Here is a 57,671-nt window from a genome sequence, read left to right as displayed (position 1 = left end):
ATGGTGACCGGCGCCGCCGGCGTGCCGTAGTAATTGCCCAGCAGCGACATCGGGTCGTCGGCGGTGGGGCCGATCACGGCAATGCGCTTGAGCGTGGATTTGAGCGGCAGCAGGCCGTCGTTCTTCAGCAGCACCAGCGATTCGCGTGCGGTGCGGCGCGCCAATGCATCGTGCTGCGGCGATTGATTGATTGATGCGGGAATCTGCGCCCACGGCACCTTGGCCGGTGGGTCGAACATGCCCAGGCGCATGCGCGTGGTCATCAGGCGCTTGAGTGCGGTGTCGATGCTGGCTTCGTCGATCAGGCCGGCACGCACCGCCTTGGGCAACGCGGCATAGGTGTCGCCGCAATCCAGGTCGGTGCCGTGCCTGACGCCGAGTGCGGCGGCGGCCTCGGGCGTGGGCACGATCTTGTGGTTCTGCCAGATGTCGCGGATGGCGGCGCAGTCGCTGACGATGTAGCCATCGAAGCCCCAGTCGCGGCGCAGGATGCCTTCCAGCCGCGTGCTGGCTGAGGCGGATTCGCCGTTGACACGGTTGTAGGCGCCCATCACCGCGGCGACCTTGCCTTCCTGTACCAGGGCCTGGAAGGCCGGCAGGTAGGTCTCATACAGATCGCGTTCGCTTGGGTGTACGTCGAAGTGGTGGCGGTCGGCTTCCGGGCCGCTGTGCACCGCGTAATGCTTGGCAGTGGCATCGAGCTTGCGGTACGGCCCCTGCTGCGCCTGCAGGCCTTGCACGAAGGTCACGCCCATGCGCGCGGTCAGGAACGGGTCTTCGCCATAGGTTTCCTGCCCGCGGCCCCAGCGCGGGTCGCGGAAGATGTTGATGTTGGGCGACCAGAAGGTGAGCCCCTGATAGCGCTTGTGCTCGCCGCGCGCCAGGAACGCGTGGTGCTTGGCGCGCGCCTCGTCGCCGATGGCGGTGGCCACCTCGGCCATCAACGGGGTGTCGAAGGTCGCTGCCATCCCGATCGCCTGCGGAAACACGGTGGCGCCACCGGCACGCGCCACGCCGTGCAGCGCTTCGTTCCACCAATCGTATTCGGGTACCTGCAGGCGCGGGATCGCCGGGGCGGCGTTCTGCATCTGCGCGGCCTTTTCGTCCAATGTCATGCGCGACACCAGGTCGGCGGCGCGCGTTTCGAACGGCAGTTGGGTGTCCAGATACGGCGGCGGTGGCGGTGCCGCGGCCTGCGATGAGCCGGCGGCAAGGGCAGTGGCCAGCAGGCCGGCAGCCAGGATGCGGCGCGGGCCGGGAGCGAAACGGGCAGGGTGCGAAAGCATGGTCAGTCCTCCTTGGTGCGGTCTGGTTGCAACCGGGCGAAGGGCCCGATCATGCTGCCGACGAAGCCGCCGGCCTGTGCGGTGCTGAGCATGCCGGCGTCGTCGTCGCGGCGTAGCGATTGCCAGCCGGCACCGGTAGCGTCGTAGTCGAAGCTGTAGGCGCCGCCATCGCCGCTGATCTGCAGGCGCAACTGCGTTGTAGTGGCCGGGATGCGGGTACGCGCCAGCGTGGTGGTGGTGGCGCCGTCGCGCTTGTCGACAAACACCTCCAGTGCGGCGCCTTCGCGGCGCACGCCCAGCGCATACCACGCGTTGGCGTTCTGGAACGCGGCCAGCCCGGCCTGCACGCCGGCCTGGGTGGGTACCGCCAGCGCGGTGCTGGCGCGAAAGCGCGTGTGTTGCTGGCGACGCGCAAGAAAGGCCGGCGTGCCGTTACCTTCCAGGCCCTGCGTCGTCGCATGCAAGGTCAACCAGCCGGCACGTGCTTGCGTGTCAGCTACCGCGCGTTTGGGCACGCGCAGGGTGAGCCATTCGCGTTGCAAGGTGGCAGCAGTGAAATCGTCGTGCCAGCTGAAGTTGCCTGATAGCGGCGCCTGATCGACAAGCGTCTTTGCCCGGGCAGGTGCGCTGACGATGTACGGAATCGGTTTGCCCGCAGGCAGGATCGATGGCCAGCCATCGCGCCACTGCACCGGCAACAGGAAGGTTTCGCGCCCGGTGTTGTAGCGATCGCCGGAATACGGCCGGCTGGCCAGAAACACCGCCCACCATTGTCCGTCCGGTGCTTCGACAAAATCCGCGTGACCGGCATTGCTGACCGGATGCGCGCGCTCGGCCGGCAGATCGCGCTGGGTGAGGATGGGATTGTGCGGCGAAGGCGCGTACGGCCCCCACAGGTTGCGGCTGCGTAATACCACCTGCGAGTGTTGCGGCCCGGTGCCGCCTTCGGCGCACGACAGGTAGTACCAGCCGTCGCGTTGATACAGGTGCGGGCCCTCGATCCAGATCGGCTTGCTGGCCAGATCCACACCGCCGTTGAGCAGCACCTTGCGCGGGCCGGTCGGTTGGTTGGTGGCGATGTCGAAGCGCTGCATCCAGATCGCGCGGTGGCCTTCGTACAACGGCGTGCCTTCCGGCGGACCGTTGTTGAGCAGATACGCGCTGCCGTCGCTGTCGAAGAACAGCGACGGGTCGATGCCGTCGATGCTGGGCAGCCACGTCAACGCCGACCACGGCCCGGACGCACGCTCGGCGCTGGCGATGAAGTTGCCACCGCTGTCCACCGAGGTACCGACCACGTAGAAGCGCCCGTCGTGATGCCGAATGCTGGCGGCGAACATGCCGCGCGACACGCCCAGGCCGTCGTAGTTCAGCTGCTCGCGCCGTTCGACCACATTGCCGACCTGCGTCCAGTGCACCAGGTCGGTACTTTCGAACACCGGCAGTGCCGGGAAATAGGCGAACGTGGAATTGACCAGGTAGTAGCGCTCGCCGACGCGGGTGATGCTGGGGTCTGGATAGAAGCCGGCCAGGATCGGGTTGCGGTATTGACCGGGCGCCAGCGGCGTGGTGAACACCGCATCGTCGCCGCTATAGTCGAACCAGTCGAAGGCGACCTCGGCCTGCGCTTGCGCTTGCGCCGTCGCGGGTGCGAGCACTGCGATGACGGTGGCCACGACCATGTAGCGAGCCAGCAGCACAGAAACGCATGTGACACGCAAAAGCAAGCGCTTCGGCGCCGCGTGCGCAGACTGGCCAGGCCAGCATGATCGCCGCACGGCAGTTGTCTGGGGCGCGTTTGCGCCTGGCGTGCCGCCGGTCGTCGCGTGCCGCATCACCAGTCCCACATCGCGCCGTCTTCCAGCCGCGCCACCGGCAATTGTTTGGGCACGTACGGGTACTTCGCCGCCAGCGCTTCGTCGATCTCCACACCATGCCCGGGCGTCTCGCCGCAATGCAGGCGGCCATCGCGGAAGACGTAGTCGTGCGGAAACACCGCATTGGCCTCGTCGGAGTGGAACATGTATTCCTGGATGCCGAAGTTGGGCACCCAGGTGTCGAAGTGCAATGCCGCGCCCATGCACACCGGCGACAGATCGGTGGCGCCGTGGAAGCCGGTGCGCACCTGGTGCAGGGCGGCAAAATCCGCCAATCGCCGCACGTGGGTGATGCCGCCGGCGTGGACAATCGTGGTGCGGATGTAGTCGATCAGTTGCTGCTCGATCAGGTGCTTGCAGTCCCAGATCGAATTGAACACCTCGCCTACCGCCAGCGGCGTCACCGTGTGCTGACGAATGATCTCGAAGGCGCGCTGGTTTTCCGCGGGCGTGGCGTCTTCCAGCCAGAACAGCCGGTAGGGCTCCAGATCGCGGCCCAGGCGCGCGGCCTCGATCGGGGTGAGCCGGTGGTGCGCGTCGTGCAGCAGTTCGATCTCGTCGCCGTGGTCCTTGCGCAGTTGCTCGAACAGCTTGGGCACCACGCCGAGATAGCGCGGCGTGGACCAGACTGTTTCGGTCGGCAGTTCGCTTTCGGCCGGCTCGTACGGCTTTCCGCCACTGGAAATGCCATAGGTCTTCTTGATGCCGGGCACGCCGCATTGCGCGCGGATGGCGATGAAACCCATCTCGCGGAAGCGGCCCACTTCATCGCTGGTTTCGGCGATGTCGCGGCCATTGGCATGGCCGTACACCAGCGCGCCCTCGCGCGAGCGCCCGCCGAGCAGCTGGTACAAGGGCAGCCCGGCCATCTTGCCCAGGATGTCCCACAGCGCTACGTCCACTGCGGCGATGGCGCTCATCGTCACCGGGCCACGGCGCCAGTACGCGCCGCGATAGAAGAACTGCCAGATGTCTTCGATACGCCCGGCATCGCGGCCGATCAGGTTGGGCACCAGATGCTCCTGCAGATACGCCGCCACCGCCAGTTCGCGGCCATTGAGCGTGGCATCGCCCAGCCCGGTGATGCCCGAGCGGGTGCGGATCTTCAGGGTGACGAAGTTGCGGCCAGGGCAGCTGACGATGACGCGCGCCTCGACGATCTCGCGATCGCGGGCCGAGCCTTGCAGCGGAGCAGGGGAGTCGGGGGTCTGTGACATCGTGGTCTCGCTCATGGGGAAGAGGCGGCAGTGACGGGGAGTTCGAACGGGCCGGCCGGCAGGCCGCTGCGGTCGTACAGCGTGCACACCGGGCTGTCGGCCCAGCAGTAGCGCACGCGGGTGGCAGCGATGCCCGAAGGAAGGCGCAGGCTGACATCGCGGCCCTGCAGCGTGGCACTGGTGTAGCGGCAACTGTCGGCTGCCGCAGCGCAGACTTCAAAGCCGATCGGTGCGTCGTTGCCATAGCTCAGCAAAGCCGCATCCACGTCGTCGAAGGCGACGCGGATGGCATCGCCCTCGCGACGCGCGCTACGCGGCACCGGGCCGGAGGGCGCAATCGCCTCGCCATACACCACATGCCGCGCCGCGCGTGCCAGGCGTCGCCCAAGTTCCTGCTTGTTGGCCGGATGGATGTCGTAGCGGTCGCCGATGTCGATGGCCACCGCCAGGCCGGCATGCGCGTCGTCGGCAACGAAGCGGCGCTGCGCCTCGCGTAGCTGCGCCCACCCGCTTTCCACCGGTTGCGTGGGTGGGGCGCCGTAGTTGGCCAGCTGCACCACCAGCAGCGGGAGTTGCGCACCAAAGCGTGCACGCCAGTCGCGCTGCCACGCCTGCAGCAGCGCCGGGTAACGCACCGCATCGACCGCATTGGATTCGCCCTGGTACCACAGCACGCCGCGCAGCCCGAGCTGGCCGAGCGGGGCGATCATGCCGTTGTACAAGGTGGTCAGCCCGGCCGCCGACGACCATGGCGCGCGCGGCGGTGTGCCCAGGCGCGGCGAGACGATCTGGTACTGCCAGGGCGCATCCAGCGGCACGCGGCTGCCATCGGCCAACTGCAGCGCACGCGACGATGCATCGCCCAGCAATCCACCGCGGCGATAGGTATTGAGCACGTTGAGCACGATGCTGTTGCGCCCGGCATGCAGGTGGCCGCGTGGCAGCGTGTAGCGACGCGGCTGATCGGCGCCATAACTGCTGCCCACGCCGCGTCCATTGACCCAGGTCTGGTCCAGTTCGTCCACCGGCCCCAGCAACAGGCTGGCCTCCTGCGCGGCTTGCGCGGCGGTCAGCTCCACGCTGGTGCGGTACCAGACCATGCCATTGAAGCCGACCAGCTGCGGCACGCCCCAGTCGTCCCATGCGCCCAGCGCCGCAGGTGCGGGTTGCCACGCTCCCGGCGCATCCGGCAGCCATGGCGTGCCGTCGCCATGCGCACGCCACCAGGTTTCCCACAGCGTGCCCCAGCGTGGCGCAGCATCGGTCGGGCTGGTGGCATAACGCGCCAGCACGTCCAGCGCCGGACCATCGTCGCCTGCCGCACGCAATGCCTTGTCGCCGATCCAGGCCTGCAGCTGCGAGCCGCCCCACGAAGCGTTGATCAAACCCATCGGCACATCGACGGTCTTCTGCAATTCGCGTGCGAAGTAGTAACACGCTGCAGAAAACTCCTTCACCGTGTCCGGCCTGGTGAGCTGCCACGTCGCCTGCCCACCGAAGCGTGTCTGCGGCGTGGGGCTGGACTGCGCCGGCACCTTGAACATGCGGATGGTGGGATGGTCGGCATCGGCAATCTCGCTGCGCGCATCCAGCGTGCGATGCACCTGCAATTCCATGTTCGACTGGCCCGAACACAGCCACACATCGCCGATCAATACATCGCTCACCTGCTGCGTGGTGCCATCGGGCGTGCTGGCCTGCAAGCGGTACGGGCCGCCGGCCGCGTGTGCAGGCAGGCGTACCTGCCAATGCCCGTCACGGTCTGCGCGTGCCTGCACCTGCTGCGTATGGAGCTGTACGGTGACGCGCGTGCCCGGCGCCGCATCGCCCCAGACCTTGATCGGTGCATCGCGCTGCAGCACCACATGGTCCTGGAAGAGTGCGTGCAGCAAGGGCGCATCGGCGGCCTGCGCAGCATTGGATACCACTGCCGCGGACAGCAGCACCGCCAGGGATGTCGCCACGCGTGCGCTCATTTCGGATTTCCTGGTGCATAAGGAAACTTCAAGGCCTGGTAGTACGCCAGCGGATGCGCGGGCGGTGCCACGCCGGCCGGCAGGCCGCGCCCGGACACGCTTTGAAAATAGGCGATGCTGGCATCGCGCCACCACTGCGCCTCATCCTGCTGGATGGCCAAGAACTCGCTCACCTGCTGGTAACGTGGCGCATCGATCTTGCCCGCCAGGCCCTGCCAGGTTGCGCGCATCGCACGCACCTCGTCCACGCCATGGTCGTAGTGCCAGACCAGCTCTTCCCAGAGTGGCCGTCCGGAGGCCATGCGTCGGTCCCACGGCACATGGTGGAACCACAGCAGATACTGCTCGGGCACGCGCTGCACATCGCCGAATACCCGCGCCACCGGTGCTGCGTATTGCGCCACCGCATTGCTGCCGCTGGCACTGCGATCGAAGCCAATGCCATTGCGATCGGCACGGTGGTAGTACACCGGGTCCCAGTCCGGCCGTTCGCTGCCGGCATCCCACGGCGCCGGCCCGTAGTGATGGCCGCGTCCCATCAGGTGATGCAGCCCGAGCGGGGTCATGTAATCCACGACCGCCTCGCGCGAGCGCAGCATCATGCCGACCACCGGCGTCACCACGGCGTCGTCGTTGGACAAGGTCATGCGCACCCACTCCTGCGCGATGGCCTCCGGCGACAGCGCCGGATTCCACGCCAGCCGCCCGTAGGCGTACCAATTGGCCTGATCGAAGAGCGAGCCGCTCCAGTTGCGATCGGCACCGAGATTGGCCACTCCGGCAATGCCGGTGAGCCGGGCATGCTTGCCGGAGTTGAACAGCGTGCCGTCCACCGTCTTTGCCACGCTCCAGCCCTTGCCGCGCGCATAGGTATCGGCCTGCAGGGTCTCGGCGAACAGGGTGCCCAGATACGCCAGATGCGTGGAAAAGCCCAGATATTCCTTGGTGATCTGAAACTCCGGCATCAACGGCGTCTTGCGCATCGCGCCGAACAACGGATGAAACGGTTCGCGCGGCTGGAAGTCGATCGCACCATTCTTGACCTGCACGATCACGTTGTCGCGAAATGCGCCATCGAGCGGAACAAACTCGCTGTACGCCTGTTTGGCGCGGTCGTCCGGCTGCTCGTGCGAATACACGAAGGCACGCCACATCACCACGCCTCCATGCGGTGCCAGCGCGTCGGCCAGCAGGTTTGCGCCATCGGCATGGGAGCGCCCGTAATCCTGCGGGCCGGGCTGGCCTTCGGAGTTGGCCTTGACCAGGAACCCGCCAAAATCCGGAATGCGCGCGTAGATTTCTTCGGCCTTGGCGCGCCACCAGCGTTGTACCTGTGGATCCAGCGGGTCGGCGGTGCGCAGGCCGCCAATCTCGATCGGTGCACTGAAGCGCGCGCTGAGAAACACGCGGATGCCGTACCGGCGAAACACCGCGGCCAGCGCCGCGGCCTTGTCCAGATACTCCGGCGTCAGGCTCCAGGCCTTGGCGTTGACGTTGTTGAGCACGGTTCCGTTGATGCCCAGCGAGGCGTTGGCGCGTGCATAGTCGGTGTAGCGCGGGTCCAGATAGCCGGGCAGCGTCTGCCAGTTCCACAGCGATGCACCGGCATAGCCGCGCTCCACCACGCCATCCAGGTTGTCCCAATGGTTGAGCATGCGCAGCTGCAATCGCGGCGATTCGCGCACGTTGAGTGCGGTGATCGGCTGGCCGGTCTGCAGCAGGCGCAGGAAATGAAATGCGCCATACAACGCACCGACATCGCTGCCGCCCACGATGGCCGTGGCGCGATGCCCATCCACGCGCACCGTCTGGATCAGATATCCCTCACGACCAAGATCGCCGGTTTTGAGCTGCAATGCGGCAATCACCGGTGCGTTGGCGGCGCCCAGCACGATCGCGCCATCGGCGGTCACCGTGGCAGCGCTCTGCGGGGCATGACCGAGCAGGCCCTGCACCCCGCGCGTCAGCTCATCGCGCGCCGCATGCAGGGTGGGCGAGTCGCCGGCAATCACCAAGCTCCGCGCGCCTGCCTGCAGTTGCGCGGCGTCGCCCACCATGTGGTAGCGCAGCCATAGCTCGTAGCCATCTTCTGCCCGTACCGTTGCGACCGGCAGCAGTGCACCACCCAACACCACCAGCCACATCAGTGCCAACGCACGCACGCATGTGCGATTGCGTCCCATCGGCCATGCGCTCATGCCGTACGCTCCGCTGCGGCAATGGCATCTGTGCGCATCTCCCCGCTCTGTCTGCTTCCCGGTACCATGGCTTGCATGCTCATGCCCGCACCTGCTGCAGGTCTACCGGCAGCAGCACGCGCGCTTGCGCCAACTTTCGCTCGCATTTGAAGAGGCCATGCTTGGAGAAGGTCAGGAAATCGGTCCGCCGCACCAGCCGCGCGACCACCATCGACGAGGTGGCGGCGCTGGCCAAGGTGTCGCCGATGACGGTCTCGCGTGTGGTCAACAACAACGGCAGCGTGCGCGACGCCACCCGCGAGCGCGTGATGCGCGCGGTCGACAAACTCGGTTACACGCCCAATCTGGCCGCAAGCGCCCTGGCCGCTGCGCAGAGTACGCGCATTGCGCTGATCTACAGCGACCCCAGCGGTGCATATCTGCGCGAGCTGTTGCTGGGCGTGCTGCGGGTTGCCTCGCGTACGTCGATCCAGCTGGTGATCGATTGCTGGGACGATCTTGACGCCGATGCCGAACGCCGTGCCGCGCGCAAACTCGCCAAGGGTGTGGCCGGGGTGATCCTGCCGCCGCCGTTGTGCGAATCCCGTGCTGCGGTGCTGGAACTTGTACGTGCCAAGGTGCCGGTGGTGGCGATCGCCTCCAACCATTTCAGTCCCGACGTGGCCTGCGTGCGCATCGACGAATTCGCTGCTGCCAAGGAAATCACCGAGCACCTGATCGCGCAGGGGCATACCCGTATCGGCTACATCGCCGGGCACCCCAATCTGTCGGCCAGCACGCGGCGTTTCGAAGGATTTCAGGCCGCCTTGTCCGACGCCGGTCTGCGCCTGGACAGGCATCTGGTACAACCGGGCGACTACACCTACCGCTCGGGTCTGCTTGCGGCCGAAAAACTGCTTGCACGCAAGCGTCGCCCCAGCGCGATCTTCGCCAGCAACGACGACATGGCCGCCGCGGCCATTTCGGTGGCGCACCGGCGTGGGCTGGATGTGCCGCGCGATCTGTCGGTCGTGGGTTTCGATGACACCTCGGCAGCCACTGCCGTCTGGCCCGAACTCACCACCGTGCAGCAGCCCATCGCCGCCATGGCAGATGCCGCGCTGGACATCTTGTTGAAGACGATTCGCGCCAAGGAGCGCACGTCGAAGATGGTCGATCATGTGGTCGCGCACCTGCTGGTCAAGCGGGATTCGGTAGCCGCACCGATCGCAATCGATCCGGCCGAATAAGAGCGGCTGGCGCACCGCGATGTTGCTGCGGGGTGGGTGCTAGCTGCGTGTTCCTGTCGCACGCATGCGGTGCGGTTGTCGGCGCAGCGATCCCCTGATCGTCACGCCATGTTGTCAGCCATCTCGATACCTCATGCGGTCGCGTGCAGCGCCGTGGCAATGCACGCGGTTGTCATGCGCGCGCGGCGTTACACGACGCGCGTGCGATGACAGGCATCAACGCGTCAGATACTGGTTGATCAGGTTCTCATACGCTTCCTGGCGCCCGCTGACCTGCTTGGGCGCGTTGCCGGCCGCGTAGCTGGCCAGGTCCGCCAGTGTGCTCTTGCCAGCCGCAAACTCCGCACCGGCACCGCTGTCGAAGCTGGCGTAGCGCTCGGCGCGCCAGCTTTCCAGCGGCGAGGAGGTCAGCAGCGCGTTGGCCACTTCCAGGCCGCGTGCGAACGCGTCCATGCCGCCGATATGCGCCAGGAACAGATCCTGCGGGTCGGACGATTCGCGGCGCACCTTGGCATCGAAGTTCAAGCCGCCCGGTGCCAGCCCGCCCTGCCGCAGCACCACCAGCATCGCGCCGACGGTGTCGTACAGGTCGGTCGGGAACTGGTCGGTGTCCCAGCCGTTCTGCGGATTGCCGCGGTTGGCGTCGATGCTGCCCAGCAGGCCGGCATCGGCTGCCACCTGCAGGTCGTGCTCGAAGCTGTGGCCCGAGAGCGTGGCGTGGTTGGCTTCGATGTTGAGCTTGAAGTCCTGGTCCAGGCCGTGCTGGCGCAGGAAGCCGATCACCGTGGCGCTGTCGAAGTCGTACTGGTGCTTCATCGGCTCCATCGGCTTGGGTTCGATCAGGAAATTGCCGGTGAAGCCGATGGCGCGGCCGTAGTCGCGTGCCAGGGTCAAAAAGCGCGCCATGTTGTCCTGTTCGCGCTTCATCTGGGTGTTGTGCAGGCAGGCGTAGCCTTCGCGGCCGCCCCAGAACACGTAATTCTCGCCACCCAACTCGACGGTGGCATCGATCGCGGCCTTGACCTGCACGGCTGCACGCGCCACCACGTTGAAGTCCGGGTTGGTGGATGCGCCGTTCATGTAGCGCGGGTGCGAGAACAGATTGGCGGTGCCCCACAGCAGCTTGATGCCGGTGTCGGCCTGGCGCTGCTTGGCGATGCCGACCATGTGCTTGAGATTCTTTTCGTACTCGCCGATGTCGTCGGCATCCGGCGACAGGTCCACGTCGTGGAAGCAGTAGTACGGCACGCCGAGCTTGGTGAAGAATTCGAATGCGGCATCGGCCTTGGCTTCGGCGCGCCCTAGTGCGGTGTTGCCCGCATCCCACGGATAGGCGCGCGTGCCCGGGCCGAACGGATCGGCGCCATTGCCGCAGAAGCTGTGCCAGTAGGCCACGGCAAAGCGCAGATGCTCGGCCATGGTCTTGTCGCCGATCTGCTTGTTGGCGTCGTAGACCTTGAACGCGAGCGGGTTGTCGGAGTCGCGGCCTTCGAAGCCGATCTTGCCGATGCCGGGGAAGTATTCCTTCGCGCCGATGTAAACGGTGTTGCTCATGGGGTGGACTCCTGCAGAAAGGGGATGTCGTGGGGGAGAGGGATGGCGTCGACACACTGCGGCGCTGGCACGCGCAACGATCGGTGGCGCCGCGTCGCTGCAGCGCATCTATGCATGCGTGTACTGCTACGCAATGCACAGAATGTTAGCGCTACCAAAAAGCCGACTGAAAAAAGCCGCGCCATACAGCGAAGCCGAAGTTGTCATGCCGATCCCAGCTGAAACGGTCCTGCGGACTTTACCCAGCCCGCCGCCGAAAGGCTTGCTGCGCTGCGAGATGCGAGCTGTTGCGTGGCGGCAGGGTGTGGTGATGGCTGGCGGTTGGTGGGTCGGGGCGTACGGCCCTCACCCGCCCTTCGGGCACCCTCTCCCGCGTGCGGGAGAGGGGACCATCAGGAGAGGGGACCATCAGGAGAGGGGACCATCAGGAGAGGGGACCATCAGGAGAGGGGACCATCAGGAGAGGGGACCATCAGGAGAGGGGGCCATCAGGAGAGGGGACCATCAGGAGAGGGGACCATCAGGCGAGGGACCATCAGGCGGGGGGACCATCAGGAGAGGAAACTGCCGGGAAAGGGCTGGGTGGGAAGCGCTCACCCGTAGACGAGGGCTTGCTCCCTTCCCCCGTTCACGGGGGAAGGTGCCCGAAGGGCGGATGGGGGCAGCCACCTCTGGCCTCACGACCGAATCCCAATCCCAATCCCAATCCCAATCCCAATCCCAATCCCAATCCCCCCGGCCGCTACAATGGCCGGCTTATGACCGCTGTCCTGCCGCTGCCGCAACCCCTGGCCGACCCCGCGCCGCGCGACCCGCGCCAGCGGCTGCAGCGTGAGCAGCTGCGCCTGGGCAAGCGCCTGCAGCGCCAGGTGGGCCAGGCGATTGCCGACTTCGGCATGATCGCGGCCGGCGACAAGATCATGGTGTGCCTGTCCGGCGGCAAGGACAGCTACACCTTGCTGGACATGCTGCTGCACCTGCAGCGCAAGGCGCCGGTGCCGTTCACCCTGGTGGCGGTCAATCTGGACCAGAAGCAGCCCGACTTCCCCGCCCACGTCCTGCCCACCTATCTGCGTGGGCTGGACGTGCCGTTCGCCATCGTCGAGCAGGACACCTATTCGGTGGTCAGCCGGGTGATCCCGGCCGGCAAGACCATGTGTTCGTTGTGCTCGCGACTGCGGCGCGGCGCGCTGTATGCCTACGCGCAGGCGCACGGCGTGACCAAGATCGCGCTTGGCCACCATCGCGACGATATCGTGGCGACGTTCTTCATGAACCTGTTCCACCACGCCCGGCTCGCGGCAATGGCGCCCAAGCTGCGCAGCGACGACGGTGCGCATGTGGTGATCCGCCCGTTGGCCTATGTGCGCGAAGCCGACATCGCCGCCTATGCGCAGGCGCGCCAGTTCCCGATCATTCCGTGCAACCTGTGCGGCAGCCAGGAAAACCTGCAGCGCCAGCAGGTCGGCCGGATGCTGCAGCAGTGGGACCGCGAGCAACCCGGGCGGGTCGAGCAGATCGCCCGCGCGCTGGGCGATGTGCGGCCCGAGCAACTGGCCGATCCTGCGTTGTTCGATTTCCTGTCGCTGGGTCGCAATGGCGAGGCCGCACCGCCCGCTCCCGATCCCGACTCCAGCGCCTGGCTCGCCGCCGGCGACGACACCACACACGACAGCGACTGACGCGGCCCTCGCAGCGACGGCAGTCTTCCCACCCTCCACGTTTCCTCCTCCTTTTCGGTCTGACGCATGTTCTTTCGCAATCTCACCCTGTTCCGTTTCCCGACCACGCTGGATTTTTCCGAAATCGACACACTGCTGCCGCAGGTGCAGCTCAAGCCGGTCGGCCCGCTGGAAATGAGCTCGCGCGGTTTCATTTCTCCGTTCGGCCGCGACGAGCAGGAAGTGCTCTCGCATCGTCTGGAAGATTTCCTCTGGCTCACCGTCGGTGGCGAGGACAAGATCCTGCCCGGCGCGGTGGTCAACGACCTGCTCGAGCGCAAGGTCGCCGAAATCGAGGAGAAGGAAGGCCGTCGCCCCGGCGGCAAGGCGCGCAAGCGCCTGAAGGACGACCTGATCCATGAGCTGCTGCCGCGCGCCTTCGTCAAGAGCTCGCGCACCGATGCCATCCTGGACCTGCAGCACGGCTACATCGCCGTCAACAGCTCCAGCCGCAAGAGCGGCGAGAACGTGATGAGCGAGATCCGCGGCGCGCTCGGCAGCTTCCCGGCACTGCCGTTGAATGCCGAAGTCGCACCGCGCGCCATCCTCACCGGCTGGATCGCCGGCGAACCCTTGCCCGAAGGCCTGAGCCTGGGCGAGGAGTGCGAGATGAAGGACCCGATCGAAGGCGGCGCGGTGGTCAAGTGCCAGCATCAGGAACTGCGCGGCGACGAGATCGACAAGCACCTGGAAGCCGGCAAGCAGGTGACCAAGCTGGCGCTGGTGCTGGACGACAATCTGTCGTTCGTGCTCGGCGACGATCTGGTGATCCGCAAGCTCAAGTTCCTCGATGGCGCCCTGGACCAGCTCGAACACAGCGAAGACGACGGCGCGCGCGCCGAACTCGACGCGCGCTTCGCACTGATGAGCGCTGAAATCCGGCGCCTGTTCCTGCTGCTGGAAACCGCGCTGAAGTTGAGCAAGGCGGAGTAATCAGGTTTCGAACTATGGCCTTGTCGAGGCGCGATGCAGGGCTTGACTCACCCGCGGTCTAAATCAACAGCTCGGTGAGTCGAGTGCGCGGCGTCCTCACCGCTTGCGGGACACGCCATGCATCCGTTTGTGGAGTCTCCTTGGTGGCATTCATGCCGCCAAGGGTCCCGCAACCGGCAAGCACACCGCACCGGTCAGTTGGTCGGCTGCTTTCTTGAAAGCGTGTTGTCCGGCTGCGCTGCGCCAGGCAATGAAAAGTTTGCAGCTTGCGTGTCGCAAACCTGTCCACCGCTTGGCATGCAAAGGAGGGGAGTGAAAAGCTGGTCGACGCACAGTGATCCGACCGGCGCAGGTCATGCCCTGTTTGCAAACATGCATACCGACCATCTCGACGGGCCCTTGCCCGCCTCGCCTACCGTCGCGGGACCTTACGCGGCATGGATGTCGCGTAAGAGCCTACAGGGACGTACTTGCGGCGTGTCCTGCGATGGTGGGCGGGCAAGGACCTTGCAGCCAAGTCGCCGATCCGCCGCTCTGCAGCTGTTCCATTCGCGCTATCCAGTACGACGCCCCAAGCACAGAGACTCGGCCGTGCTGGGCGGGCAAGGGCCCTGCAGCCAGGCCGCAGATCTAGCGACGTCGGCTGCGCCCACCTGGCGGTGGGCAGCGTCGTTTGCCAGCCGCTCAAAGAGGTCGCGCCAACATCGAATGCATCAACCGCTTCGTCTCACCACCTGACACATCGCAGCGCTATCCTGTGCCCATGTTCAAGCCCGTCCGCCGCCTGATTGCGCCGCCCTCGCAGGTTGTCGAACGCGACTGCCTGCGCGTGCAGCTGGAAGGGCGCCAGATCGAGGTGCTGCGCGTGCGCGACCCGCGCGCGCGGCGTATCAAACTCAGCGTCGACGAACGCGGCGCGCGGCTCACCTTGCCGCTGCGGGCCAGCCTGATCTCCGGCGAACGGTTCGTGCATGCGCACCTGGACTGGCTGAGCACGCAGCTGTCGCGGTACCAGCAGGTCGATGCATTTCCTGCACTGGAGCGCGGTGTGCCCGGGCTGCTGCCGTTGCGTGGCGTCCTGCTGCCGCTGCACTGGCACGAGGGCCGTTACACGCGCATCGACGTCGACGACGCGGGCGCGCATTTCCACGTGCCGTCCAGGCTGGGCGACGCCGGCCTGCGCCGCACGCTGAAGGAGTTCTACGAAGCGCAGGCACGCGCCGACGTCGGCCGCTGGTTACCCACGTATCTGCCCGGCTTGCCGCGCCCGCCCACGCGTTTGCGGCTCAAGGTGATGTCCTCGCAATGGGGTTCGCTGGCCCCGGACGGCTCGATGGCGCTGGACCTGGCGCTGGTGCTCGGGCGTCCGTCCGCGTTCGAGTACGTGCTGGTGCACGAGCTCTGCCATCTGCTGCAGGCCAATCACTCGCCCGCCTTCTGGGCCGAAGTGGAACAGCGCTTCCCTGCCTGGCGCCACGAGCGCAGCTACTTCCACGAACACGGTCGCCAGCTCAAGGCGCAGCTGCGGCGGCTGCTGCAGGCAGAGTGAGGCCGGCGTCGCTGCGCAAAACCACCGCTGCCGCAGCCTTGCAATCATCCGGATGCGTGTTGAATCCGGCAATGGCTCTCAGCACGACGGTCGCCTCATGCAAATCGCGCGAAAGGGCATCACGTGGTTAGCGCCACGCGTACGACGCGGCCCTGGCAAGTTGCCGGCAGGCCTGCGGTGACAGCCAGGCGAAGTGCGTTGTCAGGGCGCTGTTCGCAGCCGCCGCACCTGCATCCAGCGTAAGTCCCGACGTCCACTGATCGACGTGACACGCCACCGACCACACCTGCTGCAACAACAGGCGATCATCCGCATCCAAGTCCGCGGTCGCGTGCACCGTGTCGAAGAACGTCCACGGCGCATTCCACAGCGCGAAGGATTCAATCGCAGCGACCACCCGCGCGTGATCTGCCATCGCGCTAGCTGATCTGCCCACCAGACGTGCCTGCATCACGCATGTGGCAGCGTCTCCCAAAACCCATCGATCACCGCCGCCACCGCCTGCGGCGCTTCCATATGCACATGGTGGGTGCCCGGCAGCAGATGCAGGCGCGCGTCCGGCACCATGGCCACGCGGTGGTCGCGCAGGGGGGCGGAAAAATACGGCTGCCCCGGCGTGGCGAAGATGGCCTGGGTGGGGCATGCGATGGCCGCCAGCAGCGCGTCGATCTGCGCTTCGGTCATGCGGATGGCGGTGGGCAGGGTCAGGCGCGGGTCGGTGCACCAGCTGTAGCCGCCTTCGACCACGCGCAGGCCGCGTTCCACCAGCAGGCGTGCCGCCGGCTCGGTCAGTTGATTGGCCATCATGCGGGCGCGCACCGGCGCTTCCATCGAGGTGAACACACGCAGCGGCCGCTGCGCCAGGGTACGGGTCGAGCGCACGGAATCGCGCAACCGCTCGGCGGTGCCCTCCACCGGTTCGGCCAACGCCCCCAGCGCTTCGATCACCACCAACGCGGCGATACGCTCCGGCGCGGCGGCGGCCATCAGGCTGGCGACGCCGCCGCCAAGCGAGTGGCCCAGCAGGGTGAAGCGGTCCCAGCCCAATGCATCGGCGACCTGCAGCAGATTGTGGATCGCGCTGCTCAGCGTGTACTCGGCGCCCATCGGCAGCCACGCGCTGTGGCCGTGACCGGGCAGGTCGAGCAGTACCAGATCCAGATCGGGTGCATGCAGATGCGCACTGAGCGGGACAAAGCTGGCTGCGTTATCGAGCCAGCCATGCAATGCCAGCACCCGGCGCGGCCCGCGCTGGGCACTGCGCAAGCCGGTGACACGCCCGATGGCCAGCTCGCACGCAAACGGCTCCAACCTCACGCGCGGCGCGCCAGTGCGGCCAGCGCCTGCGCATGCGGTGGGGCGGCGTTGAGGCAGGGGATGTAACTGAGCGTGGCGCCGCGCTCGGCCAGCGTTTCGGCAAAGCCCAGGGCCACTTCTTCCAGCGTTTCAAGACAATCGGTGGCAAAGCCGGGGCACACCAGATCGAAGCTGCGTACGCCGCCTTCGGCCAACGCCCACAACGTCGGCTCGGCATACGGCTGCAGCCAGCGCTCGGCACCGAAGCGCGACTGGTAGCCCATCTGCCAGTCGTCCGCGCCCAGGCCCAGCGCAGCGACGATCGCCTGCGCGCTGCGCTCGCATTGCTGCGGGTACGGATCGCCGGCGTTGGCCACGCGTTGCGGCAGGCCGTGGAAGGAGAACATCAGCTTCTCGCTGCGCCCGTGCGCCTGCCAGTGCGCGCGGATGGAATCGGCGATCGCCGCCACCCAGCCGGCGTCCTGGCAATAGTCCTGGATCACGCTGACCTCGACCTCCGGTGCGCTGGGCCGCCAGGCATCCACCACGTCCTGGATCGAGGCGGTGGTGGTGGTCGAATACTGCGGATACAGCGGCAACACCACGATGCGCTTGATGCCGCGTGCGCGCAGCCCATCGAGCGTCTTGCGCAGGGCCGGTTCGCCGTAACGCATGGCCCATTCCACCTGCCAGTCGGGCATGACGTCCTTCAGGCCCTCGGCCAGGCGGCGCGTGTACACCGCCAGCGGCGAGCCGTCGGGCAGCCACACCTTGGCGTATTTTTCCGCCGACTTGGGCCCGCGGATCGGCAGGATCACCCCATACAGCAGCGGCTTCCAGAACAGCGGCGGGATCGCCACCACGCGGCGGTCGCTGAGGAACTCGGCCAGGTAGCGGCGCACGGCCGGGGCGGTGGGCGATTCGGGAGTGCCGAGATTGACGACCAGCAGGGCGGTATCGGGGGTGGTGTTCATGCCGACCATTCTGGCAGAGCCGGGCAGCACTGCCGAGGACAGCGTATCGATCGTTCCGATCTGCGGCCTCTTGCCGCCGGCTGCGCTCACCACCGATTCATTGCGCCAGCACTAACGTCGCGGCATTGCTATCTTTGACGGATCGTCCTTTGGAGCTTGTCATGCCTCGTCTGTCGCGTCTGGCCCTGTTGTTGTCGCTGACCTTCGCCGCCGGCCACGCCGTTGCCGGCCCGGAAGAGGATCAGCGCGCGCGTAACGCGGTGCGGGTGCTCAACGAGATCATGAAGATTCCCGAGCAGTCCATTCCGGACAAACTGCTCGACGAAGCGCGCGCCATCGTGGTCATCCCTGACACGCTCAAGGCCGGGCTGGTGATCGGCGGCCGCCGCGGCCACGGCCTGATGTCGATGAAGAATGCCGACGGCAGCTGGTCGCAGCCGGTGTTCGTCAAGCTCACCGGTGGCAGCATCGGCTTCCAGGCCGGCGTGCAGTCCTCCGACGTGGTGCTGGTGTTCCGCAACGACCGCAGCCTGGACAACATCGTCAACGGCAAGTTCACCCTCGGCGCCGATGCCGGCGTGGCCGCCGGCCCGGTCGGACGCAATGCCGCCGCCGCCACCGACGGCCAGCTCAAGGCCGAAATCTGGTCGTGGTCGCGCGCCCGCGGCTTGTTCGCCGGCGTGGCGCTGGATGGCGCGGTGCTGCAGATCGACGATGCCGCCGACCTCAACGCCTACGGCGGCGGCGCCACCCCGCGCATGATCTTCGAAGGCCGTACCAACGAGCGCCCGTCCACCGACGTGATCGCCTTCCGCGACCGTCTCGAAGAAGTCACCTACACCGCGCGTGCCAATCGCACCAGCGATGGCGACAGCGACGAGACAGCCCCCCCCGGGCCGGCGCGCGCGCCAGGCGCGGCCCCTGCAGCGCAATCGGCCCCGCCGCCGCCGGCCAACGAGGCCAGCACGGTGCCGATGCAGCCCAGCACCACGCCGCCCCCGCAGCAGGGGTTCCAGCCGGTGTCCGATGGCGAAATCCGCACCGAATCACTAGACGGCAACCGCTGACCGGCTGTCATCCCCCTGCGCGGTGCGCTGGGGTATCCTGCGTCTTCCTTCTTTTCAGCAAGCGAGCGGATCATGGGCGGTTTCAGCATTTGGCACTGGCTGATCGTGCTGGTGATCGTGCTGCTGGTGTTCGGTACCAAGCGGCTCACCAGTGGTGCCAAGGATCTCGGCAGCGCGGTCAAGGAATTCAAGAAAGGCATGCACGACGACGACAAGCCGGCCGGCAAGCTCGGCGACGACTCCCGGACTGCCGAGCAGGCGCGTGAGGCGCAGGCCGAACGCGACCGCGACGCGCGCTGATCCGGAGCAGCGTCGGTGTTTGACATAGGTGTTGGCGAACTGACGCTGATTGCGATCGTCGCCCTGGTGGTGCTCGGTCCCGAGCGTTTGCCCAAGGCGGCCCGGTTTGCCGGATTGTGGGTGCGCCGTGCGCGCATGCAGTGGGATTCGGTCAAGCAGGAGCTCGAGCGCGAGCTGGAAGCCGAAGAACTCAAGCGCAGCCTGCAGGACGTGCAGGCCTCGCTGCGCGAAGCCGAAGGGCAGCTGCGCAACACCCAGCAGCAGGTCGAAGAAGGTGCGCGCGGCCTGCATGACCAGGCGCGCGGCCTGCACGACGAGATCGGCCGCGATATCGACATCCGCACCAGCGCCACGCCGGTGGCCGCACCGCTGGAGTTGCCTGCCGATGCGCCGGTGGTGCTGGAGCCGGGCAGCGTGCAGCCGCCCGCGCAGGTGCCGGGGCCATCTCCGGTCATTGCCCAGGCACAGCCGATTGCGCCCGCACCGCGGCAGACGCTGGTGCCGGCACCGCACGGCGGCCTGACCTCCACACCGGTGAATGCGCAGGGCAGCACCGTGCCCACACCCGCAGATGGCAGCAGCACCCAGGAGAAGGCGCCTTGAGCCTGTTCGACGACGCACAGGCCGAGAGCAGTCTGATCGAACACCTGGTCGAATTGCGCGCGCGCCTGGTGCGTGCGTTGATCGGCCTGGGCGTGGTGTTGCTGGCGCTGCTGCCGTTTTCGCGTGCGATCTATTCCTGGCTGGCCGCGCCGCTGATCTCGCAGCTCCCGCTGGGGCAGACGATGATCGCGATGAACCCGGCCGGCGCGTTCTTCGCCCCGCTCAAACTCACCTTCTTCGTGGCGGTCTTCGTCAGCGTGCCATGGCTGCTGTATCAGGCCTGGGCGTTCGTGGCGCCAGGCCTGTACCAGCGTGAGAAGAAGCTGGCATTTCCGTTGCTGGCCTCGGCGGTGGCGCTGTTCTACATCGGCTGCGCGTTCGCGTATTTTCTGGTGTTGCCGGCGGTGTTCCACTTCCTCACCACGTTCAAGCCGGACGTGATCGCCATTACCCCGGACGCCAATTCCTATCTGGATTTCGTGCTGGCGATCTTCTTCGCCTTCGGTGCCAGTTTCGAATTGCCGGTCGCGCTGGTGATCCTGGTGCTGCTGGGCTGGGTCAGCCCCAAACAGCTGAGCGAGGGCCGCGGCTACGCCATCGTCGGTATCTTCATCCTGGCCGCCGTGCTCACCCCGCCGGACGTGGTCTCGCAGCTGATGCTGGCCATCCCGATGTGCCTGCTCTATGAGCTGGGCATCATCGCTTCGCGCGCTGTGGGGCCGAAGGAAGGCTAACTGCCATGGAGAGCTCCCAGAAAGCCGATGTGAAAGACATGGCTGTTCTGTGCAGTCTCGCCGAGTTAGCCGACGGCTCATTGAGGGTCATTTTCGATGACGCCCGCAACGACCAGGAGCCTGGCGCATGGGTGTGCGGCAGCCTGTTTACCTTCAAGGACTATCCGGCTGGTCGCCTCAACAACTTGGCGTCCATTCCTGAGGTGGAACTGGCAGACGTTGGTTACAACTTGCTGGCGCGCCTGCTTGCGAGTAACCGGCTTGGCACCTGACAGTTCATTCAAGTCGCCATCGCTTTGTAGGACCTCCACTTCAGGCGCGGAGATTTTCGCGGACTTCATTGTCGCCCCATGATCCGCGTCTATCTTCGCAGTCATGGACAATCCCTATGATCTGCCTTGGCTCATTGTCGGCATTGCGACTGGTGTTTTTTCAGGGTTACTGCGCTCTGTAGCCAGGCTCCGTCTGCTGATTCAGGCGCTTGTACTCGCTCTTGGTACTTTGCTGTGCTGGCGCCTGACGATGCTGTCAGTGGCGTGGGCATATGAGCATCCATTCAACCCCAGCGATGGAGCGGCAAAGGCAGTTGCTTACCTGTTCGGCTGGATCTTTGGCCTTGTATTTTTGATCTTGCCGAGCTTCGTTATTACGCTGTCGGCACGCACGTTTTACATGCGTCGCAAGAGGTGAGCGATCTGGCGCAATGTGTGCAGCGCGATCGCGCGTAGCGATCGTGCAGGTGTATGCAACCGCCTTCGTAGGAGCGCACCCGGGAAAGCTTCATCGCGCCCGGGTGCGCTCCTACAGTACCCGTGGGATCAGATAGCCAGCACGTCGGAGCGGGATGGTGGCAGCGCTCGGTCAAACGGACTGACACCGCGCAGATGGATCGACCTGTGTAGGAGCGCACCCGGGCGCGAGGGGCGTTCCCAGGGAAGCTTCGTCGCGCCCGGGTGCGCTCCTACGGTTTGGCGGGATCAAGCCGCAAACACATCCGGGCGCGAGGGTGGGGTGGGCTGGGCGGTGGCGCCTTCGTGGGTGAACATCTGTTTCCACGCGGCGTAGACCGAGCCGGCGAACACCGGCATCAGCACCGCCATCAACAGCAGCTGCGCCAGCCACATCGCCACCGTTTGCCCTGCCACCAGGCCGACGATCAGCGCCACGATCATCACCGCGAAATAGATCGCGAAGATGGCGATGAAGGCCAGCACGAAGAACACCAGCATCGCCGGCAGGTTGTGCAGGCTGGCACGCAGGCTTTCGCGCAGTGCGTGGCTGCCGGTGCTGCGGTCGAACATCACCTGCGGCGGCATCACGAACAGCGCCAATGTCATTGCCGCAAACGTGGCGATGGTCAGCAGCAGCCACAACAGGATGCGCCCGGCCGGCAGGCTGGCCGCAAGCTGCTCGATCTGCACCGGGTCCGGCTGCGCGCCGGACTGGCTGATCTGGTTGATCTTGAGCATCACCTCGGACAACTGCTGCAGCCCGCTGGCGCCAATCATCGCCAGCAGCAGCACGCCCAGCAGCAGGCCGGCAATCAGTTGCGGCAGCAGCGACACCAGCAAATGCGGCGCACGGCCGTCCTGCAGGCCGTGCAGCAGGTGCGATGGCTTGGCGATGCGGCCCTGGTCGACTTCGCGGATTGCCCACAGCATGCCGCCCATGAACAACGGGCCGGCCAGCACCAGCAGGAACTGCAGCGCCGGGCCCAGCAGCGGCACCAGCACCGACAGCGACACCACCAGCGAGGCGGCCACGCTCCAGATCACCCCCAGCGAGCCAAGCGCCAGCGGCGCCCGCTTCAGCAGCGAGAAACCGGTCAACAGCCATTCTGCGCCAGCGGATGCCGGCACCTTGCGAATTTCGCTCATTCCCATTCCGGATCGATACGCGCGCCGGACCATCCGGCGTGACGCGATTATCGCTGCTTTTACGTGTGCGCGGCGGGATGAGCGTTCACTGTTTGCAGGCCGCGTGCGTGATGCACGAACCGGCGCAGCAGCTTGCGGGCGACCGGGGCTGCGGTGACCTCGCGGGCGACCGTGCGCGCGCAGTGACCGTGGCGGGCAATGCACTCGGCGCGCGCGCGGACATAGCCGCGCATATGGTGGGTGGCGAACTCCGGGTGGAACTGTACGCCCCAGGTGGCCCGGCCCCAACGGAAGGCGTGGCAACGGTCCTGACGCGAATGCGCCAGCACGATGGCGCCGTCCGGCGCGCGCACCACCGTCTGCAGGTGGGTGGCATGGGCCGGGAACTGCGCCGGAAGGCCTGCAAACAACGGGTCCTGCCCGGCCGGCGGGTGCAGCTCCAGCGCGATGGTGCCGGACTCGCGCCCGGCCGGGTTGTAGTCGACCTCGCCGCCCAGCGCGTGGGCCAGCAACTGATGGCCGTAGCAGATGCCCAGCAACGGCTTGCCGTCATGGGCGGCGTCGCGCAGCCACTGCGCGCTGCGCTCGCTCCAGTCGGCGCGGTCGGTGACGAATGCGGCCGAGCCGCTGATGATGATGCCGGCAAAGCGGCCGCGGTCTGGCAGGTCGTCGCCATTGGCGACATCGATCACCACGGTCTCGCGCTCGGCCAGCCCGGCTGCCACACGGATCCAGTGCGGAAAGCGGCCGTATCGCTTCATCTCCGGCACGGGGTGGCCGGTTTCGATGATCAGGAACGGCAAAACGGACATGCGCGAGAACCCGGACACGACAGATGCCCCCGATTGTAGGCGGCAGTGGCGCGTTTTTTTCAAGTCCGGACCCAATGCGAAGGCTGTGCGTGATTGCCGATTGCCATGTGCTGATGCCCTCGCGGCCGGGTAGATGGAATGGCGACGACGGTGGCTGGCGGCCGTCGCACATCACCGATATCGGCAGGCGGGCGCTTGACTGGACGGCAGTAGCGCCCTCAACCCTGCAGCTGGAGCATGCCTGGGGATGCTTGAACGGGAGAGCGACGGGGTGCTGCAACGCGCAGTCCTGGGGTTTGCAGGGCTGCGTGGTCCGGCCGTACCGATGCCGGCAGTCGGCGCGCGACCGGTCTGCCGCAGCACGCTCGCGCTTGCAGTTGTCGGAGCATGCCTTGGGGCGCTCGAACGTGAGACGGACAAAGTGCTGCTATACGCGGCCCCAAGGGAGCTGCGCGTTCTTCAACGGCTTGGGTGGGGCTGTACCGCTGGCGGCAGACGGGCGCACGGGACCGCCGCCGGGTTCTCGCCGATACCGTCAGGGCATGCCCCAAGGCGCTTGAGCGGGAGGGCGACGGAGCGCTGTTACGTCTGGTCGCAGGGCATGGCACCTTCCAGGCCAGCGACATGCGCCGAGCCTGTGCCGGGTGCCGTGTGGTGGCTGCATCGGGTCGTTCTGGTCGGTTACGCGCAGCGGCCTGGATGCCGCCGTGCCAGACAGCGGTCGTGCAGGCGTGCCCGGACGCAGCGTGCGTCGCGGCATGCCGCGTCTGGCGCTCGCAAATGCAATCCACACCGGGGGTGGGTCTGCCCAGAATCGGCATAGTTTCCTCCGAAAATGCACAAACGAGCTCCGCCGATGCGGACCGCTTATTCCCGCGGCGGAAGCACCGACAGCACTTCTTCGATGGTGGTCAGCCCGGCGGCGACCTTTTCCAGGCCGGTGCGGCGCAGCGTGCGCAGGCCGTCGCCGCGTGCGGCCTGGCTGAAGCTGGCCAGGTCGGTGTCGGCGCGGATCAGGCTGCGCAACCGCGGACTCACCGGCAGCAATTCGTACAGGCCCACGCGGCCGAGATAGCCGGTGCGGCGGCATTCAAGACAACCGACCGGCGCGTGCACGTTGAGCACTTCCGGCAGCGCTTCGCCCGGCTCGCGGATCGCCGACCAGTCGTCGTCGCTGAGCGTGTGCGGGCGCTTGCAATGCACGCACAGGGTGCGCACCAGCCGCTGCGCCAGTACGCCGTTGAGCGTGGAGGCGACCAGGTAATGCGGCACGCCCAGGTCCAGCAAACGGGTGATCGCCGAGGCGGCGTCGTTGGTGTGCAGCGTCGACAGCACCAGATGCCCGGTCAGCGAGGCCTGCACCGCCATCTGCGCGGTTTCCAGGTCGCGGATTTCGCCGATCATGATGATGTCCGGGTCCTGGCGCAGCAGCGTACGCACGCCGCTGGCGAAATCCAGGTCGATGTTCTGCTGCACCTGCATCTGGTTGAATTCCGGCGCGATCATTTCGATCGGGTCTTCCACGCTGCACACGTTCACATCCGGCGTGGCCAGGCGCTTGAGCGTGGAGTACAGCGTGGTGGTCTTGCCCGAGCCGGTGGGGCCGGTGACCAGCACGATGCCATGCGGGCGCTCGACCAGCGCGCTCCAGCCGGCGGCCTCTTCCGGGCTGAAGCCGAGTTGCTCGATGCTCTTGAATGCCGAATCCGGGTCGAAGATGCGCATCACGCACTTCTCGCCGAAGGCGGTGGGCATGGTGGACAGGCGCATTTCCACCTCGCGCCCGCCCGGCGAACGGGTCTTGATGCGGCCGTCCTGCGGGCGGCGGCGCTCGGCCAGGTCCATGCGGCCGAGCACCTTGATGCGGCTCACCACGGCGGTCATCACCGACGGCGGTACTTCCAGCACCTTGTGCAGCACCCCGTCGATGCGGAAGCGCATGCGCCCGGCCTCGCGACGCGGCTCCAGGTGGATGTCGCTTGCGCGCTGTTCGTAGGCGTACTGCAGCAGCCAGTCGACGATATGCACGATGTGGTGGTCGTCGGCGTTGACATCGCCGGCGCGGCCCAGTTCCACCAGCTGTTCGAAACTGGGCAGGCCCGAGCTCGACTCGGCGCCGCGCGCATCGCCACGCGCGCCGCGCACCGACTGGGTCACGCCGAAGAACTCCATCGTGTAGCGATGCAGGTCCAGCGGGTTGATCAGCGCCAGTTCGATGCGACGCCGGCTCAGGTGCTGCACGTCGGCCAGCCAGTCCAGCGCCAGCGGCTCGCTGGTGGCGATCAGCACGCGTTCGGCATCCAGCGCCAGCGGCAGGATGCGGTGGCGGCGCGCGTAGGCATGCGAGACCACGCCGGTGACCGCGGCCACATCGATACGGGTGGGGTCGATGCGCAGGTAGCGCAGGCCGGTGCGCGTGGCCAGCCACTCGGTGAGCCGTTCCAGGCCCAGTTCGCCGGCCGGCGCCTGCGCGGCATGCAGCTTGAGGTTGGCCAGCAGCACCAGCGGATGCACTTCGCTGGCGTTGCGCACGCCCGCGGCGGAGAACTGCACGCGCTCGTGTTCGTGCGGCACCACCATGCCATCGGCGAGCAACGCGGCGGCCACCGGGTCGAACATCAGTCGTCCGCGTGGCAGGATCGCCACCGCACCCTCTGGATCGGCCGTACGCCGCTGTTCCATCGCTTGTTTCCCCTGCAGCGGTGCTCCGCGGCAAAGCGCTGCGGGTCGGCCGGTATACTAGCGCACCCCTTCCGCACGGCCCTTGCTGCATGTCCGATTCCCGCCGCGTTCCAATCACGTTCCAGGGCCTGATCCAGACCCTCAACCAGTACTGGGCCGAGCAAGGCTGCGTGCTGATCCAGCCGCTGGACCTGGAAGTGGGCGCAGGCACGTTCCATCCGGCCACCTTCCTGCGCGCGCTGGGACCGGAGCCGTGGAATGCGGCCTACGTGCAGCCCTCGCGCCGCCCCACCGACGGCCGCTACGGCGAAAACCCCAACCGCCTGCAGCGCTACTACCAGTACCAGGTGGCGATGAAGCCCAACCCGGACAACATCCAGGACCTGTACCTGGGCTCGCTCAAGGCCTTGGGCATCGACCCGCTGGTGCACGACCTGCGCTTTGTCGAAGACAACTGGGAATCGCCGACGCTGGGCGCCTGGGGCCTGGGCTGGGAAGTCTGGCTCAACGGCATGGAAGTCACCCAGTTCACCTACTTCCAGCAGGCCGGCGGCCTGGAGTGCAAGCCGGTGCTGGGCGAGATTACCTACGGGCTGGAGCGGCTGTGCATGTACCTGCAGAGCTGCGACAACGTTTACGACCTGGTATGGACCTACGGCCCGGATGGCGCGCCGGTGAGGTACGGCGATGTCTATCACCAGAACGAGGTGGAGCAGAGCGCCTACAACTTCGAACATGCCAATGTGGCCGAGCTGTTCCATCGTTTCGACGCCTGCGAGGCCGAGGCCAGGCACCTGGTCGAGGTCGGCCTGCCGCTGCCGGCGTACGAGCAGGTCACCAAGGCCAGCCACGCGTTCAACCTGCTGGATGCGCGCCGCGCGATCAGCGTGACCGAACGCCAGCGCTACATCCTGCGCGTGCGCGCGCTGGCGCAGGGCGTGGCGCAGGCGTATTACGCACAACGCGAGAAGCTGGGCTTTCCCGGCGTCAAACGCTGATGCTGTGTCCTTCTCCCGCCAGCGGGAGAAGGACATTCTCCAGTCACCTTCGTCCGTTGATGGCAGAAGGGACATAAGCCAAGGTTCACCTGATATGAGCGAACACCTTCCCCTGCTGATCGAACTGGGCACCGAAGAGCTGCCGGTCAAGGCGCTGCCGGGTCTGGCGCAGGCCTTCTTCGATGGCGTGCTGCACGGTCTGGAAAAGCGCGGCGTCGCGGTCACCCGTGGCGACGCCAAGCCGCTGTCCACGCCGCGCCGCCTGGCGGTGCTGCTGCCGGGCGTGGCCACCGAGCAGCCGGAGCAGCGCTCCGAAGTGCTGGGCCCGTATCTCAACATCGCGCTGGATGCCGAGGGCAAGCCGACCAAGGCGCTGGCCGGTTTCGCCGCCAAGGCCGGAATCGACTGGACCGCACTGGAGCGCACCAGCGATGCCAAGGGCGAGCGCTTCGTGCATCGCGCGGTGACGCCGGGTGCGCGCACCGCCGACCTGCTGCCCGACATCCTGCGCGAGGCGATCGCCGCAATGCCGATCCCCAAGCCGATGCGCTGGGGCGCACACGAATACGCCTTCGCGCGGCCGGTGCAATGGCTGGTGCTGTTGTTCGGCAATGACGTCATCCCGGCCGAGCTGTTGGGCGTGCGCGGCGACCGCGTCACGCGGGGACACCGTTTCATGCATGAAGGCGAGGTGTTGTTGTCTGCGCCGAGCGACTACATCGACGCGCTGCGCAGTGCGCATGTGCTGGTGGATGCCGATGCACGCCGTACGCGCATCATCGAAGAGGTCGAAGCGGCCGCCAGGCAGGCCGGTGGCAGTGCACGCATCAGCGACGACAACCTGGAACAGGTGGTCAACCTGGTCGAATGGCCGTCGGCGGTGCTGTGCAGTTTCGAGCGCGCATTCCTGGCGGTACCGCAGGAAGCGCTGATCGAAACCATGGAAATCAACCAGAAGTTCTTCCCGGTGCTGGACGACGGCGGCAAGTTGACCGAGCAGTTCATCGGCATCGCCAATATCGTCTCCAGGGACGTGGCCGAAGTGGCCAAGGGCTACGAGCGGGTGATCCGCCCGCGCTTTGCCGATGCCAAGTTCTTCTTCGACGAAGACCTCAAGCAGGGGCTGGAGGCGATGGGCGCGGGTCTGGCCAGCGTCACCTACCAGGCCAAGCTGGGCAGCGTGGCCGACAAGGTGGCGCGCGTGGCGGCGCTGGCCGAGGCGATCGCGCCGCAGGTCGGTGCCGATCCGGTGCAGGCGCGCCGCGCCGCGCAGCTGGCCAAGAACGACCTGCAATCGCGCATGGTCAACGAATTCCCCGAACTGCAGGGCATTGCCGGGCGTCATTACGCCAAGGCTGCTGGTGAGCCTAGCGAGATTTCATTGGCGATCGACGAGGCGTATCAACCGCGTTTTGCCGGCGACGACATCGCACTGTCGCCGTTGGGCAAGGTGCTGGCGATTGCCGAACGACTGGATACGTTGGCCGGTGGCTTTGCGGCCGGGCTGAAGCCGACCGGCAACAAGGACCCGTTTGCGCTGCGACGTAATGCGTTGGGGTTGGCGCGGACGGTGACTGAGTCCGGGTTTGATCTGGATTTGAAAAAGCTGCTTGTAGAGGCTAGAAATCAGATCAATGTCCAAGCAAGTGCCAGACAACTGCTTAAAACAGAAACTGCGATCACCAAGGCGAAAGATGCCGGTGCGGCCTTGCCGCCAGCTGTCGAAAAGGAAGCTCACACCACGTTGGCGCAGGCGGGTCAGGACACAGAGATTTTTGACTTCATCCTGGACCGCCTACGCGGCTACTACGCAGACAAAGGCGTGCCGGCAACCCACTTCAATGCGGTCGCCGCATTGTTCTTGGTCGCGCCCGAGGGCGCTCCTACAGGGCTCGTAGGAGCGCACCTGGGCGCGACCCACGGTTCCCTCTACGATTTCGACCGCCGCATCGATGCGATCGGCATCTTCGCCATGCTGCCCGAAGCCGAAGCCCTGGCCGCGGCCAACAAGCGCATCCGCAACATCCTGCGCAAGGTCGAGGGCGAGATCCCCGGCGACATCGACACCACGCTGCTGCGCGAACCGGCCGAGGAAGCCCTGGCCGAAGCGGTGGAAGCGGCCATCGGCGACACTGGCGATGCGTTGCACCGCCACGACTACGTTGCCGTGCTCGCGCGCCTGGCCCGCCTGCGCCCGCAGGTGGATGCGTTCTTCGATGGCGTGATGGTCAACGCCGAAGACCCCCAGCTGCGTGCCAACCGTCTGGCGCTGCTGAAGAAGCTCGGCGACCGCCTCGGCAGCGTTGCCGCCATCGAGCATCTGTCCAGCTGATGTCCACCGCTGCCGGCGCGACGCAGTGGCACAGTGCCCAGGCTGCGCTGGCACGCCGCGACATGCCCGCAGCGGCGGCGGCGTTGCAGGCGGTGTTGGCGCTGGAGCCGACGCATGTGTCGGCCCGTGTGCTGTTGGCCGGCACCGTGCTGGCGAGCGGCAGGATGCGCGAGGCGGTCACCCAGCTACGCCTGGCCGCGCGCGATCTGGGCGAGGATGTGACGCTGCGTTGCCGTGTTGCACAAGCGCTGCTGCGCGTCGGCGAACATCGACCGTTGCATGCGCTGCTGCGGCATCCATCGGTGCTGCAGTGTGGCGATGGCGCAACGCTGGCCTTGCTGGCGCACGTACACCAATCCCTGGGCGAACATCCCGAGGCACTGGCGATGATGCAGCGCGCGCAGGCCTGCGGATTCGATGGCGCGGATTTCCGCTTTTTCCTTGCCGTGCAATTGCAGTTCAACGGGCATCTGGACGCGGCCGCGCAGGCGCTGGAACAGACCCTGGCGCAGAAGCCCGGCTACGGCCGCGCGGCGCTGACGCGTGCACGCTTGCGTCGCCAGAGTACGAGCGATAACCATGTCGCGGCGCTGCGCCAGCAGTTGCAGCGCTCCGCTCCCGGGAGCGAAGACCGTGCCGGGCTGGCGTTCGCGCTGTACAAGGAGCTGGAGGACCTCGGCGATACCGATGCCGCCTGGGATGCGCTGCAACAGGGCAATGCGGTCATGCACGCACGCTTGCGCCACGATGCCCAGGCCGAGGCATCGCTGTACGCGCAATTGGGCACCTTGGCCGATCAGGGGGTGTTCGCAGCCCAGCCGGCCGACGTTGCACACGGCCCGCAACCCATCTTCGTGCTTGGCCTGCCACGCTCGGGCACCACGGTGCTCGAGCGCATGCTGGGCAACCATTCGCAGATTGTCGCTGCGGGCGAGCTGAGCGACTTCGGCCATCAGTTGCGCTGGGGCGCGGACCAGGCCGGGCGAAGCCTGCTGGATGCAGGCCTGTTGCAGGCGCTGCCCACACTGGACTACGCACAGGTCGGGCAGCGCTATCTGGAGCAGACGCAGTGGCGCGCCGGGTCGGCCCGCTGGTACATCGACAAGTTGCCTGCCAACGCGGTGGCGATCGGGCCGATTGCACGTGCCTTGCCGGGCGCGCTGATCCTGCATCTGGTGCGCGAGCCGATGGCGGTGTGTTTTTCCAACTATCGCGCGCTGTTCGGCGATTCCTATGCCTACAGCTACGACCTGCAGACCCTGGCGCGGCATTACCAGGCGTATCACGGCCTGATGGCGCACTGGCGTGCCGCGCTCCCGGGCCGGGTGATCGATGTGGACTATGCGCAGATGGTGCGCGATCCGTCTGCGGTGCTGGAGCAGTTGATGAGGCGCTGCGGAGTGGCGATAGAGCCGGGGCAGATCGATATCACCCGCAATGCCGCAGCGTCGGCCACGCTAAGCAGCGTGCAGGTGCGCGAAGGTGTGCATGGGCGCAATGTGGAAGCGTGGCGCCGCTACGCAACGCAACTGGAGCCGCTGAGGCAGGCCTTGCTGCGTGCAGGCATGATCGAAACGGGCGCTACGCTCTAAGAGCGGCTGACCAACGCGCGCGTCCACCTGTCGTGTGGATACGGCCTGCGGTTTGATCCCCGTCAGCACGTCACCACGTCGGCAGATGCGATGTTTTCGCGACTTGTCGGACCCTGTGGCGGAATGGATGCCGCGCAAGAATTTACGGGGATAGGCGCACGGCATGTCCTGCAAGCGGTAAGGGCATCGCGCCCTCGCCCACGTGCCTGGACATCTCTGCCAGGACCAACGCGACCAGCACCTGGAGTCCATCGACACGGCGTTCAAGCGATGTTGGTCGCTGCGCTCGGGTCCGGTCCGGACGCATCTACGTCGATGGTCCTGCAGCAAAGAAGACCGGCAGTCATGCTGACTGCCGGTCGTTGGTCACAACCAATGACTCACTGCGCGCCGAAGCGCCAGTTCAATTCCAGCATGTAGGAACGGCCGTAGCCGGTGTAGTTGAAGATGTTGTAGTAGGGGTAACTGGTGTAGGTGCGATCTCGCGGCGGACGGGTATCGGCCAGGTTGTTGACGGTGGCCGTCAGCGAGATGTCGTCGTTGATCGCATAGTCCAGCGTCGCATTGAACGTGGTCCAGGCGCCAACCTTGCGCGCCCCTTCCACTGCATAGCCATCGGTGCTCTGGCCCGCGGTGAAGTTGGGCGTACGGCCGTAACGCTGGCCGAACAAGGTGGTGGTCCACGCATCCTTCTGCCAGGTGATCGAGGCATTGGTGATGCTGCGGAACTCGGAAGAGAAGAACGGCTCGCTCAGCAGGTCGCGCACCGGGTCTTGCGGGAACTGCTGACTTTCGTGCTTGAGCGTCAGGTTGTATTGCGCGTCGAACACAAACAGGCCCCACGACTCGGTGGCCAGGTTGTAGGTCGCCTTGGTCAGCACGCCGGAGATTTCCTCGTTGGAAATATTAACCGGGTTGATGCGGATATTGCTCAGGCGATTGGGTACTGGCGCATCGGCGGCGGTGCGATCGATGCGCGACAGCGCGTCGACGCAGGTTGGCGAGTTGATGTCCAGGGCGCCGAGCCGGCAGGCCGATTCGTTCTGCAGCAACGCATCGGTGCTCAGGTCGCTGACCTTGTCATCGATCTTGATGTTGTAGTAATCGGCATTGACGCTGAAGCGTGCGCTCGGCGACCACACCACGCCGGCGCCCCAGGATTTGGCGGTGATCGACTGCAGATCCGCATTGCCGGACCGACGGCCCTGGATGCTGGTGCCGGAATAGGTGCAGTCGGCGATCGGCACGCCGGGTTCTTCGACCGCGCAGCGGTAGTAGTCGTTGACGCCCTGGAAGAAGCCGCTGTCGCCAGCGAATGAGAACGCCATGTCCGGTGCCTTGAACGCGGTGGCGTAGTTGCCGCGGAACAGCAGCGAATCGATCGGACGGAATTCCAGCGCGGCCTTGTAGGTGAACTTGGAATCGCCACCGCCGCCCTGGTTCTTGTAGTCGTCGTAACGGCCGGACAGATTGGCCGTGAGGGTGCTCAGGATCGGCACGCGCATTTCGAACGCCGCCGCCCAGTTCTCACGCTTGCCGCTGCCCTGGGTGCCGGTCAGCTGGTAGAAGTCGCCGGCGATCACGCGCTGATCGGTCGGGTTGGTCCAGTACTGATTACCTGCCTGCAACACGCCGGCGATGCCGACTGCACCGGCCGGCAAGTTGAACAACTCGGTGTTGGTCAGTTGCAGGTTCACGTTCTGGGTCCAGGTCCTGGACTTGGTGCGGATTTCGTCGTTGAAGCTGCGGTACTGCGCCGGCGTCAATGCGCGGTAGAAGTTGGCATCGTTGGGCGAATAAATCGGGTAGCCGTAGTACTCGCCCTGGGGAGCGCCAAGGAACTGTTCGCGGAAAAAATCTTCGATGCGGTCGGCGAGCGGCCACTGCTGGCGGCTTTCGATGCGATATTCCGAGCGTGCGTAATACGCATCGTAGGTCCAGTTGCTGGCACCCAGGCCGCCTTTCAGGCCGAGCGCGATGTTGTAGGAGTCGGCGGTCTGGCGGTCGTTGTTGAAGTTCTGATTGCCGGTTTCTTCCGGCGCAAAGATGCGTTGATAGCTTTCGAGCTGCTGGCTGTCCTGATTGTAGAAAAAACCACCGGTATCGGACGAGGTCTGCCAGAAGCGGGATCCGCCATTGACCTCCACCTTGGTGCGATTGAGCAGCAGGGTCGAGTACAGCTCGACGTTGTCGTTGAACGCATAGCTCAGGTTGGCATAGCCGCTGGCGCTGCGTTCCTTGTTGAGGATGCTGGCATACCCTGGCTCGGTGCGGCTGCTGCAGAAGTTGCCGCGGTTGGCGCGGTTGTCGTACTGCACCGAGCCATTGAACAGCGGTCCCAAGGCAGCACAATTTTCGGCGCCCGGGTCGATGTAGGTGGTTGGGAGATTATGCAAGGCGATACGTGAGCCATAACGCAGTGTCGGGTCCGGATTGTCGCTGGTGGAATCGAAATCGCGGCGCTGATAGCCGTAGATCGGATCCTGGTTGTTGAGCTGCAGGCCCCACACGATGTTGGCGCCGCCGATCTCGTTGCCGCCGGTCAGCTGAAAGCGCTGGTTGTTGCCGCCACCGCCGTCATAGGTGCCCATGCGGTAATTCATCTGCACGCCGTCCATGCGCTTTTTCAGGATGATGTTGACCACACCGGCGATTGCGCTGGAGCCGTAGATCGAGGACTGGTTACCGGGCGCCACGTCGATGCGCTCGACCATGCCCACCGGCACGCTGGCCAGATCGACGAAGTTGCTCTGCCCGTTGTACAGCAGCGGGTAGTCGGCCATCGGCCGGCCGTCGATCAGCACCAGGGTGAAGCCGGGATCCAGGCCGAGCAGGCTCAGCGACTTGGCGCCGGCGGTGAATCCTCCGCTGAACTGGCCATCCTGCACCGAGCCGGTCGCCATCGGTTGCGAGCGCAGCACGTCGTAGACGTCCTTGAAGCCGCGGCGCTGGATGTCCTGGGCGGTGATCGAGAACACCGGGGTCGCGGTTTCGACCTGGGAACGGGGGATCAACGACCCTGTCACCGTCACCTTGTCCAGTTGAGTGACTTCACCTTGATCCTGTGCCATGGCAAGCGATGGCATGGTCAGTGCGGTGCAGACCGCCGTAACCAGTAAATGACGCTTCATGAAACGCACCTCTCTCTCCAAAGGTATGAACGGGCGCGCGGCAATCGGGGGTCCGCACGCAATGGGTGTCAACGAAACGTTAACAACGTACCGACTGTACCCAGTTCCGTCCGCTGCCGTATAGGCGTGTTTCTTCAGATTTTTTGTCCCTTCACGCCCAGGCTGGGTATCCTTTGCCGATGCTTAAAGCCGCGTTTGCTCTCTCCCTGCTGTGCACCCTGTTCGTTCCGCTGCAAGCGATTGCCCGGGCGACCATCGACAAGATCGAGATCAAGGGCCTGGACGACGGCGACGATGCCGAGATGATCGAGAACATCGAGGTCTCCCTGTCTCTGTATGAGGCCGTCGGTAAGGAGCAGGGCGAGTCGCGACTGGAGTACCTGCTGGCGCAGGCCGAGCGGCAGACGCGCGAGGCGCTGGAGCCGTTCGGCTACTATTCGCCCACCATCGAACTGGCCGCGCCGCGCAACGGCGACCGGGTGACGGTGGTGATCACGGTGAACCGTGGCGAGCCGGTGCGGGTGCGCACCTCGCATATCTCCATCACCGGCTGGGCCGAGCAGGACCGCTATCTGGGGCAGGACCTCAAGCAGTTCGAGCCGCGCGAAGGCCAGGTCTTCAGTCATCCGCAATACGAAGCCAGCAAGGTGCGCATCACCCGGCGGCTGGCCGAGCGCGGATACTTCGATGCCGATTTCACCCAGCGCCGGGTGGCGGTGACGCGCGCCGAACACGCGGCCGACATCGACCTGAACTGGGACAGCGGCCGCCGCTACGACATGGGCAAGGTACGCTTCGACTACGACTACTTTCGCGATGGCCTGTTCGACCCGCTGGTGTACTGGGACGAGGGCAGCTACTACCACGAAGGCAAGCTGGATCGGCTGCGCGAGTCGCTGACCAAGCTGGATTACTTCAGCACCATCGACATCCAGCCCAAGCCCGAAGAAGCCGACGCCGATGGCCGCGTGCCGGTGGACGTCAAGCTCACCCGCGCCAAGCGCACCGTGTATACCTCGGGCCTGAGCTACGGCAGCGAGAGCGGGGCCGGTGTGCGCGGCGGGGTGGAGCGGCGCTATGTGAATTCGCGCGGCCACAAGATGGACACGCAGCTGGACTACGCGCAGAACCGCAAGAGCCTGACCACCAGCTACCGGGTACCGGCGTTCCGCTGGCTCGATGGCTGGTATACCGCGTCGGCGCGCCTGTACGACGAGCAGACCGACTACATCGACCTGCGCAACGTCAAACTCACCGGCAGCCGCAGCGGCCAGATCAACGAGCGCTGGAGCGCCATCGCTTCGATCAATGCCTTGCGCGAGCGCTGGCGGTTCAGCAGCGGCAACGACTTCGAAGGCGCGGTGTACGAAACCTCCACGCTGATCTATCCGCAGCTGCAGGCCAACTACGTCAATGTCGACGACCGGCTGTTTCCGCGCAGCGGTGTGTCGGGCCAGGCGCTGATCCGTGGTGGCGCCGAAGGTGCCGGCTCGGACACCAACTTCGGCCAGCTCTATGGCCAGCTGCGCTGGTTCCTCGGTGCCGGAGACAACGGGCGGGTGATCCTGCGCGGCGAAGGCGGCACCACCTGGACCAGCGATCTGGTGGCGATGCCGCCCAGCCTGCGCTTCTTTGCCGGCGGCGCCAACAGCATTCGCGGCTATGCCTTCCGCGAAGTCGGCCCACGCACGCCCAAGCCGGACGAATTTGCGCTGGGTGCCAAGAACGTGGTCACCGCCAGTGCCGAGTACGAGCATTACTTGAAGGGCGGCCCATGGGGCGGGGCAGTATTTGTCGATAGCGGCAGCGCCTTCGACGACCGGCCCGACTGGCATACCGGTATCGGCTTCGGTCTGCGTTGGCGCTCGCCGGTGGGACCGGTGCGCGTGGACATTGCACACGGCTTGAACGATCCCGACTCGCAGTTCCAGCTCTACATCGATATCGGGGCCAACCTGTGAGCACACCCACGCCGCCCTCCGCACCGCGCCGCGCGCGTTTCTATCGTCGTCGCCGGTTCTGGGTGGGCTCGGGGCTGACCGTGCTCGGGCTGGTGCTACTGGCCTTGATCGCGATCTATTGGTTGCTGCAGACCGTGGCCGGGCGCGACGTGTTGCTGGCGCAGGTGGTTGCGCGCCTGCCGGTGGGTGCCAGCTTCACTTACGGCAGCGTCGAAGGCCCGGTCGCCGGTCCGCTGACCTTGCGCAATGTCGATTTCAAATATCAGGACATTCACTTCACTGCCGAGCGCGTGTATCTGGAGCCGGACCTGCGCCCGCTACTGGGGCGCAAGCTGCAGCTGGATGCGGTGCAGGTCAGCAACGCCAACTTGAACCTGGGCAAGAGCGACGAACCGTTCAAGCTCCCCAGCTGGCCCGAATCGCTGCCGCAGATCGAGGTGCCGCTGGCGATCCAGGCCGACAAGATTGCAGTGGACAACCTGCGTATCACCCAGCTGCAGCAGCCGATGATCGTGCTGCACAAGATGCAGGGCGGGCTGGAAGTGGCGACCGGCGAACTGCGCACGCGCGGGCTGGTGATCGATACCGACATGGGCGATTTTCGCCTGCATGGCGATTACATCCCCAACGACGATTACCACGCCGATCTCACCGCCACCGCAGTGCTGCCGGCCGCGCGTGGCCGCACGCCGGCCAGCCTGGGCCTGGTCGCGCGCGGTGACCTGGACAAGATGGAAGTGGCCATCGCCGGCCGCGCCCCAGCCCCGCTGCAGGCCAGCCTGGTGTTCACCGGCCGCGACGACCCGACCTGGGCGTTCAAGGCCGTCACCGAGGCACTGGATACCTCGCTGCTGATGCCGGCCACCAATGGGCAGTACGCCGCTCCGGCCACACCGATCGCACTGAACCTGCAGGCCTCCGGCAAAGGCGGCAATGCCGACCTGCAGGGCAGCGTCAAACAGGGCGAGCTGAGCGCCACCTTGCAGCCGTCGCACATCAGCCTGCAGGAGCAGGTGTTGACGGTCGAACCGTTGGTGATCGACACCTTCGAAGGCCGCACCCAGCTGCGCGGCACCGCCGATTTCCGCGATGCCCAAAATCCGAGCTTCCGCTTTGCGGTCAATGCCAAGGGCCTGCGCTTCACGCCCACGCCCGACCCGGCCACCCCCGATGCGCCGGTGGTGCCGGTGGAATTGATCGACGCGCGCCTGGGCGTGGCCGGCACGCTGAAAGCCTGGGCCGCGATCGGCCGCGCCAGCGTGGAGCGCGACGGCCAGCAGGCCGCGCTGGTGTTCGACAGCCGCGGCAACGATCAACGCGCACAGCTCAAGCAGGTGCAGGCCACCACGCCGGGCGGCTCGCTGGATCTCACCGGCGAAGTGGGCTGGGCCCCGGAGCTGCAGTGGGATGTCACCGCGCAGCTGGCCAAGTTCGACCCGGGCTATTTCGCGCCGGGCTGGAACGGCAACCTCTCCGGCAAGATCGCCTCCAAGGGCCGTCAGCTGCCGGCGCCGGCCGGCGGCGTATCGCCGGGCTTCGAAGCCACTGCGGATATTCCGACCCTGAGCGGCCAGCTGCGTCAACGCGCGCTGTCGGCCAACGGCAAGTTCGCCTTGCGTGGCGAACAGGGCGAAGGCGAATTGCAGCTGTCGCTGGGCAATAGCCGCATCAACGCCAAGGGCAAGGTCGGCGACCAGCTGGAGATCGCCGCGCAATTGCAGCCGCTGCAACTGGACGACGTGTTGCCCGGCGCCACCGGCACCGTGCGCGGGCAGCTGCAGGTCAGCGGCCGCCGCGATGCCCCGGACATCACCGCCGACATCGCCGGCAACGGCCTGCGCTGGGACACCTACAGCGCGCAAAACATCAGCCTGCGTGGGCGCCTGCCATGGCGCGGCAGCGATGGACAACTGGCGTTGCAGGGCACTGCGATCGAAGCCGGCGTGGTGCTGGACAGCGTGCGGGTGCAGGCACGCGGCGCGGTGGAAGCGCTGCGTCTGGATGCCGATATCGCCAACAGCATGGCCAGCGTCGCGCTGCAGGGCGATGTCCGCCGCGCTGGCGAGCGCTGGCAGGGGCAGGTCGCCACGTTGCGGATCGCGCCGGCCAAGGGCGATGCCTGGGCGCTACGCCAGCCGGCGCAGTTCAGTACCGATGGCGCGGCCTTCACCTTGTCCGACACCTGCCTGGGCGCAGCCACCGGCGGCGCGCTGTGCGCCAGCGCCAACTGGCCACGCGAGGGCATGGTGGTGCATGGCGATGCCTTGCCGCTGTCGCTGGTGCAGCCGTGGTTGCCCAAGCAGGAAGGCCGCCAGATCTATCTGCGTGGCGAGCTGTCGCTGGACGGCAGCTTCAAACCGCGCGGCAATGCATGGGAAGGCAGCCTGCGCATCGCCTCGCCCGAAGGCGGCATCCGCCTGGGCGAAACCCGCTACGCCGCCGTGGCCGGCAACCCCAATCGCGGCGAGTTGTTGCGCTACGACCAGTTCAGCGTGCAGGCCGATTTCACCCAGCAGCAGATCCAGGCCAAGCTCGGTATCGGCTTCCAGGGCGCAGGCTTTGTCGATGCCAAGTTCAACACCGGCTGGGACGCGTACGCGCCGCTCAACGGCGAGCTGTATCTCAACATGTCGCGCCTGTACTGGCTGGAGCTGGTGGTGGCCGATGTGGTGCGGCCCAAGGGCCTGGTCGAAGGCCATGTGAGCCTGCGCGGCACCCGCGACAAGCCGCTGCTCGGCGGCGATGCCACCTTGAGCGATTTCACTGCCGAATACCCGTCGATGGGTTTGACCTTGAGCGAGGGCAAGGGCCGTTTCGACGCGCTGCCCGATGGTTCGGCCAAGATCACCGCCTCGGCCAAATCCGGCGAAGGCACGCTCACCGTCGATGGCGGGTTGTCGTGGTTCGGTACCAGCACGCCGCTGCTGCTGAATATCCGCGGCAATAACGTGCTGGCGTACAACACCAGCGAGTTGCGCATCATTGCCAACCCGGACATGCAGTTCGGCATCACCGACAACACCATGCAGTTGCGCGGCAAGGTCACCGTGCCCGAAGCCGATATCGATCTGGAGCGCCTGGATCGCGGCACCTCGGTGTCCGAAGACGTGGTGGTGCTGGACCCGGTCGACCCGGAAGCCGCGCCGTCCTCGCTCCTGGATATGGACCTGGCCATCGTGCTTGGCGACAAGGTCAACATGAGCGGCTTCGGCCTGAAGGGCGGCCTGAGCGGGCAGATGCAGATCCGCGCGCGCCCGGGCCGCGAAATGACCGCCAACGGTGGGCTGGATGTGCGTGGCCGCTACAAGGCCTATGGCCAGGATCTGACCATCAGCCGCGGCCAGCTGACCTGGAACAACAACATCGTCTCCGACCCGCGCGTGAGCCTGCGCGCCGAACGCAAGATCGGCGATGTCACCGCCGGTATCGACGTCAGCGGCCGCGCCGAATCGCCACGCGCCGATGTCTGGTCCGAGCCGGCGATGTCGCAGTCCGAAGCGCTGTCGTACCTGGTGCTCGGCCGCGGCCTGTCCACCGCCAGCAGCGACGAAACCCAGCAGGTCAGCGCCGCCTCGGCCGCGCTGTCGGCCGGCAGCAGCCTGATCGCCTCGCAGATCGGCGCCAAGCTCGGCCTGGACGAAGCCGGCGTCAGCCAATCCAGCACGCTCGGCTCGGTGGTGGGCTTCGGCAAATACCTCTCGCCCAAGTTGTACGTCGGTTACGGCGTCTCGATGATCGGCGGCGGCTCGGTGCTGACGCTGAAATACCTGCTCAGCCGCGGCTTCGATGTGGAAGCCGAATCCAGCACGGTGGAGACTAAGGGGTCGGTGAACTGGCGGCGGGAGAAGTAGGCGCGTTGCTTCCGTTTCCAGATGCGGGAGCACCAGCTCCCGCAGCGGTCACACCACCGAGCAAATCCGGCGACGTGCGGGGCGACCCCGCGCAGCGCCCCGTCGCCATCGCATCCCGTCAGGGCATGGGGTGGGTTCGCCGTCAGTGATCAGCGGGTTGCGATCTTGCGGAACTTCCACTGCGAGATCATGTCCGCGCCCCAGGCGATTGCGGTCGCCAGCAGCGCGACGGCTGGATACGCGATCAGTGCGCCAAGCGCGACGAAGGCGGCCTTGGCGAGGAAGATCGCGGCCCAGATCCATCCCCAGCTCCAGCGAAACGTGAAGGTCTTGCCCTCGCGGCTTGCCCAGCGCAGAAGCGCCATCACTAGCAACGGCAAGGCGATGATGGTTGCTGCGCTCTGCTGCCCGGCAACGATCAATGCGCCGGCCAGCATGCCGATGACCGGAATGAACAGGCGTTGCAACCAAGGATGCTCCACGCGCGGATCGGCCTCGGGCCGACATTGCCAACGCCCTAGCGACGTCAGGCAATACCAGGCGGACCAGCCGACGATACTGATGGCCGCGCCGTATAGGCCAACCTTCAGGACCGGCGACATGCCCGGCGCGGGATTATGGTCGAGCATGGCCAGCAACAGGCACAGCAGGAAAAAGACGCTGCCCACGATCGCGCTGCGCGCCAGTCCCAGCACTGCGACCACCGGATTGAACAGGTGCCGCTCGCTGGCCATGTACCAGCGCAGTGCACTTTCCCGGTCCAGCGGCGCTGGCGGCTTGCTGCCGTCCGGGAGATAGCCGATCAGATCCAGCAGGCGGCGAATACGGTCGGCGCGACCTGGCCACAGCATTGCGACAAGCGCGGCGCCCTCCGATTCTGCCGGCGCCAACCATCCCAGCAGCTTGCGCACCTGCGGCAGCGAGGCCGATGCATCACCACGGTGCTGCAGCTCCCGGGCCAACCGGCCGTGCCCGGCCGGTAGCAGCAGCCACCGGCGATGCATCCGTGTACGCGCCTGTTCGACCAGATAGGGGTCGGGCGCATCCAGCGCATGCTCCCAGTCAAAGAAGTCCGCCAGCACGTCATAGTTGTCTGCAATCAGCACGTGGTCATCGGCCAGCAGGGAGCGCTGCAAGGTACGACCGATCTGCGGCTTGAACTCCAGCGACCATAGTTCCGGTTGTGCGGTCAGCCATTGCCGCAGTTCCTGCGGGTCCACTGTGGCAGCCTGCCGCAGGATGCGTCGCTGCACCTGTTCCACATCGACGTCGGGCAACGGCGGTTGCGGCGGCACGACCCAGTCGACAGAAATCGCAGGGGCCGGGCGTGGTGCTGCATCCGGCTGCGCCGACTCGGGCCATTGTGCGGTAGCGTATTGGGCGTCCGGTATTGGAGACAGGGCGATCTGTCGCGGCGCGGCAGACCGGTCGTTGTGCACCACGGTCTCAGACGTGTCCTCTTCATGCTGGTCATTGGCCTGGTCGACCATCGCCCTCTCTGCGCGGTAACGCGACCAGGCGAGCGCGGCTTGGTAGGTTTCATGCAGTTGCTGGAAACCGACAGGATCGTCGTCCGGGCGGGTGACTTTCAGGCGTGTTGCGTATGCGCGCTTGATCGCACGCGCATCTGCATCCACCTCCAGGCCAAGCGCTTCCAGCGCCCACTTCATGCACGCGCCTCCAGCTCGTCCAACGCCTGCGCAAGTTCGTCGCGGTGGCGTTCGATGCGTGGCAGATCCTGGCTCTCGAGCACCTCACGGAACTGCGCCATCCACTGCTGCACCATGTGCCGTGCGTCGATGTATTCCTCGTAGACGCGCTCGGTACGCGCCATCAGGGCAATATTCTGCTGCTGGTCGCGCGGATGCACCTTGATGGCCGCCAATGCCTGCAGCCGCCGCGCGATCTCCTCACGATCGAGCAGCCCTGGATTCTGTTCCAGTACCAGCTCGTGACGCTTGCCGGTGGCATCCTCGATCACCTCGACTTGCAGCAGCCCATCGACATCGTAGGTGAAGCGGGTCAGCACCCCTTGCTCGTTGCGTGACCGCTTGAGATCCAGCGCAACGCGCAGTTCTCCCAGCTTGATGTTCTTTTCCACCATGGGATTTTCGCCCTGGTAGACATCGATGATGACGTGGCTCTGCTGCTCGTTCATTGGATAGAAGCGATCCTCGCGGCTCACCGGTACCACGCTGTTGCGCGGGATGATGGGATGGAAATAGCCGGAACGCACCTTGCCGTCGTTGCCTTGACGCGCCACCTGCGTACCCAGGGTGTACGGGCATACATCGGTGAGCACCACTTCGCGCAGGCTCTCGTCGCGGCTTTTCAGGCCGGCAGCGACGACCGCGCCCAGCGCGATGGCGTGATCCGGGTTGACATGACGCAGCGGTAGCCGGCCAAGCATGCGGGTGGCCAGGCGGCTGATCATCGGCATGCGCACTGCACCGCCAACCAGCACGATGTCGTCCAGCTCCGAAGGTTTGAGCTTTGCATCGCGCAAGGCGCGCTCGATCGGCGCACGCATACGCTGCAGCAACGGCTCGGCCAGCTGCGCAAAGCGTGCTTCGTCGACTTCCCAGGTATAGCTGTGTCCCGCCATGCTCACGTTGAGCGTGCCTTGTGCCTGCGTACTCAGCTCGCGCTTGAGCTGTTCCAGCCGGCGGCGCAGCTGCGCACTGTCGCCGGGTGCTAGCTTGGCCGCATCGAGACGATGCTCGGCACAAAAGCCTTCCACGAGCACCTCGAGAAAATCCTCGCCGCCGAGAAAGTTGTCGCCGGCACTGGCGTGTACTTCGACCACGCCATCGAACATTTCCAGCAGCGACACATCGAACGTGCCACCACCCAGGTCCAGTACCAGCACGCGACCTTCGCCGCCACGTTCCTGCAGCCCGTAGGCGAGCGCGGCGGCGGTGGGCTCGTTGATCAGCCGTTCCACGCGAATACCCGCCAGCTCCCCGGCCACGCGCGTGGCTTTGCGCTGCGCATCGGAAAAGTATGCCGGTACGCTGATCACCGCTTCTTCGATCCTGCTGCCTAGCGCCGCTTCGGCATCGGCAATCAACGAGCGCAGGATCAGTGCAGATAACTCTTCGGGGCGGAAGCTGCGCTGGCCCAGCTTGGTCTCGCGCGGACTGCCCATCCAGCGTTTGAACGCAGCCACGCTCAGATATGGATGTGTCACCAGGCGCTCGCGCGCCGGCTGGCCGACGAGCAGGCTGCCGTCGTCGCCGATGCTGATCACCGACGGTGTCAGCAGGCTGCCATGCGGATTGGAAAACAACCTCCCACCCTCGGCATCGTGCACGCCGATCAGCGAGTGCGTAGTGCCCAGGTCGATACCTACGATCATGACGGAATCCTTTAGCGTCTATGAAATTTCAATTGAGGATGGACAGGTCGTCGTGCTGCACGTCTTGCACAAGCGACACCAGCCAAAGCAGTAGAGCGACGGCCAACCCGGGCCACAGGCTCGCACCCATCGCCGCCGAAGCGAGCCCGATACCCCCCGAAATGACGAGCGATTGTGGCGCCTTGACTGCCGGTGGCGGAACCATGCGACCCATGACGCGGTACATCGCCATACAGACCAAGGCAGCGCCCATGGCCGCACCCACCACGCCATCACCCCATCCACCTGCTGTGCCGGCAATGCCTGCGGTCATGGCCGCAGGCAACAACCAGCGGTGCGCGATGCGCTTGTGCGCGTCGGACATGAGTCTACGCGCCTGCCACTGCGCACCCAGGTGGACGAGTACCAGCGCACTCCAGCCCACCAAACCCCATCCAATGCTACGGAACGCCCAGGTTGCATTCTCAGTCTCGGGATGAACGGTCGAAAGGATCGCCAATAAGCCGGAGCCGATGGCAAGCAGGGCGGCAACGCAAAGTCCTCGCGCCAGGCCCAAGCCCAACTGACGGCCGTGGGGGCGCTGCGGGTTACCGATCTGTATCCAGAAACGCAGATTCTGCGCATGCACCGATTCGGGCAACTGGTGTGGAAACCACCGCTGCACGATGCTGCAGAAGCGGTACATCCATGCAGGCCGTGCCGGTAGTAGCGCGGTCGTCAGGGAGCGCCATGGCGAGGGTGGCCGTGCCAGACGGGAGCGCAGTGCAGCTGCCCACTGTGGCGTCATCCCGTCCCATCCAGCCACTGTCAACTCGTAGGCCAGCACTTCGGCATCGCCATCGAGTGCCAGCGCCGACTCACGTCGCAAAGCCAGTTCCTGCTTGCGCGCTGTGCTGCGTGCCGCCTGCAGCCAGGCGAGGTCGTCATCGTCTACCAGCGCATGATGCCAGCCAAAGGCCTTCATCAGCGTATCGATGGTTGCCAGACCCAGGGTTGGACGTTGTATTCCGAGCGCCCGCGAGACGTGCTGGCTGATCATGAAGTTCTGATAGGGGGACCACGCATCAAGACGGTGCCGCATCCAGTGTTCGAAAGACTCCGGCGGCTGCCCCAGGGCCACGTCCATCACCCGCGCAGCCCATAGCAGATGAGAGCCATCGGCCTCGGCATCGTCGCCAAAGCTTGCGATCAGCAGATCAAAAGTCGCATCGGTGACCGGTAAGCGTTGGTCTTCCACAAGGCCAGCGAGGGCCTGACCAATTTGCGGACGCAGCTCCAGCGACCACCATTCCGGCAGGGCGTTCAACCATGCGGAAAAGCTCTCGTCGGGCATGTCTTGCGCTGCCGCCAGGATATGTGCAGCGCATTCCTGCACGTGCGCGCCATCTTGCCAGCGCTCGATTTCTGCCTCAAGCGCAGGGTCTTCAATATATGCAGCCAGCGAGCGCCGCGGTTGCGTCCTGGAACGCTGGTTTTCCGACAATGCTTCGGCTGTCGATGTGACGATCTGCGCCGGCGTGTTGTCAGCGTCGTCGTCGCTAGATTGTTCGGTACGTGCTGCGTAAGCCAATGCGGCCTGATAGGTTTCGTGCAGTTGCTGGAATGCCACCGGATCATCATCCGGGCGAGCGGTTTTAAGGCGTACGGCGTACGCGCGCTTGATCGCGCGCGCATCGGCATCAGCTGGGAGACCCAGCACTTCCATTGCCCAGCTCATCGTTGCAACCCTGCAATCCCGATGGGGTGATCGCGTTCCATCCTGACCTGCTCCCGGCTCCAATCACGCGTTATCGACCGGTAGCGGAGGAACTTTACGCCGCTGTCCTACAGGGCGGATGGGGCTGTGAATGAATCGGTACATGCAGCCATTACGTACTCTTTATGTCAGCACATCGGAACGTGCCTAGCCTCTTTACGCCGCGCAGATCTACCTTGGCACTCCCGCACAGTGGTGCGTTGAGCCAAACACGATGTGTATCCTGATTTTGCAAGGCCCGCAGGCCGATCCGGCGCAATGGGCGCCGATGCAGGCCGAATGCGCCGGCCGTGTGTTGCGTACGCTGGCCTGTGCCGACGTGGACACCCTGATTGCCGGGCTGCAGGCAGCCGGTGGCGATTCCGAGGTGGAACTGGTGCTGCTGGACTCGGGCGATCTGCCCTTGTCCGAGCGCAGCTGTGCCAGGGCCTTGCGTGCGGCGGTGGATGCATTGCCTACCCCATACATCGAGCTGCACACCGATGCTGGGCAGGAGTTGGAGCCGTGGCTGCATCCGCAGCATGCGCCGTTGGCGGTGGTGATTGCCCCGCACGATGCGTCGCGTGCGTATGCGATGTCGCTGGGCATTGCCGCGCGTTGTCTGCCGTCGCTGCACGCGCCGTTGCGCGTGGCTGCCTAGGACGCAGGCATGTCGATCATGATCGTACGTGGGCCGGAAGCATCCTCGCCACTGGTGCGTGGGCCGCAGCCTTTGCCGCGGGCCGTGATCCGGCAGCTGGTGCAGTGCGCCGCGGATGCGGGCAAGACAGTGGCGTTGCGGGCCTGCGGGTCGGAGCAGGAACTGCTGGATGCCTTGCGCGTGGCCGGGCAGGCGCGGATGGAAATTGCGTTGATCGATCCGGGCAGCTGCGTGGACAGCGTACGCCTGCACCGGGTACTGGCGTCGTTACGCTATCCCTACGTGGAAACGCATGACGACAGCACCGACCGGCCGGAGCGCTGCCTGCCGGCAGGTCTTGGCGAATGCATTGCGACGGTGCGCGGCTACTGCGCGCAGAGCTATCTGCTGGGGCTGGAAATCGCGTTGGAACATCTGGGCTGCACGGAGATCCAGGGCGATGTCCACGTCGGTACCTGAGCGGCGCCAGCTGCATTACTTCGCCGACTACGAAGGCTATTGCGATGGACGGCCGGTGCTGTGGGGACAACTTGCCCACAGCGTGGAGGTGCCTGCCGATGGCGAGCTGGATGCCGCCGGACTGGTGTGCGCCTTGCGCCGTCGCGCGGCCGAGGCGCATGGGCTGGAAGCGGGGCAGATCCGGTTGTGTCAGGTCACGCGCCTGTAGCGATCATGCCGCTGCCGCAACGTTCCGGTATGTGCGTCGGTGTCGCGGCCAGCACCGACACACGTTGCGACCGCATACAACGACGCCACCCGAAGGTGGCGCCGTCGTTTTGCCATCACTGTGCGTCACTCGACGCAGAGCAGGTGCTAGCCGCTTATTTGGCCGCGCTGCTGTCCGGTACGAACTTGATCAGCTGATTGCTGGTCGCGGCGGTACCGAAGTTGAAGCGGCCGTAGCCGGCGCCCCAGTACAACGCACCATTGACCACGGCCGGCGAGCTGATGACCGAGCCGGTGGCGTCGTAGTTCCACAGCGTGGCGCCGGTATCGGTATCGAGGGCAACCATGTTGCCTGCCATCGAACCGGCATACAGCAGGTTCGGCGACACGGTCAGCGAGCCCTGGCCGCCGGCCGGCACGGTCGGATTCACGCGGTTGATGCCGGGCACCTTGACCTGCCATTTGATCTTGCCGGTCGCGGCATCCAGCGCTGCCCACGAGCCGCCGTTGTGGCTGACGGTGTTGTCCGGCCCCAGGGTGTAGGTGGCGTTGGAGCTGTTGTTGATGGCCACATAGACCTGTGACTTGTACGGGTCGAACGCGGTGCCCCATTCGACGCCGCCGGTGGTGCCGCCGGGGCCGACCTGGGTCGACCACACCTTGGCACCGGTCCTGGCGTCGAAGGCCCAATAGATGCCGCTCTTTTGCCCTGCGCCGACCAACTGCTGCGGCTTGCCGTCACGCCACACGGTGAACAGCTGGACGCCGGCACCACCGAAGTCGTAATCGGGGCCGGTCAGGTTGGTTGCCTGCGTGTTGGGGCACAGGCCGTTGGTGGGTGCGACGATGCACGACAGGTTCCATGCGTCGTAACCCTGTGCGCGATTGGCCCAGGCCAGCTTGCCGGTATCCAGATTCAACGCCACCACCGAGTCGACGTAGTTATCCGGCGCCATGCAGTTCAGTTCGTCCTGCACGGTCAGCTCGCTACCGCGGTAGGAGCGTGCGTTGGAGACGCAGTTGCCCACGCTCTGCGGAATGTTGTAGTTGTTGCCGGTGCCGAAATACAGGCGGCGGCTGATCGGATCGATCGCCACCTGGCCCCACACCGAGGCGCCGGTGTAGCCTTCGGGCACGTTGTAGAACTGCCACAGCTTCTTGCCGGTGTTCAGATCCAGCGCCACGACGCTGCCGCGGAAACTGAAGGTATGGGTCGAGTCGAGGTTGCCCCAGTCGCCGGAAGATACGGGCACGTAGATGCGGTTGCCGTAGATCACCGGCGAGGAGGTGATGCGCGCCTGCGGGTTGGCTTCGGCGGTGGTCTTCCACAACAGCTTGCCGGTCTTCTTGTCGATCGCCAGCACGGTGCCTGCAGCCTGGTCGCCGACGATGATGCTCTTGGCGCTGATGGCCGGGGTGTTGCGCGTCACCGAGGCGGCGTTGCCGGTGTAGTCGGACAACTTGGCCTGCCAGTTCGGCTTGCCGGTCTGGGTGTCGACGCTGTACAGGGTGCCGCCCCAGTCGGGCACATACAGGGTGCCGCCTTCCACGCTAGGCGTGGCCGAGATGTCGCCGGTGGTGGTCAGGGTCCAGGCCGGCTTGAGGCCTTTGACGGTGGTGCGATTGATCTTCCACTCGCCCGGTGCGAAGCGCGCGTTGAAGTAACCGCCACCGGCGGAGGGCCAGTTGGTGGGGCTCGCGAACGGGAGATTGCTGCCGAAGGCGCTCCACACCTGGCCGGAGCGCGCGAACGCCTGGGCATCCAGGGACGACACCGACTGCTGCGCGGTGGCGGGGCCGGGCTGGGCGAAAGCCACTGCGCTGGCAAGCAGGCAGGGAATGAGCGTCAAACTGCGTAACCGCAAGCGGCGATTGAAGTTGGTCATCACGGCATGTCCATTGATGGAAGGAAGCGCTGGATCCCCCCGGATCTGCGTGGTGAAGATCGCCGATTGCCGTGTCCGCGCAACACGCGCACGCCGCTGTATTCATGCGACGGTCGGGTCCGTTTGTATCTGGTAATACCAGCTCGAAAAATTTGCGTTCAGGAGGTGCGTTAATCGCACAAATAGTGATGATTCATCACTATTCCGCTTAAGTACGATAGAAAAAATGATTCGACGCGATCGCGTGGATTCGTCTGCAATTCATGGGTTTGCAAAAAGTAACCAGGAAATTTTGCGCCACCTTGTGCAGTGGGTCGCAATCGATGCTGTATCACCAGCGCCACCCTGCGCGGCGCATCACGAACTGGCGATGGGCGAGCCAACCAATCGGCTAGGACAGCAAGCTCCTCTCCCGATGGGAGAAGATGTGTGCGGGCGCGAACTCACTCACGCACTTCCCGGCGCGAGATAAGCCCATCTCCCGGCGGCAGAAGGATTGGGGCGAGGGTACCGGGACGAAGCCCTGACGTATCCCAGCTGCACGCGGCTTCGCACGTACCCTCATCCGGCGCTTTTTTTGCGCCACCTTCTCCCGATGGGAGAAGGAGTGATCAGCGATGAGCTCGGCATGTCACGCGCGTTGCGGCGAATGCGTGGCTGCCTGCACTGGAGCCGGAGCGCTCAGCGCCAGTTGCGCGATCGCGTCCTGCACCACCTCGGGGACCGTGGCATCCACATCGACCGACACCACGTCCGCCTCGTCCAGCGGAAGCTCCAGCGTCTGCAGCTGGCTGTCGAGCAGGCTGGGCGGCATGAAGTGGCCGGCGCGTGCGCTCAGGCGTGCGGCAATCACATGCGGTGCCGCATGCAGGAACACAAAGCGCATCGGCACGTTGCTGCCGCGCAGCAATTGGCGGTGCGTGTTGCGCAGCCCTGAGAACGCCAGCACCACCGATTCACCGGCCTGCACGCGCTCGCGCAAGGTGGCGGCCAGCAGTTCCACCCACGGCAGACGCATGGCGTCGGTCAGCGGCTGGCCGGCCGCCATCTGCGCGCGTGCGGCCACGCTGTGATAGTCGTCGGCATCCAGAAAACGGAAGTGGTAATGCGCGGCGAGCGCCTGCGCGATGGTGGTCTTGCCGCTGCCCGAGACGCCCATCACAACGATGGCCATGGGCGAAGCGGACGCGAGCTTGGCAGGTACGGCGGTGTCCATCACGTCAGGTTATATCTCCGGATCGATTCGGCATTCGAGCCGATTTCACGTTGGCGGCAGCCGATGCCTGGTGTAGCGTCGGCGCTCCTTGCCAGGTGAGCGGGCACCCAGCGTAACGGCGTGCCCGGCCGGGTACAACGCATCCGAAGGTCTGTCGATGACGTCAACACCCGCACCGTCTCCTGCATCGTCGCGCCTGCGCTGGCGCGAAAAGTTGGGCTATGGCGCCGGCGATCTGGGCCTGAATCTGTATTGGGCCAACATCTCGGCGTTTCTGCTGATCTTCTACACCGACACCATGCATCTGCCGGCCGCAGCGGTGGGCACGATGATCCTGTTGACCAAGATCGCCGATGCGATCGCCGACCCGGCGATGGGGGCGATCGCCGACCGCACGCGTAGCCGCTGGGGCAAGTTCCGCCCGTATCTGCTGTGGGGTGCGGTGCCGATGGCGGTGACCGGGGTGGTGGCGTATACCACCCCGGACCTGGATCAGAACGGGCGCATGTGGTGGGCCACGATCAGCTTCCTGGTGATGATGCTGGCCTACACCGTGGTGAGCATTCCGTATTCGGCGCTCTCGGGCGTGATCACCGCCGACAGCAAGCAGCGCACCGGTCTGATCAGCCTGCGTTTCATCGGTGCTTTTGCAGGCACCACGCTGGTCAATTACTTCACGATGGATCTGGTGCGTTGGTTCGGCGGCGGCAACGACGCGCTGGGATGGCAGCGCACGATGATGCTGTACGGCGCCATCGCAGTTGCGCTGTTCGTGAGCGTGGCCTTGACGACGCGCGAGCGCGTGCAGCCACCGCCGCAACAGCGCACGCCGGTCGGCCGGGACATCGCCGATCTGCTGCAGAACAAGCCGTGGTGCGTGCTGTTCGTGCTGTCGCTGATCATCATGATCACCATCACCATGCGCGGCGGTGCGGGGGTGTACTACCTCAAGTACTACGTGCAACGTCCGGATCTGGTCGGCTTGTTCTTGGGCTGTTATTCGGTAGCGTTGGGCGTTGGCGCGGCAATCACGCCGCTGCTGACCCGGCACTGGGACAAGCGTCAGCTGATGTGCTGGCTGATGGTGCTCGTCGGCCTGTTGAGCTGTGCGATGTTCTTCGTGCCTGCCGATGCGGTCTGGGCGATCTTTGCGTTGAACATGCTGATCGGCCTGGCACTGGGGCCGAAGTCGCCGCTGGCGTTTTCGATGTATGCCGACAGCGCCGACTACACCGAATGGCGCACCGGCCGGCGTGCGACCGCGATGACCTTTGCGGCGGCGACGTTTTCGCAAAAGCTGGGCGGCGCGCTCGCCTCGGCCGGCATCGCCTGGGTGCTGGCCGGCATGGGCTATGTGGCCAACAGTGCGCAGTCCAGCGGGTCGTTGACCGGCATCGTGCTGCTGCTGACGGTGATCCCGGGCGCGGTGGCGCTGCTGGCTGCCTGGACCATGCGTTTCTATCCACTGGATGACGGCTTGCTGAGCCGTATCCAACACGAACTGGCCGCGCGCAAGCGCGACGAACCGGAGCATCCCTGACCGTGTCTGCAACGCCTCTTGCTGCTTCCGACGATCTGTCCACCTTGCTGGCGCCCAGCGCCGACGGCGCGCGCTACGCGCTCTACAGCCCGACCGCCATGCCCAACGCCGGCGGCTTTCTGTGGAACCGTCGCATGATGTTGCAGCTGACCTGTCGCGGCTATGCCACCGGCCAGTTCATGCAGCCGGAGCCATCCAAGTACGCACATGCGCCGGTGCTGGAAGCACGCAACTTCATGATGCCCGAGCAGCCGTATTACGCGCATCACCCCGGGCGTTTTTTCTATCTCAAGGACGAAGACAGCGGCGCGCTGTACTCGGTGCCGCACGAGCCGGTGCGCGCGCACCCGCAGGCCTTCGAGTTCTCTGCCGGCAAGCACGATGTGCGTTGGCGCGTGCAGCATGACGACATCGTGGTGGAGCTGTGCGTGGCCTTGCCCACCGACGATGCGGTGGAACTGTGGGAATGCCGCGTGCATAACGCCTCCGGGCGCGCGCGGCGGTTGAGCCTGTATGTGTATTTCCCGGTCGGCTACATGTCGTGGATGCATCAGTCCGGCGGCTACGAGCCGGCGTTGGGCGGTATCGTCTGCCGCAGCGTGGCGCCGTATCAAAAAGTGGACGATTACTTTCGTCAGCGCGATTTCAAGGACTGCACCTTCCTGTTGCACGAGCAACCGCCGGTGGCCTGGGATGCGCAGCAGATGGCCTTCGAAGGCGAGGGCGGCCTGCATGCGCCTTCTGCCATCCAGGCCGAGCAGCTGGGCAACAGCGAGGCGCATTACGAAACGCCTGCCGCCGCGCTGCAGTATCGGCTGACGCTGGAAGCCGACGCGGCCAGCGTGTACCGCTTCGCGTTCGGGCCGGCCAAGGACGATGCGGAGATTGCTGCAATCCGCGCGCGCTATCTGTCCGCAGCCGGCTTTGCCGCCGCCGCGCGCGACTACGCGCACTATCTGCAGGGCGGGCGTGGTTGCGTGCAGATCGCAACGCCGGATGCGGCGCTGGACAACCTGGTCAACCATTGGTTGCCGCGGCAGGTGTTCTATCACGGCGATGTCAATCGCCTGACTACCGATCCGCAGACCCGCAATTATCTGCAGGACCACATGGGCATGGCCTATCTGCAGCCGGCCACCGCGCGTGCGGCGTTGCTGCATGCCTTGTCGCAGCAGGAGCCCAGCGGCGCGATGCCGGATGGCATCCTGCTGGTGGAAGGCGCCGAGCTGAAATACATCAACCAGGTGCCGCATACCGATCACTGCGTGTGGTTGCCGATTTTCCTGAGTGCGTATCTTGCCGAAACCGGCGATGCCAGCGTGCTGGAGGCGATGGTGCGCACCCAGGACGGGCAGGTGCTCAGCGTGGCCGAGCGGCTGGATGCGGCGATGCAGTGGTTGCTGGATGCGCGCGATGCGCGCGGCCTGAGCTTCATTGCGCAAGGCGACTGGAACGACCCGATGAACATGGTCGGCTGGCGCGGCAAGGGCGTCTCCGGCTGGCTCACCGTGGCCACCGCCTATGCGTTGCGGCTGTGGTCCGACATCTGCGCCGCGCATGGACGCGCCGCGCAGGCGGAGACATTCGGCCAGGCGGTGGGTACGGTCAATGCCGATGCCAACCGCGAACTGTGGGACGGCAACTGGTATGCGCGCGGCATCACCGACGACGGTGTGCGCTTCGGGATCGCCGACGATGTGGAGGGCCGCATCTATCTCAATCCGCAGAGTTTTGCGTTGCTGGCCGGCACCGCCGATGCCGCACAGCGCGACGCATTGCTGGACGCGGTGCGCGAGCAGCTGCATACGCCGTACGGGCCGGTGATGCTGGCCCCGGCGTATACGCACATGCGCGATGACGTGGGCCGCTTGACGCAGAAATGGCCGGGCGCCGCTGAAAACGGTGCGGTCTACAACCATGCGGTGGCGTTCTACCTGTACAGCCTGTACCAGATCGGTGAAGCCGACCGTGCCTGGGAGATCCTGCGCGCGATGCTGCCGGGCCCGACCCGCGAGGACGTGTTGCAGCGCGGTCACCTGCCGGTGTCGTTGCCCAACTACTACCGCGGCGCCTGGCACCAGTATCCGCGCACGGCCGGGCGGTCCAGCCAGCTGTTCAACACCGGCACGGTGGCCTGGGTGTATCGCTGCGTGCTGGAAGGTCTGTTCGGCCTGGTCGGCGAGGGCGATGCGTTGGCGATCCGTCCGCAGCTGCCTTCGCATTGGGCCGATGCGCAGGTGACGCGGCAATTTCGCGGTGCGCAGTTCGAGGTTGCGTTGACGCGTGAGTCGGGGCGCACGCAGGTCGAGGTCGAGGTGGATGGCGCTCCCTGCCCGGACCAGCGTGTGCACGGCATCGTCGCCGGGCGCACGTATCAGGTGCGCGTGCGTCTGCCCGGCTGAGCGGGCGTCTGCGGCTGTTGTCGCCAGCGGTCCTTACCCGCGGCCCTCACCCGCGGCCCTCACCCGCCCTTCGGGCACCCTCTCCCCCAAGGGGGAGAGGGGACGTTGCCGGCAGTTTTGAGATTGTCGTTGCGAGAGCCAAAGGCAAAGCCACAGCCACAGCCACAGCCACAGCCAAAGCCAAAGCCAAAGCCAAAGCCAAAGCCAAAGCCAAAGCCAAAGACAGCGGTGCAGACAGGGCTACAGCTACAGCTCAAAGCTAACGCTCCAGGCCAGATCCGGGATCGAGAAGCCTGAAGCCGACAGCCGGCAAAACGGGCGGCCGGCCTTCCGCTTTCATCTGCGACGCTTCCTTCCCCCGCCTGCGGGGGAAGGTGCCCGAAGGGCGGATGGGGGCAGCCAGCCCTCCAGCCGTCCACGCGCAGCGCCCCGCTGCCCAATCCGCCGCCGGCAGCGTCCCGTCGCCCACGCGCTGTTCCCCACTGCGTAAACTCCCAGGCTCGCATCGCGCCGCCTAGGAACGCCCGTTGGTCTCAAGCTGGATCCTGCTGCTGGTCTCCGTCGGCTACGCCGCGCTGCTGTTCGGGGTGGCGTGGTGGGGCGACCGTCGGCCGATGTATCCGGAGCGGCCGTGGCTGCGCCCGGCGGTTTACAGCCTGGCGCTGGCGGTGTACTGCTCGTCGTGGACGTTCTATGGCGCGGTGGGCTCGGCGGTGCGCAACGGCATCGGTTATCTGCCGATCTATCTCGGCCCGTTGCTGTTGCTGCTGTTCGGCTGGCGCATCATCGAGCGGCTGGCGCTGATCGCACGTGCCGAAAACACCGTCTCCATCGCCGATTTCATTTCCTCGCGTTACGGCCGCTCGCGGCGGCTGGCCGCGTTGGTGGCGGTGATCGCGCTGGTCGGCATCGTCCCGTATCTGGCGCTGCAGTACAAAGCCGTGGCGATGAGCCTGGAGGTGCTGACCGGGCATAGCAGCGCCGGGCGCGGGATCTTTGCCGATCCGGCGTTGTATGTGGCGCTGCTGATGGCGTTGTTCGCCACCTTGTTCGGCACCCGCCAGGTGGATGCCACCGAGCACCACCACGGCATGATGCTGGCCATCGCGCTGGAGTCGGTGATCAAGCTGATCGCCATCGTGGCGGTGGGGCTGTTTGCGTGGCTGTGGCTGAGCGATCACCAGCTGCACATCGCCGATTCGGCGCGCACCTTGTTCGAGCACACACCGTCGGTGGGATTCATTTCGCAGACGCTGCTGAGTTTTCTGGCGGTGATCTGCCTGCCGCGGCAATTCCATGTGGCCGTGGTCGAATGCAGCGATGTGGGCGACATCCGTCGCGCGCGCTGGTTGTTCGGCGCGTACCTGGTGATCATTTCGGCGATGGTGGTGCCGATCGCCTCGGCCGGCATCGCCTTGTTCGGCAAGGGCAGCGCAGTGGTGGACGATGCGGTGGTGTTGGCCCTGCCGCTGAGCCAGGGCAACACGGTGCTGGCGTTGGTGGCCTACGTGGGCGGGTTTTCCGCCGCCACCGGCATGGTGATCGTCGCCAGCATCGCGCTGGCCACGATGGTCAGCAACGATCTGGTCATGCCGGTCTTGCTGCGTCGGCGCGGCAGTGCCGATGCGCGCGCGTCGGTGGCTTCGCGGGTGCTGTGGATCCGCCGCGTCGCCATCCTGCTGCTGGCCTTGATCGCCTATGGCTACCACCGCAGCGTGGCCAACGACACCACGCTGGCGGCGTATGGCTTGATGGCGTTCGCGGCAGTGGCGCAGTTCGCACCCGGCCTGATCGGCGGGTTGTACTGGCGCGGCGCCAGCCGCAAGGGCGTGGAAACCGGCATGGTGCTGGGCTTTGCGACCTGGATCTATACGCTGCTGCTGCCGGCGGCCACGCGTGCGGGCTGGTTGCAGCCGGAGTGGCTGGCGGACGGGCCGTTCGGCATCGCCTGGTTGCAGCCGCAGCAACTGTTCGGCATGCGCGGGTGGGACCCGCTGGCGCATGGCACGTTCTGGTCGCTGCTGATCAACGTCGGCGCGATGATGCTGGTGTCGGCGCGCTGGCGTCCCGGCGTCAACGAGCGCCTGCGCGCGGCACCGTTCCTCGACCCGTACGCGCAGCGTCCGGCGGTGGCCGGCGACTGGCCCGGTCATGTGCGGGTGGCCGACCTGCAGGCGCTGGCCGAGCGCGTGGTGGGCGAGCGGCATGCGCATCGCGCCTTTGTCGACCAGGCGGTGCTGCTGGAGCGCGAGCTGCAACCGACCGTGGTGGCCGACCGCGCCTGGGTGCAGTTCACCGAGCGCCTGCTGGCCGCCTCGATCGGCGCGGCCTCCGCACGCCTGGTGCTGACCAGCCTGCTGCGCGGCTCGGGCATGGACCTGGGCGAGGTGGTGGCGGTGCTGGACGAAGCCGGCCAGGAGCTGCGCTTCAATCGCGAGATCCTGTCCACCACGCTGGAAAACATCAGCGCCGCAGTCAGCGTGGTCGACCCGGAGATGCGCCTGACCGCGTGGAATCGGCGCTATCAGCAGCTGTTCGGCTATCCGGACGGCATGTTGTACGTCGGCCGCCCGGTCGCCGACCTGATCCGCTACAACGCCGAGCGCGGCGAGTTGGGCGAGGGCGATATCGAAGACCAGATCGATCGCCGCATCCGCTACATGCGCGCCGGCTCGCCGCATGTGTTCGAGCGCACCCGCAGCGACGGCAAGGTGATCGAAATGCGCGGGCAGGCGCTGCCCGGCGGCGGCTACGTCACCAGCTACAACGACATCACCGACTACAAGCGGGCCGAGCGCGCGCTGCTGGATGCCAACGAGAACCTGGAGCAGCGCGTGGCCGATCGCTCGCGCGAGGCCGAGCTGGCGCAGCAATCCAAGACGCGCTTTCTGGCCGCCATCAGCCACGACGTGCTGCAGCCGCTCAATGCCGCGCGGCTGTTCGCGTCCGCCTTGCGCGAGAGCCATCAGAACAACGAAGAACAGCGCCATCTGGCCGAGCGCGTGGATGCCTCGCTGCGTGCGGCCGAGGAATTGCTCGACGGTCTGCTCGACGTCTCGCGGCTGGATGCCGGCGGGCTGCGGCCGACGGTGGAGGACTTCGACGCCAGCGCGCTGATGCACGAGCTTGCCGCGCAGTACGCGCCGGTGGCGGCCAGCCGCGGCCTGCAGCTGCAGGTGCACAGCCGCCCGATCTGGGTGCGCAGCGACCGCCGCCTGCTGCGCCGGGTGATGCAGAACTTCCTGGCCAATGCGCTGCGCTACACCCGCCAGGGACGGATCGTGCTGGGCATGCGCGGGCGCGGCACCCAGGTGGAATTGCAGGTGTGGGACACCGGCCCGGGCATCCCCGAGCACCACATGCGGCAGATCTTCGAAGAGTTCCGCCGCTATCAGCAGCCGTTCGACTGGGGCGAGCAGGGCCTGGGGCTGGGGCTGTCGATCTGCCAGCGCATCTCGCGTCTGCTCGACCACGACCTGAGCGCACGCAGCCAGGTGGGCCGGGGCAGCATGTTCTCGATCCTGCTGCCGCGCGTGGCCGCCGTGCCAGTGGCGCCGCTCTTGCCGGCGCCTGCAGCGCGCGCGTTGCCCAGCGGCGATTCGCTGGCGGGCCTGCGCGTGCTGTGCGTGGACAACGACCGCGAGATTCTCGACGGCATGTGCGCGCTGCTGGGCCGCTGGCAGGTGGAGGTGATCACCGCCAGCACCGTGGATCAGGCGCTGGAGCGCGCGCGCGAACAACCGGACCTGATGCTGGTGGACTATCACCTGCACGACCGGCTCGACGGCCTGGACACGCTGGATGCGCTGCAGGCCGCCGCATCGACACCGATTGCCGGTGCCTTGCTCACCGCCGATGGTCGCGACGAGCTCAAGCAACTCGCGCGCGAACGCGGCTACCGCCTGCTGACCAAGCCGGTAAAACCGGCTTCGCTACGCGCGTTTCTCAGCGCGTATCACGACGCGAAAAAACGCTGAAGGCTAGTTACCCGAATGCAGCGCAGGAGCGTGCCTGCGCGGCGAGCCATGGTCGATCACGCTCGTCGCGCTCAAGTGCGCTCCTACGAAAAGCCGGTGACATGATGCGATCAGAACGCATCGCACCACGCCGGGTTGATCCAGCAATTGAGCGTGCGCACACGATGGTCGCAATGAGTTCGAGCAACCTGCGCACGAACGCGGCGATCGCTTGCTGACCAAACCGGTGGAGCCTGCCGCGCTATGGGCGTTCCCGAGTGCGCATCACAATGCGAAAAGCGTTGAGCCAGCGCATCTCCTGCAGTACCGCGATATGCAGAGATGCACGCGACATTGATTAAAACTGCGGTACTGCGCACATGCGCGAACCGCAAGCCCATGCGAGGTAGGAGCGGGGGGGGGGGGGGGGGGGGGGGGGGGGGGGGGGGGGGGGGGGCGGCGGCGCGCGGCCGGGCGCCCCGCGGCGGGGGCAAAGACCGC

40 protein-coding genes (1 of these 40 only partly in view) are annotated in these 57,671 nt (G+C 66.0%); 21 read left to right on the top strand and 19 right to left on the bottom strand.

The window, feature by feature from the left end:
* From FHY19_RS16590 to FHY19_RS16565, 6 genes are all read right to left on the bottom strand, one after another.
* Nucleotides 1–1,286: the start of a glycoside hydrolase family 3 protein gene (locus FHY19_RS16590; protein WP_259167289.1), read on the bottom strand. 1,405 nt of this gene lie to the left of the window's left edge; only the first 1,286 of its 2,691 coding nucleotides appear in the window; it begins with the start codon at nt 1,284–1,286; its stop codon lies beyond the left edge, outside the window.
* A gap of 2 nt (nt 1,287–1,288) precedes the next feature.
* Nucleotides 1,289–2,962, bottom strand: a complete 1,674-nt coding sequence (locus tag FHY19_RS16585; protein ID WP_259167367.1) for a glycoside hydrolase family 43 protein — start codon at nt 2,960–2,962, stop codon at nt 1,289–1,291.
* A 158-nt stretch (nt 2,963–3,120) separates the two neighbouring features.
* Nucleotides 3,121–4,380: a D-mannonate dehydratase ManD gene (gene manD, locus FHY19_RS16580; RefSeq protein WP_259167287.1), complete on the bottom strand. Its 1,260-nt coding sequence runs from the start codon at nt 4,378–4,380 to the stop codon at nt 3,121–3,123.
* Between the two features lie 11 nt (nt 4,381–4,391).
* Entirely contained in the window at nt 4,392–6,356 is a 1,965-nt protein-coding gene (locus FHY19_RS16575; RefSeq protein WP_259167286.1) for a sialate O-acetylesterase, read from the bottom strand.
* Nucleotides 6,353–8,539 (bottom strand): alpha-glucuronidase family glycosyl hydrolase, encoded by a 2,187-nt coding sequence (locus FHY19_RS16570; RefSeq protein ID WP_259167365.1) that lies wholly within the window; start codon nt 8,537–8,539, stop codon nt 6,353–6,355. Before FHY19_RS16570 ends, FHY19_RS16575 begins: the two co-directional genes overlap by 4 nt.
* 94 nt (nt 8,540–8,633) lie before the next feature.
* The gene (locus tag FHY19_RS16565) at nt 8,634–8,789 is read right to left on the bottom strand and encodes a hypothetical protein (protein WP_259159922.1); all 156 of its coding nucleotides are present in this window, start codon (nt 8,787–8,789) and stop codon (nt 8,634–8,636) included.
* Here FHY19_RS16565 and FHY19_RS16560 point away from each other — a divergent pair.
* On the top strand, nt 8,716–9,783 hold the full coding sequence (locus tag FHY19_RS16560; protein WP_259159920.1) for a LacI family DNA-binding transcriptional regulator: 1,068 nt from the start codon (nt 8,716–8,718) through the stop codon (nt 9,781–9,783). The two genes, FHY19_RS16565 and FHY19_RS16560, sit on opposite strands and share 74 nt — an antisense overlap.
* A 216-nt stretch (nt 9,784–9,999) precedes the next feature.
* Here FHY19_RS16560 and xylA read toward each other — a convergent pair whose 3' ends face one another.
* Nucleotides 10,000–11,337, bottom strand: coding sequence for a xylose isomerase (gene xylA, locus FHY19_RS16555; protein WP_259167285.1), 1,338 nt, complete (start codon nt 11,335–11,337; stop codon nt 10,000–10,002).
* Between the two features lie 758 nt (nt 11,338–12,095).
* On the opposite strand from xylA, the gene ttcA reads away from it, so the two are divergent.
* The 3 genes from ttcA to FHY19_RS16540 all read left to right on the top strand — a co-directional run bounded on the left by ttcA (nt 12,096) and on the right by FHY19_RS16540 (nt 15,540).
* Nucleotides 12,096–13,019 carry a tRNA 2-thiocytidine(32) synthetase TtcA gene (ttcA, locus tag FHY19_RS16550; RefSeq protein ID WP_259167283.1) on the top strand — a complete coding sequence of 308 codons (924 nt, stop codon included), beginning with the start codon at nt 12,096–12,098 and terminating at the stop codon, nt 13,017–13,019.
* 66 nt (nt 13,020–13,085) lie between these two features.
* Nucleotides 13,086–13,991 (top strand): recombination-associated protein RdgC, encoded by a 906-nt coding sequence (locus FHY19_RS16545; RefSeq protein WP_007974628.1) that lies wholly within the window; start codon nt 13,086–13,088, stop codon nt 13,989–13,991.
* A gap of 763 nt (nt 13,992–14,754) precedes the next feature.
* Nucleotides 14,755–15,540, top strand: coding sequence for a SprT family zinc-dependent metalloprotease (locus FHY19_RS16540; protein WP_259167282.1), 786 nt, complete (start codon nt 14,755–14,757; stop codon nt 15,538–15,540).
* 127 nt (nt 15,541–15,667) lie between these two features.
* On the opposite strand, the gene FHY19_RS16535 is transcribed toward FHY19_RS16540, so the two are convergent.
* Genes FHY19_RS16535 through hemH form a run of 3 tightly spaced genes read right to left on the bottom strand, consistent with a single transcriptional unit; the run spans nt 15,668 to nt 17,819 of the window.
* Entirely contained in the window at nt 15,668–15,955 is a 288-nt protein-coding gene (locus FHY19_RS16535) for a hypothetical protein (protein WP_259167281.1), read from the bottom strand.
* A gap of 35 nt (nt 15,956–15,990) precedes the next feature.
* Complete coding sequence (locus tag FHY19_RS16530; protein WP_259167280.1) at nt 15,991–16,857, bottom strand: alpha/beta hydrolase; 867 nt, start codon at nt 16,855–16,857, stop codon at nt 15,991–15,993.
* The gene (hemH, locus tag FHY19_RS16525; RefSeq protein WP_259167364.1) at nt 16,854–17,819 is read right to left on the bottom strand and encodes a ferrochelatase; all 966 of its coding nucleotides are present in this window, start codon (nt 17,817–17,819) and stop codon (nt 16,854–16,856) included. The genes FHY19_RS16530 and hemH overlap by 4 nt, the downstream gene beginning before the upstream one ends.
* A 152-nt stretch (nt 17,820–17,971) precedes the next feature.
* Here hemH and FHY19_RS16520 point away from each other — a divergent pair, with 152 nt between their 5' ends.
* From FHY19_RS16520 to FHY19_RS16495, 6 genes are all read left to right on the top strand, one after another.
* Nucleotides 17,972–18,877: a YSC84-related protein gene (locus tag FHY19_RS16520; RefSeq protein WP_259167279.1), complete on the top strand. Its 906-nt coding sequence runs from the start codon at nt 17,972–17,974 to the stop codon at nt 18,875–18,877.
* Nucleotides 18,878–18,949: 72 nt separating this feature from the next.
* The gene (gene tatA / locus FHY19_RS16515; RefSeq protein WP_003484969.1) at nt 18,950–19,177 is read left to right on the top strand and encodes a Sec-independent protein translocase subunit TatA; all 228 of its coding nucleotides are present in this window, start codon (nt 18,950–18,952) and stop codon (nt 19,175–19,177) included.
* Between the two features lie 15 nt (nt 19,178–19,192).
* A complete protein-coding gene (gene tatB / locus FHY19_RS16510) occupies nt 19,193–19,780 on the top strand; it encodes a Sec-independent protein translocase protein TatB (RefSeq protein WP_259167278.1) in 588 nt (195 codons plus the stop codon).
* Nucleotides 19,777–20,514, top strand: a complete 738-nt coding sequence (gene tatC, locus FHY19_RS16505) for a twin-arginine translocase subunit TatC (RefSeq protein WP_046964703.1) — start codon at nt 19,777–19,779, stop codon at nt 20,512–20,514. The genes tatB and tatC overlap by 4 nt, the downstream gene beginning before the upstream one ends.
* A gap of 5 nt (nt 20,515–20,519) precedes the next feature.
* Complete coding sequence (locus FHY19_RS16500; protein ID WP_259167277.1) at nt 20,520–20,786, top strand: hypothetical protein; 267 nt, start codon at nt 20,520–20,522, stop codon at nt 20,784–20,786.
* A 103-nt stretch (nt 20,787–20,889) separates the two neighbouring features.
* On the top strand, nt 20,890–21,204 hold the full coding sequence (locus FHY19_RS16495; protein WP_259167275.1) for a hypothetical protein: 315 nt from the start codon (nt 20,890–20,892) through the stop codon (nt 21,202–21,204).
* A 287-nt stretch (nt 21,205–21,491) separates the two neighbouring features.
* Here FHY19_RS16495 and FHY19_RS16490 read toward each other — a convergent pair whose 3' ends face one another.
* The 3 genes from FHY19_RS16490 to FHY19_RS16480 form a co-directional block, all read right to left on the bottom strand.
* Complete coding sequence (locus tag FHY19_RS16490; protein ID WP_259157951.1) at nt 21,492–22,391, bottom strand: BPSS1780 family membrane protein; 900 nt, start codon at nt 22,389–22,391, stop codon at nt 21,492–21,494.
* A 59-nt stretch (nt 22,392–22,450) separates the two neighbouring features.
* Nucleotides 22,451–23,203, bottom strand: a complete 753-nt coding sequence (locus tag FHY19_RS16485) for a glutamine amidotransferase (protein WP_259157944.1) — start codon at nt 23,201–23,203, stop codon at nt 22,451–22,453.
* Between the two features lie 867 nt (nt 23,204–24,070).
* Nucleotides 24,071–25,885 carry a GspE/PulE family protein gene (locus FHY19_RS16480; RefSeq protein ID WP_259167274.1) on the bottom strand — a complete coding sequence of 605 codons (1,815 nt, stop codon included), beginning with the start codon at nt 25,883–25,885 and terminating at the stop codon, nt 24,071–24,073.
* 89 nt (nt 25,886–25,974) lie between these two features.
* On the opposite strand from FHY19_RS16480, the gene glyQ reads away from it, so the two are divergent.
* The 3 genes from glyQ (at nt 25,975) to FHY19_RS16465 (ending at nt 30,807) form a co-directional block, all read left to right on the top strand.
* Nucleotides 25,975–26,883 (top strand): glycine--tRNA ligase subunit alpha, encoded by a 909-nt coding sequence (gene glyQ, locus FHY19_RS16475; protein WP_259167273.1) that lies wholly within the window; start codon nt 25,975–25,977, stop codon nt 26,881–26,883.
* 94 nt (nt 26,884–26,977) lie between these two features.
* Nucleotides 26,978–29,215 carry a glycine--tRNA ligase subunit beta gene (gene glyS, locus FHY19_RS16470; RefSeq protein WP_259167269.1) on the top strand — a complete coding sequence of 746 codons (2,238 nt, stop codon included), beginning with the start codon at nt 26,978–26,980 and terminating at the stop codon, nt 29,213–29,215.
* On the top strand, nt 29,215–30,807 hold the full coding sequence (locus tag FHY19_RS16465; protein WP_259167267.1) for a tetratricopeptide repeat-containing sulfotransferase family protein: 1,593 nt from the start codon (nt 29,215–29,217) through the stop codon (nt 30,805–30,807). The genes glyS and FHY19_RS16465 overlap by 1 nt, the downstream gene beginning before the upstream one ends.
* A 380-nt stretch (nt 30,808–31,187) precedes the next feature.
* On the opposite strand, the gene FHY19_RS16460 is transcribed toward FHY19_RS16465, so the two are convergent.
* Nucleotides 31,188–33,878, bottom strand: coding sequence for a TonB-dependent receptor (locus FHY19_RS16460; RefSeq protein ID WP_259167362.1), 2,691 nt, complete (start codon nt 33,876–33,878; stop codon nt 31,188–31,190).
* Nucleotides 33,879–34,117: 239 nt separating this feature from the next.
* Here FHY19_RS16460 and FHY19_RS16455 point away from each other — a divergent pair, with 239 nt between their 5' ends.
* Both FHY19_RS16455 and FHY19_RS16450 read left to right on the top strand, forming a co-directional pair.
* Nucleotides 34,118–35,899 carry an autotransporter assembly complex family protein gene (locus FHY19_RS16455; protein WP_259158448.1) on the top strand — a complete coding sequence of 594 codons (1,782 nt, stop codon included), beginning with the start codon at nt 34,118–34,120 and terminating at the stop codon, nt 35,897–35,899.
* Nucleotides 35,896–39,750 carry a translocation/assembly module TamB domain-containing protein gene (locus tag FHY19_RS16450; protein WP_259167265.1) on the top strand — a complete coding sequence of 1,285 codons (3,855 nt, stop codon included), beginning with the start codon at nt 35,896–35,898 and terminating at the stop codon, nt 39,748–39,750. The genes FHY19_RS16455 and FHY19_RS16450 overlap by 4 nt, the downstream gene beginning before the upstream one ends.
* A gap of 149 nt (nt 39,751–39,899) precedes the next feature.
* On the opposite strand, the gene FHY19_RS16445 is transcribed toward FHY19_RS16450, so the two are convergent.
* From FHY19_RS16445 to FHY19_RS16435, 3 genes are read right to left on the bottom strand one after another with little or no spacing between them, the layout of a single operon-like run.
* Nucleotides 39,900–41,420 (bottom strand): hypothetical protein, encoded by a 1,521-nt coding sequence (locus FHY19_RS16445; protein ID WP_259167263.1) that lies wholly within the window; start codon nt 41,418–41,420, stop codon nt 39,900–39,902.
* A complete protein-coding gene (locus tag FHY19_RS16440; protein WP_259167261.1) occupies nt 41,417–43,108 on the bottom strand; it encodes a molecular chaperone HscC in 1,692 nt (563 codons plus the stop codon). Before FHY19_RS16440 ends, FHY19_RS16445 begins: the two co-directional genes overlap by 4 nt.
* Before the next feature lie 28 nt (nt 43,109–43,136).
* A complete protein-coding gene (locus FHY19_RS16435; protein WP_259167260.1) occupies nt 43,137–44,813 on the bottom strand; it encodes a J domain-containing protein in 1,677 nt (558 codons plus the stop codon).
* A 265-nt stretch (nt 44,814–45,078) separates the two neighbouring features.
* On the opposite strand from FHY19_RS16435, the gene FHY19_RS16430 reads away from it, so the two are divergent.
* Genes FHY19_RS16430 through FHY19_RS16420 form a run of 3 tightly spaced genes read left to right on the top strand, consistent with a single transcriptional unit; the run spans nt 45,079 to nt 46,171 of the window.
* Entirely contained in the window at nt 45,079–45,504 is a 426-nt protein-coding gene (locus FHY19_RS16430) for a hypothetical protein (RefSeq protein ID WP_259167259.1), read from the top strand.
* 9 nt (nt 45,505–45,513) lie between these two features.
* The gene (locus tag FHY19_RS16425) at nt 45,514–45,963 is read left to right on the top strand and encodes a 3-dehydroquinate dehydratase (RefSeq protein WP_259167258.1); all 450 of its coding nucleotides are present in this window, start codon (nt 45,514–45,516) and stop codon (nt 45,961–45,963) included.
* Nucleotides 45,944–46,171, top strand: coding sequence for a hypothetical protein (locus FHY19_RS16420; RefSeq protein ID WP_259167257.1), 228 nt, complete (start codon nt 45,944–45,946; stop codon nt 46,169–46,171). Before FHY19_RS16425 ends, FHY19_RS16420 begins: the two co-directional genes overlap by 20 nt.
* 154 nt (nt 46,172–46,325) lie before the next feature.
* On the opposite strand, the gene FHY19_RS16415 is transcribed toward FHY19_RS16420, so the two are convergent.
* Both FHY19_RS16415 and FHY19_RS16410 read right to left on the bottom strand, forming a co-directional pair.
* Nucleotides 46,326–48,056, bottom strand: a complete 1,731-nt coding sequence (locus FHY19_RS16415) for a PQQ-binding-like beta-propeller repeat protein (RefSeq protein WP_259167256.1) — start codon at nt 48,054–48,056, stop codon at nt 46,326–46,328.
* A 631-nt stretch (nt 48,057–48,687) separates the two neighbouring features.
* Nucleotides 48,688–49,272, bottom strand: a complete 585-nt coding sequence (locus tag FHY19_RS16410) for a gluconokinase (protein ID WP_259167361.1) — start codon at nt 49,270–49,272, stop codon at nt 48,688–48,690.
* A gap of 157 nt (nt 49,273–49,429) precedes the next feature.
* Here FHY19_RS16410 and FHY19_RS16405 point away from each other — a divergent pair, with 157 nt between their 5' ends.
* From FHY19_RS16405 to FHY19_RS16395, 3 genes are all read left to right on the top strand, one after another.
* Nucleotides 49,430–50,812: an MFS transporter gene (locus tag FHY19_RS16405; RefSeq protein ID WP_259167255.1), complete on the top strand. Its 1,383-nt coding sequence runs from the start codon at nt 49,430–49,432 to the stop codon at nt 50,810–50,812.
* Nucleotides 50,813–50,814: 2 nt separating this feature from the next.
* On the top strand, nt 50,815–53,214 hold the full coding sequence (locus tag FHY19_RS16400) for an NdvB protein (protein ID WP_259167254.1): 2,400 nt from the start codon (nt 50,815–50,817) through the stop codon (nt 53,212–53,214).
* A gap of 527 nt (nt 53,215–53,741) precedes the next feature.
* On the top strand, nt 53,742–57,191 hold the full coding sequence (locus FHY19_RS16395; RefSeq protein ID WP_259157869.1) for a PAS domain-containing hybrid sensor histidine kinase/response regulator: 3,450 nt from the start codon (nt 53,742–53,744) through the stop codon (nt 57,189–57,191).
* Nucleotides 57,192–57,671 lie beyond the last annotated feature (480 nt).

This window comes from Xanthomonas sp. 4461 (assembly GCF_024806475.1).
In the GTDB taxonomy this organism is placed as follows: domain Bacteria; phylum Pseudomonadota; class Gammaproteobacteria; order Xanthomonadales; family Xanthomonadaceae; genus Xanthomonas; species Xanthomonas arboricola_F.
The sequence above is the reverse complement of the archived record's forward strand: the minus strand, read 5'-3'. Positions and strand labels throughout refer to the sequence as shown.

Excerpts from the sequence above, each read along its gene's own strand:
- manD (WP_259167287.1), bottom strand. The coding sequence starts at position 4,380 with ATGTCACAGACCCCCGACTCCCCTGCTCCGCTGCAAGGCTCGGCCCGC.
- FHY19_RS16575 (WP_259167286.1), bottom strand. The coding sequence starts at position 6,356 with ATGAGCGCACGCGTGGCGACATCCCTGGCGGTGCTGCTGTCCGCGGCA.
- FHY19_RS16570 (WP_259167365.1), bottom strand. The coding sequence starts at position 8,539 with ATGGGACGCAATCGCACATGCGTGCGTGCGTTGGCACTGATGTGGCTG.
- xylA (WP_259167285.1), bottom strand. The coding sequence starts at position 11,337 with ATGAGCAACACCGTTTACATCGGCGCGAAGGAATACTTCCCCGGCATC.
- ttcA (WP_259167283.1), top strand. The coding sequence starts at position 12,096 with ATGACCGCTGTCCTGCCGCTGCCGCAACCCCTGGCCGACCCCGCGCCG.
- FHY19_RS16545 (WP_007974628.1), top strand. The coding sequence starts at position 13,086 with ATGTTCTTTCGCAATCTCACCCTGTTCCGTTTCCCGACCACGCTGGAT.
- FHY19_RS16540 (WP_259167282.1), top strand. The coding sequence starts at position 14,755 with ATGTTCAAGCCCGTCCGCCGCCTGATTGCGCCGCCCTCGCAGGTTGTC.
- FHY19_RS16535 (WP_259167281.1), bottom strand. The coding sequence starts at position 15,955 with ATGGCAGATCACGCGCGGGTGGTCGCTGCGATTGAATCCTTCGCGCTG.
- hemH (WP_259167364.1), bottom strand. The coding sequence starts at position 17,819 with ATGGTCGGCATGAACACCACCCCCGATACCGCCCTGCTGGTCGTCAAT.
- FHY19_RS16520 (WP_259167279.1), top strand. The coding sequence starts at position 17,972 with ATGCCTCGTCTGTCGCGTCTGGCCCTGTTGTTGTCGCTGACCTTCGCC.
- tatA (WP_003484969.1), top strand. The coding sequence starts at position 18,950 with ATGGGCGGTTTCAGCATTTGGCACTGGCTGATCGTGCTGGTGATCGTG.
- FHY19_RS16500 (WP_259167277.1), top strand. The coding sequence starts at position 20,520 with ATGGAGAGCTCCCAGAAAGCCGATGTGAAAGACATGGCTGTTCTGTGC.
- FHY19_RS16495 (WP_259167275.1), top strand. The coding sequence starts at position 20,890 with ATGGACAATCCCTATGATCTGCCTTGGCTCATTGTCGGCATTGCGACT.
- FHY19_RS16490 (WP_259157951.1), bottom strand. The coding sequence starts at position 22,391 with ATGAGCGAAATTCGCAAGGTGCCGGCATCCGCTGGCGCAGAATGGCTG.
- FHY19_RS16485 (WP_259157944.1), bottom strand. The coding sequence starts at position 23,203 with ATGTCCGTTTTGCCGTTCCTGATCATCGAAACCGGCCACCCCGTGCCG.
- FHY19_RS16480 (WP_259167274.1), bottom strand. The coding sequence starts at position 25,885 with ATGGAACAGCGGCGTACGGCCGATCCAGAGGGTGCGGTGGCGATCCTG.
- glyQ (WP_259167273.1), top strand. The coding sequence starts at position 25,975 with ATGTCCGATTCCCGCCGCGTTCCAATCACGTTCCAGGGCCTGATCCAG.
- glyS (WP_259167269.1), top strand. The coding sequence starts at position 26,978 with ATGAGCGAACACCTTCCCCTGCTGATCGAACTGGGCACCGAAGAGCTG.
- FHY19_RS16465 (WP_259167267.1), top strand. The coding sequence starts at position 29,215 with ATGTCCACCGCTGCCGGCGCGACGCAGTGGCACAGTGCCCAGGCTGCG.
- FHY19_RS16460 (WP_259167362.1), bottom strand. The coding sequence starts at position 33,878 with ATGGCACAGGATCAAGGTGAAGTCACTCAACTGGACAAGGTGACGGTG.
- FHY19_RS16455 (WP_259158448.1), top strand. The coding sequence starts at position 34,118 with ATGCTTAAAGCCGCGTTTGCTCTCTCCCTGCTGTGCACCCTGTTCGTT.
- FHY19_RS16445 (WP_259167263.1), bottom strand. The coding sequence starts at position 41,420 with ATGAAGTGGGCGCTGGAAGCGCTTGGCCTGGAGGTGGATGCAGATGCG.
- FHY19_RS16440 (WP_259167261.1), bottom strand. The coding sequence starts at position 43,108 with ATGATCGTAGGTATCGACCTGGGCACTACGCACTCGCTGATCGGCGTG.
- FHY19_RS16435 (WP_259167260.1), bottom strand. The coding sequence starts at position 44,813 with ATGGAAGTGCTGGGTCTCCCAGCTGATGCCGATGCGCGCGCGATCAAG.
- FHY19_RS16430 (WP_259167259.1), top strand. The coding sequence starts at position 45,079 with ATGTGTATCCTGATTTTGCAAGGCCCGCAGGCCGATCCGGCGCAATGG.
- FHY19_RS16425 (WP_259167258.1), top strand. The coding sequence starts at position 45,514 with ATGTCGATCATGATCGTACGTGGGCCGGAAGCATCCTCGCCACTGGTG.
- FHY19_RS16420 (WP_259167257.1), top strand. The coding sequence starts at position 45,944 with ATGTCCACGTCGGTACCTGAGCGGCGCCAGCTGCATTACTTCGCCGAC.
- FHY19_RS16415 (WP_259167256.1), bottom strand. The coding sequence starts at position 48,056 with ATGACCAACTTCAATCGCCGCTTGCGGTTACGCAGTTTGACGCTCATT.
- FHY19_RS16410 (WP_259167361.1), bottom strand. The coding sequence starts at position 49,272 with ATGGACACCGCCGTACCTGCCAAGCTCGCGTCCGCTTCGCCCATGGCC.
- FHY19_RS16405 (WP_259167255.1), top strand. The coding sequence starts at position 49,430 with ATGACGTCAACACCCGCACCGTCTCCTGCATCGTCGCGCCTGCGCTGG.